Origin of the sequence: Bacillus pumilus (assembly GCF_038738535.1) — a bacterium.
Lineage (GTDB): Bacteria > Bacillota > Bacilli > Bacillales > Bacillaceae > Bacillus.
Genome location: NZ_CP046128.1, coordinates 459,037 through 516,707 on the forward strand (window position 1 = coordinate 459,037; position 57,671 = coordinate 516,707).

58 protein-coding genes and 2 riboswitches (2 of these 60 only partly in view) are annotated in these 57,671 nt (G+C 42.1%); of the genes, 49 read left to right on the plus strand and 9 right to left on the minus strand.

Annotated elements, in window-relative coordinates:
• From GKC25_RS02200 to GKC25_RS02260, 13 genes are all read left to right on the plus strand, one after another.
• Positions 1-505 carry the 3' end of a tartrate dehydrogenase gene (locus tag GKC25_RS02200; RefSeq protein WP_034664012.1) on the plus strand. The gene continues 551 nt to the left of window position 1, outside the view, so the window shows 505 of its 1,056 coding nt (coding positions 552-1,056); its start codon lies off the left edge, out of view; it ends in the stop codon at positions 503-505.
• A gap of 72 nt (positions 506-577) precedes the next feature.
• Positions 578-2,764 (plus strand): DNA topoisomerase III, encoded by a 2,187-nt coding sequence (locus GKC25_RS02205; protein ID WP_034664011.1) that lies wholly within the window; start codon positions 578-580, stop codon positions 2,762-2,764.
• A 197-nt stretch (positions 2,765-2,961) separates the two neighbouring features.
• Positions 2,962-4,044 (plus strand): glycosyl hydrolase family 8, encoded by a 1,083-nt coding sequence (locus GKC25_RS02210; RefSeq protein ID WP_034664009.1) that lies wholly within the window; start codon positions 2,962-2,964, stop codon positions 4,042-4,044.
• Entirely contained in the window at positions 4,025-4,876 is an 852-nt protein-coding gene (locus GKC25_RS02215) for a GGDEF domain-containing protein (protein ID WP_034664007.1), read from the plus strand. The genes GKC25_RS02210 and GKC25_RS02215 overlap by 20 nt, the downstream gene beginning before the upstream one ends.
• Entirely contained in the window at positions 4,866-6,581 is a 1,716-nt protein-coding gene (locus GKC25_RS02220) for a DUF2334 domain-containing protein (RefSeq protein WP_034664005.1), read from the plus strand. Before GKC25_RS02215 ends, GKC25_RS02220 begins: the two co-directional genes overlap by 11 nt.
• A gap of 37 nt (positions 6,582-6,618) precedes the next feature.
• Positions 6,619-7,842 carry a glycosyltransferase family 2 protein gene (locus GKC25_RS02225; protein ID WP_425389370.1) on the plus strand — a complete coding sequence of 408 codons (1,224 nt, stop codon included), beginning with the start codon at positions 6,619-6,621 and terminating at the stop codon, positions 7,840-7,842.
• A gap of 4 nt (positions 7,843-7,846) precedes the next feature.
• Complete coding sequence (locus GKC25_RS02230; RefSeq protein WP_034664000.1) at positions 7,847-9,934, plus strand: cellulose biosynthesis cyclic di-GMP-binding regulatory protein BcsB; 2,088 nt, start codon at positions 7,847-7,849, stop codon at positions 9,932-9,934.
• Between the two features lie 69 nt (positions 9,935-10,003).
• A riboswitch (cyclic di-AMP (ydaO/yuaA leader) is annotated at positions 10,004-10,148 on the plus strand.
• 112 nt (positions 10,149-10,260) lie between these two features.
• Complete coding sequence (locus GKC25_RS02235; RefSeq protein ID WP_034663998.1) at positions 10,261-12,087, plus strand: APC family permease; 1,827 nt, start codon at positions 10,261-10,263, stop codon at positions 12,085-12,087.
• A 70-nt stretch (positions 12,088-12,157) separates the two neighbouring features.
• Positions 12,158-13,879, plus strand: a complete 1,722-nt coding sequence (locus tag GKC25_RS02240) for a pyruvate oxidase (protein WP_034663997.1) — start codon at positions 12,158-12,160, stop codon at positions 13,877-13,879.
• 195 nt (positions 13,880-14,074) lie between these two features.
• Positions 14,075-15,670 (plus strand): ribonuclease YeeF family protein, encoded by a 1,596-nt coding sequence (locus tag GKC25_RS02245; RefSeq protein WP_080869572.1) that lies wholly within the window; start codon positions 14,075-14,077, stop codon positions 15,668-15,670.
• Between the two features lie 14 nt (positions 15,671-15,684).
• Entirely contained in the window at positions 15,685-16,194 is a 510-nt protein-coding gene (locus GKC25_RS02250) for a hypothetical protein (protein WP_095286240.1), read from the plus strand.
• Between the two features lie 221 nt (positions 16,195-16,415).
• Entirely contained in the window at positions 16,416-16,862 is a 447-nt protein-coding gene (locus GKC25_RS02255; RefSeq protein ID WP_034663991.1) for a toxin-antitoxin system YwqK family antitoxin, read from the plus strand.
• Between the two features lie 91 nt (positions 16,863-16,953).
• A complete protein-coding gene (locus tag GKC25_RS02260) occupies positions 16,954-17,178 on the plus strand; it encodes a hypothetical protein (RefSeq protein ID WP_342689896.1) in 225 nt (74 codons plus the stop codon).
• A gap of 40 nt (positions 17,179-17,218) precedes the next feature.
• On the opposite strand, the gene GKC25_RS02265 is transcribed toward GKC25_RS02260, so the two are convergent.
• The 4 genes from GKC25_RS02265 to GKC25_RS02280 form a co-directional block, all read right to left on the minus strand.
• A complete protein-coding gene (locus tag GKC25_RS02265; protein ID WP_034663988.1) occupies positions 17,219-17,482 on the minus strand; it encodes a hypothetical protein in 264 nt (87 codons plus the stop codon).
• Positions 17,483-17,580: 98 nt separating this feature from the next.
• On the minus strand, positions 17,581-18,150 hold the full coding sequence (locus GKC25_RS02270) for a GNAT family N-acetyltransferase (RefSeq protein WP_095286238.1): 570 nt from the start codon (positions 18,148-18,150) through the stop codon (positions 17,581-17,583).
• A 70-nt stretch (positions 18,151-18,220) separates the two neighbouring features.
• Positions 18,221-19,498, minus strand: a complete 1,278-nt coding sequence (locus GKC25_RS02275; RefSeq protein ID WP_034663985.1) for an Nramp family divalent metal transporter — start codon at positions 19,496-19,498, stop codon at positions 18,221-18,223.
• Positions 19,499-19,721: 223 nt separating this feature from the next.
• Positions 19,722-19,982, minus strand: a complete 261-nt coding sequence (locus GKC25_RS02280; RefSeq protein ID WP_034663984.1) for a GlsB/YeaQ/YmgE family stress response membrane protein — start codon at positions 19,980-19,982, stop codon at positions 19,722-19,724.
• 157 nt (positions 19,983-20,139) lie between these two features.
• On the opposite strand from GKC25_RS02280, the gene GKC25_RS02285 reads away from it, so the two are divergent.
• Entirely contained in the window at positions 20,140-20,970 is an 831-nt protein-coding gene (locus tag GKC25_RS02285) for an EcsC family protein (RefSeq protein WP_095286236.1), read from the plus strand.
• Positions 20,971-20,995: 25 nt separating this feature from the next.
• Here the strand turns inward: GKC25_RS02285 and GKC25_RS02290 are convergent, their stop codons facing one another.
• Positions 20,996-22,093, minus strand: coding sequence for a DctP family TRAP transporter solute-binding subunit (locus GKC25_RS02290; protein ID WP_034663982.1), 1,098 nt, complete (start codon positions 22,091-22,093; stop codon positions 20,996-20,998).
• 67 nt (positions 22,094-22,160) lie between these two features.
• On the opposite strand from GKC25_RS02290, the gene GKC25_RS02295 reads away from it, so the two are divergent.
• From GKC25_RS02295 to GKC25_RS02330, 8 genes are all read left to right on the plus strand, one after another.
• Positions 22,161-23,780: an ATP-binding protein gene (locus GKC25_RS02295; RefSeq protein ID WP_034664453.1), complete on the plus strand. Its 1,620-nt coding sequence runs from the start codon at positions 22,161-22,163 to the stop codon at positions 23,778-23,780.
• The gene (locus GKC25_RS02300; RefSeq protein WP_095286232.1) at positions 23,777-24,460 is read left to right on the plus strand and encodes a response regulator; all 684 of its coding nucleotides are present in this window, start codon (positions 23,777-23,779) and stop codon (positions 24,458-24,460) included. Before GKC25_RS02295 ends, GKC25_RS02300 begins: the two co-directional genes overlap by 4 nt.
• A gap of 124 nt (positions 24,461-24,584) precedes the next feature.
• Entirely contained in the window at positions 24,585-25,853 is a 1,269-nt protein-coding gene (gene dctP, locus GKC25_RS02305) for a C4-dicarboxylate transporter DctP (RefSeq protein ID WP_034666695.1), read from the plus strand.
• 211 nt (positions 25,854-26,064) lie between these two features.
• Positions 26,065-27,087, plus strand: a complete 1,023-nt coding sequence (locus tag GKC25_RS02310) for an AI-2E family transporter (protein ID WP_034663979.1) — start codon at positions 26,065-26,067, stop codon at positions 27,085-27,087.
• Positions 27,088-27,151: 64 nt separating this feature from the next.
• Positions 27,152-27,285: riboswitch (cyclic di-AMP (ydaO/yuaA leader) on the plus strand.
• Positions 27,286-27,363: 78 nt separating this feature from the next.
• Complete coding sequence (locus tag GKC25_RS02315) at positions 27,364-28,605, plus strand: dicarboxylate/amino acid:cation symporter (RefSeq protein WP_095286244.1); 1,242 nt, start codon at positions 27,364-27,366, stop codon at positions 28,603-28,605.
• 126 nt (positions 28,606-28,731) lie between these two features.
• A complete protein-coding gene (locus GKC25_RS02320; RefSeq protein ID WP_095286230.1) occupies positions 28,732-29,658 on the plus strand; it encodes an ABC transporter ATP-binding protein in 927 nt (308 codons plus the stop codon).
• On the plus strand, positions 29,636-30,403 hold the full coding sequence (locus GKC25_RS02325; RefSeq protein WP_034663976.1) for an ABC transporter permease: 768 nt from the start codon (positions 29,636-29,638) through the stop codon (positions 30,401-30,403). Before GKC25_RS02320 ends, GKC25_RS02325 begins: the two co-directional genes overlap by 23 nt.
• 117 nt (positions 30,404-30,520) lie before the next feature.
• Entirely contained in the window at positions 30,521-30,856 is a 336-nt protein-coding gene (locus GKC25_RS02330) for a hypothetical protein (RefSeq protein WP_034663975.1), read from the plus strand.
• 103 nt (positions 30,857-30,959) lie between these two features.
• Here the strand turns inward: GKC25_RS02330 and fbpB are convergent, their stop codons facing one another.
• Positions 30,960-31,109, minus strand: coding sequence for a Fur-regulated basic protein FbpB (gene fbpB, locus GKC25_RS02335; RefSeq protein ID WP_003214266.1), 150 nt, complete (start codon positions 31,107-31,109; stop codon positions 30,960-30,962).
• Positions 31,110-31,459: 350 nt separating this feature from the next.
• A complete protein-coding gene (locus GKC25_RS02340; protein ID WP_034663973.1) occupies positions 31,460-31,780 on the minus strand; it encodes a thioredoxin family protein in 321 nt (106 codons plus the stop codon).
• Positions 31,781-31,964: 184 nt separating this feature from the next.
• Here GKC25_RS02340 and GKC25_RS02345 point away from each other — a divergent pair, with 184 nt between their 5' ends.
• The 7 genes from GKC25_RS02345 (at position 31,965) to GKC25_RS02375 (ending at position 39,415) form a co-directional block, all read left to right on the plus strand.
• Positions 31,965-33,047, plus strand: a complete 1,083-nt coding sequence (locus tag GKC25_RS02345) for a D-alanine--D-alanine ligase (RefSeq protein WP_034663971.1) — start codon at positions 31,965-31,967, stop codon at positions 33,045-33,047.
• Positions 33,048-33,128: 81 nt separating this feature from the next.
• Entirely contained in the window at positions 33,129-34,493 is a 1,365-nt protein-coding gene (locus GKC25_RS02350) for a UDP-N-acetylmuramoyl-tripeptide--D-alanyl-D-alanine ligase (protein ID WP_187704344.1), read from the plus strand.
• A 26-nt stretch (positions 34,494-34,519) separates the two neighbouring features.
• Positions 34,520-35,212, plus strand: a complete 693-nt coding sequence (locus GKC25_RS02355) for an alpha/beta hydrolase (RefSeq protein WP_034663968.1) — start codon at positions 34,520-34,522, stop codon at positions 35,210-35,212.
• Between the two features lie 127 nt (positions 35,213-35,339).
• On the plus strand, positions 35,340-35,678 hold the full coding sequence (locus GKC25_RS02360; protein ID WP_034663966.1) for a glutamate synthase: 339 nt from the start codon (positions 35,340-35,342) through the stop codon (positions 35,676-35,678).
• Between the two features lie 165 nt (positions 35,679-35,843).
• Positions 35,844-37,334 carry a degradosome RNA helicase CshA gene (gene cshA, locus GKC25_RS02365; protein WP_034663965.1) on the plus strand — a complete coding sequence of 497 codons (1,491 nt, stop codon included), beginning with the start codon at positions 35,844-35,846 and terminating at the stop codon, positions 37,332-37,334.
• A gap of 112 nt (positions 37,335-37,446) precedes the next feature.
• Positions 37,447-37,926 carry a PH domain-containing protein gene (locus tag GKC25_RS02370; RefSeq protein WP_034663964.1) on the plus strand — a complete coding sequence of 160 codons (480 nt, stop codon included), beginning with the start codon at positions 37,447-37,449 and terminating at the stop codon, positions 37,924-37,926.
• Positions 37,916-39,415, plus strand: coding sequence for a PH domain-containing protein (locus GKC25_RS02375; protein WP_034663962.1), 1,500 nt, complete (start codon positions 37,916-37,918; stop codon positions 39,413-39,415). The genes GKC25_RS02370 and GKC25_RS02375 overlap by 11 nt, the downstream gene beginning before the upstream one ends.
• A 56-nt stretch (positions 39,416-39,471) precedes the next feature.
• Here the strand turns inward: GKC25_RS02375 and GKC25_RS02380 are convergent, their stop codons facing one another.
• Positions 39,472-40,077 carry a rhomboid family intramembrane serine protease gene (locus GKC25_RS02380; protein WP_034663961.1) on the minus strand — a complete coding sequence of 202 codons (606 nt, stop codon included), beginning with the start codon at positions 40,075-40,077 and terminating at the stop codon, positions 39,472-39,474.
• Between the two features lie 94 nt (positions 40,078-40,171).
• Between GKC25_RS02380 and acpS the strand changes: the two genes are divergently transcribed.
• From acpS to GKC25_RS02450, 14 genes are all read left to right on the plus strand, one after another.
• Complete coding sequence (gene acpS, locus GKC25_RS02385) at positions 40,172-40,537, plus strand: holo-ACP synthase (RefSeq protein WP_342689897.1); 366 nt, start codon at positions 40,172-40,174, stop codon at positions 40,535-40,537.
• A 160-nt stretch (positions 40,538-40,697) separates the two neighbouring features.
• Positions 40,698-41,714 (plus strand): LolA family protein, encoded by a 1,017-nt coding sequence (locus tag GKC25_RS02390; RefSeq protein WP_095286222.1) that lies wholly within the window; start codon positions 40,698-40,700, stop codon positions 41,712-41,714.
• Positions 41,715-41,850: 136 nt separating this feature from the next.
• The gene (alr, locus tag GKC25_RS02395; RefSeq protein ID WP_342689898.1) at positions 41,851-43,032 is read left to right on the plus strand and encodes an alanine racemase; all 1,182 of its coding nucleotides are present in this window, start codon (positions 41,851-41,853) and stop codon (positions 43,030-43,032) included.
• A gap of 293 nt (positions 43,033-43,325) precedes the next feature.
• The gene (locus GKC25_RS02400; RefSeq protein WP_012008995.1) at positions 43,326-43,607 is read left to right on the plus strand and encodes a hypothetical protein; all 282 of its coding nucleotides are present in this window, start codon (positions 43,326-43,328) and stop codon (positions 43,605-43,607) included.
• A 4-nt stretch (positions 43,608-43,611) separates the two neighbouring features.
• Complete coding sequence (gene ndoA, locus GKC25_RS02405; RefSeq protein WP_003214169.1) at positions 43,612-43,962, plus strand: type II toxin-antitoxin system endoribonuclease NdoA; 351 nt, start codon at positions 43,612-43,614, stop codon at positions 43,960-43,962.
• A gap of 117 nt (positions 43,963-44,079) precedes the next feature.
• The gene (locus GKC25_RS02410; RefSeq protein WP_045210228.1) at positions 44,080-44,955 is read left to right on the plus strand and encodes an RsbT co-antagonist protein RsbRA; all 876 of its coding nucleotides are present in this window, start codon (positions 44,080-44,082) and stop codon (positions 44,953-44,955) included.
• Positions 44,915-45,283, plus strand: coding sequence for an RsbT antagonist protein RsbS (gene rsbS / locus GKC25_RS02415; protein WP_003214235.1), 369 nt, complete (start codon positions 44,915-44,917; stop codon positions 45,281-45,283). Before GKC25_RS02410 ends, rsbS begins: the two co-directional genes overlap by 41 nt.
• 2 nt (positions 45,284-45,285) lie before the next feature.
• Positions 45,286-45,687, plus strand: coding sequence for an anti-sigma regulatory factor (locus GKC25_RS02420; RefSeq protein ID WP_034663954.1), 402 nt, complete (start codon positions 45,286-45,288; stop codon positions 45,685-45,687).
• Positions 45,688-45,697: 10 nt separating this feature from the next.
• On the plus strand, positions 45,698-46,705 hold the full coding sequence (locus tag GKC25_RS02425; protein ID WP_095286219.1) for a PP2C family protein-serine/threonine phosphatase: 1,008 nt from the start codon (positions 45,698-45,700) through the stop codon (positions 46,703-46,705).
• Between the two features lie 59 nt (positions 46,706-46,764).
• Positions 46,765-47,094, plus strand: a complete 330-nt coding sequence (locus tag GKC25_RS02430; protein ID WP_034663950.1) for an anti-sigma factor antagonist — start codon at positions 46,765-46,767, stop codon at positions 47,092-47,094.
• The gene (gene rsbW, locus GKC25_RS02435; RefSeq protein WP_034663948.1) at positions 47,091-47,579 is read left to right on the plus strand and encodes an anti-sigma B factor RsbW; all 489 of its coding nucleotides are present in this window, start codon (positions 47,091-47,093) and stop codon (positions 47,577-47,579) included. The genes GKC25_RS02430 and rsbW overlap by 4 nt, the downstream gene beginning before the upstream one ends.
• Positions 47,545-48,333, plus strand: a complete 789-nt coding sequence (sigB, locus tag GKC25_RS02440; protein WP_034663946.1) for an RNA polymerase sigma factor SigB — start codon at positions 47,545-47,547, stop codon at positions 48,331-48,333. The genes rsbW and sigB overlap by 35 nt, the downstream gene beginning before the upstream one ends.
• Entirely contained in the window at positions 48,333-48,932 is a 600-nt protein-coding gene (locus GKC25_RS02445) for a PP2C family serine/threonine-protein phosphatase (protein ID WP_034663944.1), read from the plus strand. Before sigB ends, GKC25_RS02445 begins: the two co-directional genes overlap by 1 nt.
• Before the next feature lie 76 nt (positions 48,933-49,008).
• Complete coding sequence (locus tag GKC25_RS02450) at positions 49,009-51,168, plus strand: Tex family protein (protein ID WP_095286214.1); 2,160 nt, start codon at positions 49,009-49,011, stop codon at positions 51,166-51,168.
• Positions 51,169-51,187: 19 nt separating this feature from the next.
• Here GKC25_RS02450 and cmpA read toward each other — a convergent pair whose 3' ends face one another.
• Entirely contained in the window at positions 51,188-51,322 is a 135-nt protein-coding gene (gene cmpA / locus GKC25_RS02455; RefSeq protein ID WP_095286213.1) for a cortex morphogenetic protein CmpA, read from the minus strand.
• 99 nt (positions 51,323-51,421) lie between these two features.
• On the opposite strand from cmpA, the gene GKC25_RS02460 reads away from it, so the two are divergent.
• From GKC25_RS02460 to GKC25_RS02485, 6 genes are all read left to right on the plus strand, one after another.
• A complete protein-coding gene (locus GKC25_RS02460) occupies positions 51,422-51,895 on the plus strand; it encodes a SprT family protein (RefSeq protein ID WP_034663941.1) in 474 nt (157 codons plus the stop codon).
• 227 nt (positions 51,896-52,122) lie between these two features.
• Complete coding sequence (locus tag GKC25_RS02465; RefSeq protein ID WP_034663939.1) at positions 52,123-53,100, plus strand: thiamine pyrophosphate-dependent dehydrogenase E1 component subunit alpha; 978 nt, start codon at positions 52,123-52,125, stop codon at positions 53,098-53,100.
• Between the two features lie 20 nt (positions 53,101-53,120).
• Positions 53,121-54,158, plus strand: a complete 1,038-nt coding sequence (locus tag GKC25_RS02470; protein ID WP_187704347.1) for an alpha-ketoacid dehydrogenase subunit beta — start codon at positions 53,121-53,123, stop codon at positions 54,156-54,158.
• A gap of 17 nt (positions 54,159-54,175) precedes the next feature.
• Positions 54,176-55,306: a dihydrolipoamide acetyltransferase family protein gene (locus tag GKC25_RS02475; protein WP_342689899.1), complete on the plus strand. Its 1,131-nt coding sequence runs from the start codon at positions 54,176-54,178 to the stop codon at positions 55,304-55,306.
• An 18-nt stretch (positions 55,307-55,324) separates the two neighbouring features.
• A complete protein-coding gene (gene lpdA, locus GKC25_RS02480) occupies positions 55,325-56,704 on the plus strand; it encodes a dihydrolipoyl dehydrogenase (RefSeq protein ID WP_187704349.1) in 1,380 nt (459 codons plus the stop codon).
• A gap of 108 nt (positions 56,705-56,812) precedes the next feature.
• Positions 56,813-57,671: the 5' end (the start) of a sigma-54-dependent Fis family transcriptional regulator gene (locus tag GKC25_RS02485; RefSeq protein ID WP_187704350.1), read on the plus strand. The gene runs 989 nt beyond the window's last position; only the first 859 of its 1,848 coding nucleotides appear in the window; its start codon is at positions 56,813-56,815; its stop codon lies beyond the right edge, outside the window.

Below are 57,671 nucleotides of genomic sequence, written 5' to 3' on the forward strand. Positions count from 1 at the left end.
AACAAAATCAAATGGCATCGTTCATACCATGCCTTTTTGGGATGAAGTGTTTCAAGACGTAGCAAAGGATTATCCAGAGGTGGCAGCAGACTCTCAGCACATTGATGCGCTCTCAGCCTTTTTTGTAACAAGACCAGAAAAATTCGATGTGATTGTGGCCAGTAATTTGTTTGGTGATATTTTGACAGATCTTGGGGCAGCCATTATGGGAAGTATTGGCGTAGCGCCTGCCGCCAACATCAATGTAAATGGCGAGTACCCATCCATGTTTGAGCCTGTACACGGATCAGCCCCAGACATTGCAGGAAAAGGAATCGCCAACCCAATCGGTCAAATTTGGACTGCTAAGCTGATGCTTGATCATTTCGGAGAAGAAGAGCTGGGTACGCACCTTCTCAGCACCATCGAATCAGTCACAGCAGACGGCTTTTTAACAGCGGACATCGGCGGATCCTATCAAACACAAGAAGTCACAAACGAAATCATCAAACGATTGAAGAAATAATCCGTCATTAGAACCGCATCTCCACGTCTGCTATAATAAAAGGATGGATAGAAGAAAGAGATGTGAAATCTAGTGTCAAAAACAGTTGTATTAGCAGAGAAACCTTCAGTAGGACGTGACCTTGCGCGTGTGCTGAAGTGTCATAAAAAAGGAAATGGTTTTTTAGAAGGAGATCAATACATTGTGACATGGGCGCTTGGCCATTTGGTCACACTGGCTGATCCAGATGGCTACGGAAAAGAATTTCAATCCTGGCGTTTAGAGGATTTACCAATCATTCCAGAGCCGCTTAAGCTTGTGGTGATGAAAAAGACAGGAAAACAATTCCAAGCAGTGAAAGCGCAGCTTGCGAGAAAAGATGTCAAAGACATTGTCATTGCAACAGATGCTGGACGTGAAGGGGAGCTTGTCGCAAGATGGATTCTTGAAAAAGCACATGTGAAAAAGCCCTTGAAACGACTATGGATCTCATCTGTCACGGACAAAGCCATTCAAGAAGGCTTCAAACGATTAAAAGACGGCAGAGAATACGATAACCTGTATCGCTCAGCAGTTGCACGTGCAGAAGCAGACTGGATTGTCGGCATCAACGCAACAAGAGCGCTGACAACCAAGTTCAATGCACAGCTTTCCTGCGGACGGGTGCAAACACCAACGATTGCCATGATCGCCAAACGAGAAGAAGACATTCAGCAATTTCAGCCGAAGCCGTTCTATGGATTGACTGCACAAGTAGATGGACTGACTTTGACCTGGCAGGATGCTAAAACAAAGCAAAACCGTACCTTCCAAGAGAATGTGATCAAAGAGCGCGTGGCAGCATGCGAAGGAAAACCAGCAGTGGTTGATGCGTTGAAAAAAACAGCGAAAAAAGCTTTTGCGCCGGGCCTGTACGATCTGACTGAATTGCAGCGTGATGCGCATAAACGCTATGGCTTCTCAGCAAAAGAAACATTATCTACACTTCAGCGATTGTATGAGCAGCATAAGCTCGTGACATATCCACGTACAGATTCAAGGTTTATTTCAGCGGATATCGTTCCCACATTAAAAGACCGATTAAAAGGAATGAACGTCAGACCATACGCGCAGCATGTGAACCGGATTTTACAATCAGGTGTAAAAGCGCACAAAGGCTTCGTCAATGATGCAAAAGTGTCAGATCACCATGCGATCATTCCAACCGAGGAAGAGCTGTATCCAGGTGCATTAAGTGATAAAGAGCGTAAATTATATGACCTTATTGCCAAACGATTCCTTGCGGTACTCATGAATCCTTTTGAGTACGAAGAAACAACGGTTATCGCCAAAATAGGCAGTGAAACGTTCACAGCAAAAGGGAAAATCGTGCAATCAGCTGGCTGGAAAGCCGTGTACGATGATTCCTATGAAGAAGAGGAATCAGCCGAGGTGGATCAACATTTGCCGCTGCTTTCAGAAGGACAGTCACTAGACGTACGACAGCTGAAAGAAACAAGAGGAGAAACGAAACCTCCTGCACGTTTTAATGAAGCGACCCTATTATCTGCCATGGAAAACCCAGCGGCATTTATGCAGAAAGAGGAAAAAGACTTAGTGAAAACCCTTGGTGAAACAGGTGGTCTAGGGACAGTAGCAACAAGAGCAGATATTATTGAAAAGCTGTTCAATAGCTTCCTAATCGAGAAAAAGGGCAAAGACATCTTCATCACATCGAAAGGAAAGCAGCTGCTCTCTTTAGTGCCTGAAGACTTAAAGTCTCCTGCGTTAACAGCGGAATGGGAACAAAAGCTTTCTAAAATCGCAAAAGGGCAATTGAAAGCTTCTCAATTCATGAGTGAAATGAAATTATATGCGAAACAAGCCGTATCTGAAATCAAACAGACGAACCAGACCTTTAAGCATGACAATGTCACTGGCACCCATTGCCCAGACTGCGGAAAACTGATGCTGAAAGTGAATGGAAAACATGGAACGATGCTTGTTTGCCAGGACCGGGAATGCGGCCATCGTAAAAATGTGGCGAAGAAAACAAACGCACGCTGCCCGAACTGTCATAAAAAGCTCGAGCTGCGCGGAGAAGGCGATGGCAAAATCTTTGCTTGTGTGTGCGGCCATAGAGAAAAACTGTCTGTCTTCGAAAAACGCAAATCTCAATCCAATCAAAAGAAAGCCAGTAAGCACGATGTGTCTAAATATTTGAAGAAACAAAAGAAAGTGGAAGAACCAATTAATAATGCACTAGCTGAACAATTAAAGAAACTAAAATTAGATCAATAGTTGTGTAAAAACCCGTGCGGAAACGCATGGGTTTTTCAGTGTTCTCAAGCATATCGACATATTGTTTTTCTGAAAATGGGAATAAATATGCGAAAAGACTCGTAATTTGGTATAAAATATTTATTTAAATTTAAACAAAAACGCTCTATAATAAATCGTTAGATGCTTAGAGAACGGGGAGTTGAAAGGGGACACGAATGCATACACGCATATATCGTACAGCAATTGTTTTACTCATTGTCATTCTACTAGGCGGATGTACCTGGAAGCAGCAGAAAGAATCAGCTGATCCAGTATCGCCACAGCCTGTATTGCCTGGAGAATATTTTATCACTCACCACTTAATGACAGATCAAGGCTTGATTCGTACCTCTTTTGCAGAGCAGCACATCTACTTATCTGAATCACTCGGACTTTGGATGGATTATCTTGTTCGAAAAAAAGATCAAAATTTATTTGACCAACAGTTGGGTGTTCTACAAGATCAATTTTTACTAGACCATCATCTTCTCAGCTGGCAAATTGAATCTGAGCAAAAAAGTAAGGCCAATGCTTTAGTTGATGATTTACGTGTAGTGGCGGCACTTCAAAAGGCAAATCGTTTGTGGAAGAAGTCAGCGTATCAAACGACAGCAAAAGAAATCGCTCAAGCGTTAAAAGAAAAAAACATGTTCAAAGGCATATTGTCCGATTATTATGATGCATCAACAAATCGAACTTCACACACAATCACACTCTCTTATATAGACCCAAAAGCAATCAAAGAATTGGAATCCCTCAAAATATTCACGAAACAAATGACCAGTAACCAATTAGCCATTCTAAAACAAGCACCGAGAAAAAAAGGATTCTTTCCTAAATCCTATGACATAAAGAAAAAAACCTATTCGTTTGATCGAGAAATCAATATGATCGATCAACTCTATACGGCTCTACATGCCCATCATGCAAAGGTTAATACGTCTGCGATCATGAAATGGCTTAAAACGACTTTTAAACAAGAAGGAAAACTGTACGGGAGATATAAGCTGAGCACATTGCAGCCATCTGTGACGTATGAATCGCCTTCGGTATATGCACTTGTCCTATTGTATGCCCTTAAACAAAACGAGCTTGAATTTGCAAAGGCTGTTTATCACCGCATGAAAGAATTACAAACCCAAGATCCTCTCAAGCCTTATTACGGAGGATATATGAACGAAAAAGACACACACTCATTTGATAACTTATTGCCTCTGATTGCAGAAAGGGAGCTTCTAAATGAATCGGTTGTTCAGTAACACGTATCGCTTGTACTATTCTCTGCTCCTCACGTTTGCAGGCCTTATTTTGTTTATGGGCTATCTCAACGTACAAGATGCGGAGAGCTTTATGATCATCGCACTGACATTTGTCGTGTTAGGCTGCGGTATTTTATTTGGTATCCTACCAGCATTAATTTTCACCTTGCTTATTTTGTTCTTTATAGGAAGCGCCATGTTCTTTACAGAGTTTGGTCATGAAAATCCCCTTTTTTCAAATCAAACATTGCAAGATGTAGTGATTTGGGGCGTAGCACTTCTTTTTTTTGCTATTTCAGCGGGAAGCTTGCATGAACGGATCAAGATGCTGCGTCACACCATTGAACAACAAAAGCAGGCCATCAAACAATTTGTGGCGATTGATTCGACAACAGGATTTGACAATGCTGAGCGGATGAAGCTCGAATTGTCCGAGGAAATGAAACGGGCAGAACGGTACAAACAGCCATTTGTCTTTATTCTTCTTCATATGAATTACGCAGCGGAATTCAAATCGTTATATGGAGAAAAAGAAATGCAGCACCTATTTCAGCAATTAAGTCTCAAGATCCGCGAAAGCGTAAGAGAAACCGATAAGAAATTTCGATTATCCGAAGATCGAATGGGCTTGCTGCTAACTCACACACCAGAAGAAAACGTGTCAGTTGTCCTTGATAAGCTAAAGAATAAACTGCAACCGCATGTCCTGTTAAACGGTCGTGAAGTGACCTTGACATTTCTTGTCTGTCATTTAACAAGCAGCTCGGATTATCGAACGCCAGAGCAATTTTTAGAAGAACTAGAAAAAGAGATGATGATGAATGAACTTTAATTCTTTGATGAAATGTTGTTTGATGATCGCGCTTTTTTCGATTCTTTCGTTTAAACACATGGCTTCAGCCGATGCTCTTGTCACGCAGCCAAATACCCTGATCGTTTATTCCACACAATCGGATGAAGTGACTCCAGCCGTTCATATGCTGGATCTACTCGCCGGTCATTTTTCTAAACAGACGACGATTGTATCCGATGAACATTTGGCTGAAAAGAGGATCAATGAATTTCAGCAAGTCATTTATCTCGGTGAAATAAAGAGAACCTTGCCAAAACAAACCATTCGTGCGATGAACGAATCACAGCAGGTCATCGCCATTGGATACAATGCGGAACAGCTTCGCCCATTCTCCAAGCTTACTTTTCACAAACAAGATCATACCAGTCAAATGAAACATACACATGATCAGACATACCGTCAGCTAGAGAGAAGTATCAGTGCGTTAACGGTTCGAGGGGCAGCCCTGCATAGTGAACTTTTATTGAAGAATCATCAAGCTGATCTGCCATTTGTGATTCAAACAAAAGAAGGTGCGGCATATATCGGAATCTTAGATGTCGTGCAGCACAACAAAATTCTTGCAGAAGTGCTAGAAAAATACATGCCTTCTTCTGTGCAAATGACGACAAAATACTTAATGCTCGGGAACATCAGTCCAGCAAGTGACGAGAAGAAGCTGCTTGAACTTGGACAATACGTATCCGCACGGCATATTCCTTTTCAGATCGCAGTGACTCCTGTTTGGATGGATCGAGAAACAGGTGATGAAGTCACACTGAGTGACCGCCCGAAGCTCGTGAATGTGTTAAAACAATTGCAAGGCAATGGAGCGAGTATCATTCTTCATGGCTTTAGCCGTACGTATCGAACGGAGGAATCTGGTCAGAGCTTTGAGTTCTGGGATGCAAAGTATGATCAGTCCATCACGTCAAATGATCCCAAAAAAACTGAGAAGAAACGGAGTAAAAGTCAGTTCCCAAATGAAAAAGACTTTAATGCTTATACCAGATCGAATCAGCAGCAAGAAACCGCCTATACAGAAGAAAAACTGACAAAGGGCATCGAGCTTCTTGCCCAGCAAGGTCTATATCCTCTTGCGTTCGAGGTGCCGCATGATGCCATATCTCAACAAGGTTATGAAGTGATTTCAAGGCATGTGTCAAGTCTATTTGGACAGGTGCAGCTGTCAGACCGCACTTGGAAAACAGTCGGTGCACCGCCGCTGGTGACGTCTCCTGCCATGTTACATGGAATGACCCTATATCCTCAGCGACCAGTAGAGACAGCGTCTGACCAAGAAGATTCAAATGTTTTAACTGAACAGACGATTCAATCCATGCAGCATCTTCAATCAGCCGCAATCGGACTGTCCTATGATGTAGAATCAGGAATAGCCGGATTACAGGAGCTGATAACACAGATGGAGGCAATCCCTTCTAGTGAATGGCTGGATTTAAAGAAAACAAAACAGACGGTCCAAACTGCACATGTAAAAATCCAAACATCAGGGAATGGACATATTCAAGTAGAGCAATCCGACATAGCCGAAACAAAAACAGTCAAACGAAGCGGCATAGAAAATATGCTGCGAATTCTTACAGTCGTGGTGATGCTATTTATTGCGGCATTTGCTTTATACACATTGTATTTAAGACTGACAATGAAAAAACGAATTTTTAAGGAGAGAAAATTAGGTGGCTGATGTCTTATTTTATCTTTCATTACTACTGATTTGGACTATGCTCCTATACCACATGTTTCTCATGCAGGGCGGCTTTCAGCATTACCTCACCTATGAAAAAGTGCTGCCTAAATGGACAAAACAAAGGAAAGAGCTGCCAACCGTCAGTATCCTGATTCCTGCTCATAATGAAGAAATTGTCATTCGGCAGACGTTAAAAGCGATGGTCCAGCTATCTTATCCTAAACACCTCCTTGAAATCATTGTGATTAATGACAATTCCTCTGATCGCACAGGAGATATTGTGCAATCATTCAGTGAGCAATATGATCATGTCCATATGATTGAAACGAAGCCGCCATTTGCAGGGAAGGGAAAATCTACTGCACTGAATGAAGGATTGAAGGCTTCGACAGGAGAAGTGATTTGCGTATACGATGCAGATAACATGCCGGAACAAAAGGCTGTCTATCATTTGGTTCTTGGGTTATTGAATGATCCAAAAGCAGGCGCCGTTGTCGGGAAATTCAGAGTGATCAATGCAGCCCAAAATTTGCTGACCAAATTTATTAATATTGAGACCATCTGCTTCCAATGGATGGCGCAGGGCGGGAGATGGAAGTGGTTTGGGATTGCGACAATACCAGGCACCAACTTCGCCATCCGCCGGCACATTTTAGAAGAACTCGGCGGCTGGGATGTCCAAGCTTTGGCCGAGGACACCGAATTAACGATCCGTGTGTATAACCTTGGGTATGTGATTCGATTTTTCCCAGCTGCGATCACATGGGAACAAGAGCCTGAGACATGGAAGGTCTGGTGGCGGCAAAGAACGCGCTGGGCTAGAGGTAATCAATATGTTGTACTCAAATTTTTAAGACAGTTTATGAAGCTGAAACGAAAACGAATGATTTTCGATTTGTTTTATTTCTTCTTTACGTATTTCTTATTTTTCTTCGGTGTTCTGCTCTCAAATGGCATCTTTATTGTGAACCTATTTGTTGACCTTCACTTATCTGTAGGGACTGTCGCACTGATCCTGTGGGGATTAGCCTTCTTCCTCTTTCTAACAGAAGTGATGATTACATTAAGTATTGAGAAAACAGAGCTCACCAAACAAAACATTCTCATTGTGGTCCTCATGTACTTCACCTATTCTCAAGTATGGATTGCGCTTGTCGTGTACTCCTTATGTGTAGAGGTGAAGAGCCGATTATTGAAACAAGAAGTGAAATGGTACAAAACGGAGCGTTACGATCAACAACAAAAGAAAAGCGGGTGACAAATTGAAATCGGTCAAATGGATGATTTTTATATTAGCGCTATCCCTTGCTATTCAGCCTTTTTTCATGGCAAGTCAAGCAATGGCGCAATCCAATCGAGTACAAGTGAAAGACGATTGGGTTCGCTCATCAAAAGGAAGTCAAACAGAAACGCAGCATCTATCAGAAGATGTGGTGACTTTGTATGGACAAGAAGACCGCACTGAATTTTCCTATCAAATGGAGAAAGAAAAAGTAGAGTCTAGCACTCTTACATTAAATATAGAGGCTTCACCATTACTCATTTCGCCATCGTCTTTCACAGTGATGATCGATGGAGAGATTGAAAAGACAATCCCTGTATCAGGGAAAAACCAAAAAAAATCGATTCAAATCAAATTGAACAAAGCGCAATTGAAAAAAGGATCTCATCAAATTCAGCTCGCATTTTATGGTGTGTTAAAAGAAGGTGTGTGTATCAACCAAGAGACACCTGCCAATTGGCTGAAAGTATATCCTGAAAGTGAGCTGGCGTTCAAAGGAGCTCAAACGAAAGACGTGACGTTAGACAGCTTCCCTTCACCTTTTATTCCATCAGGTGAGCAGAAAGAACAAACAGATATTGTGATTCCAAATACACCGGAAGCGGCTGAATTAGAAGCGGCTATGAAAATCTATCGTACGTTGAAAAACAAAGACCGTCTAGCAGACCTCAAACTCGTTCAAGAAAAGGACCTCAAGCAAATTGCGCATCCAACCATTGCTGTGGGAGCAAAAGGAAGCTGGAAAGGACGAATGAAATCAATCGAGCAAGCGGCTGGAATTAAAACAGAAAGCAATCAACTTACGTTAGCGGTGAGAACCCTGACAGCAAAGAAAAAAGAACAGCCCATTTTATTTGTCTCTGCTAAGCAGCCAAAGACAATTGCTGAAAAAATCAGTGTCCTGACTCAACCTGAACTGACGGGTCAGCTCACTGGTACCGACCTGCTGCTGCAAAAGGTGACAGCTAATGCTTCTAAGCCATCGCATCATATTCGTTTAATAGATTTTGGCGGAGATGATGTCACAGTTGGAACCAAAAAGACGGCATCTGATCACTACTATTATCCGAAAGCATTAATCGCTCAACAAAAATCAGGTGCAAAACTAAATCTATCATTTAAAAAATCGGATCCAGCGAACAAAGCGGAACGTCTAACAGTGATGATCAATAACGAACCGTACGACATACCGTTAACAAAACTATTAAACAAAGATGAGAATGGATTCTATCATGTGTCCATTCCAGTAGACTCGCAAGTGCTTCAAAAGAACGAGTATGTTGACTTGCAATTTGTCACAACGGGTTTTAAAAGCATGGAATCGTGCAGACATACGGATGAAGAAGGCTGGATTTACATTGACAAGAACAGCTCTCTTCAAATACCAGAAGGAACAAATAGTGATACACCGGATTTAGCCGCATGGCCGCTTCCTTACACTTCAAAAACACAGCAAGGAAACACATTGATCATCATGCCAGATCAAATCAAGCAAGCAACGATCAATCAAATGGCGATGCTGACAGAATCATTTAGTCAGCCGGAAGCTGCTCAATATCATTTGATCAAAGCATCGAATGTGACAAATGAACAATTGAAAAAGAACTCTCTCATTTTCATCGGGGGCATCCAGACATTCTCTCTTTTAAAAGAAAAAGCAGACGATCTCATCGTTCCAGCGAAAAAGGGTCAATATGATGTATCCTCATTTGGCATGATCAACGAAACCACAGCTCGTATTGTATGGACGCAGCCATCTGTATGGAATAAAGAACAAACAATGACCGTTTTTGCAGGAATGACGGCAGCTGACGCTGATGTTTCAAATGATATGATACGTTTCCTTCAAACAAATACGGAGACCGCAACAGTTGCAATAGAAAGCAAAAACAAAGAGATGTTCTCTAATCATCAAACAGTCACCAGCACAACAAATGATCTGAAAAAAGGTGAAAAGCAAGGCGATGGTGAGTCTTGGATTTACTTTGCGTGTATCGCTGTACTGATCATTTTTGTGGTGATGATGATTGTTTATTTCGTACGAAAAAATCGCAAAAAAACTGAGTGATAAACGGTCAAAAGACCTTGAAAAAATCTCTTTACTTTGGTGTCAAACGGGAGTATGATCTCTTTTATAAAAGACCAATCGCTGAATCATTTCGATGAGCGGGGGAACCAATTGTGGTGGAAAGCACCACGTGGGGTGAATCCTTTTTAGGTAGGGCAAAGTCTCATGCGCCCGAATCCGTCAGCTAACCTCGTAAGCGTTAAAGAGAGCAAAGACCAACCTGTGATCTAAACAATAGGCACAGGGGCATTCTATTGCCTCTGTGTCTTTTTGGCGATCCATCTTTTGTAATTTAAATCGTTTGACACTAAAGGAGCGGGCATCACATGTACAGTTTGATGAAGCGTATTTTAATTGGTAAACCATTAAAATCACAGGCAGCAGGAGAACAAAAACTATCAAAAATCAAAGCGTTGGCATTATTGTCATCAGACGCATTGTCATCAGTTGCATACGGTACAGAACAAATTTTAATTGTTCTTTCCGTGGTTAGTGCAGCAGCATTTTGGTACTCACTCCCGATTGCAGGTTGCGTATTAATTCTTTTAATGGCGTTAATTCTATCTTACCGCCAGATCATTTATGCTTATCCAGAAGGCGGAGGGGCATATGTTGTCTCTAGCAGAAACCTAGGTGAAAAACCAGGATTGATCGCTGGTGGGTCATTGCTTGTAGACTATATTTTGACTGTAGCAGTGAGCATATCAGCGGGTACTGATGCCATCACATCGGCTTTTCCAGCACTATATCCATATCATGTTTTGATCTCAATTGTATTGGTCATCGTGATTATGGTGCTCAACCTTCGTGGATTGACAGAATCGGCATCTATCCTGGCTTATCCTGTATACTTGTTTGTATTTTCACTCCTTATCTTAATTGGAGTAGGTGGCTTCAAATTATTAACAGGAGGCGTACCGCCAGCACCTGAGCATGCAGCGGTAGGCACACACGTACAAGGCATTACATTATTTCTGTTATTAAAAGCTTTTTCATCTGGCTGTTCTGCTCTGACTGGAGTAGAAGCCATTTCAAATACCATTCCATCCTTTAAAAAACCAGCTGCTCAAAATGCAGCAAGAACATTATTGATGATGGGTGGATTACTAGCCGTTTTATTTGTGGGGGTCACATTGCTTGCATTTGGTTTTGGCATCTCACCAAAGCCAGAAGAAACGGTTGTATCACAAATTGCATCAGACACTTTTGGACGTACGTTTTTCTATTACGTGATTCAGGCTGTCACAGCGCTAATCTTAATATTAGCGGCAAATACCGGCTTTTCAGCCTTTCCTTTATTGGCTGTCAATTTAGCAAAGGATAAATATATGCCGCGTATGTTTACTGTAAGAGGAGACCGGCTTGGTTACTCCAATGGCATTATCTTTTTAGGCGTAGCCTCTATGCTGCTCATTTGGTTGTTTGATGGGAAAACAGAACACCTCATCCCGCTATATGCTGTCGGTGTGTTCATTCCATTTACCCTGTCGCAGACCGGCATGTGTGTGAAGTGGATTCGAGAAAAACCGCAGGGCTGGAAAACGAAAATGCCAATCAATATAGTCGGAGCACTGATTTCTTTTACAGTTTTCATGATACTCATTTTGACCAAGTTCCATCTCGTATGGCCAGTATTTGTTTTCATGCCTATTGTTCTATTTATCTTTCATTCCATTAAAAAGCATTACCTGTCTGTTGGAGAACAACTGCGTTTATTGAATGAAACAGAGCCTGTTGAGATTAAAGGGAATGTGGTCATCGTACCGATAGCAGGTGTAACACGTGTCGTCGAACAATCTGTCCAATATGCAAGGTCTTTGTCAGATCAAGTCATAGCGGTTCATGTATCCTTTGATAAAGAAAAGGATAAGAAAATTGAAGAGGATTGGGAAAAACTAAACAGCGGTGTACGGCTTGTGATGCTGCATTCTTCCTATCGAAGCCTCATTCACCCGCTTGATAAATTTCTTGAAACCATTGAGGCAAAAGCAAATGCGCATCAATATAAAGTGATGGTGCTCGTGCCTCAATTTATCCCGAAAAAAAGATGGCACACCATTTTGCATAATCAATCTGCCTTTTTATTAAGATTCCGCCTTTTATGGAAGCGTGATATTGTGGTGGCGACCCTCCCATATCATTTTAAAAAGTAGCAAAAGCAAGTTGAAACGTTTGATTAAAAGGATGCGGTGGTATGGAGTAAGAAAAAAGGAGTTTTCTCACATGCCGCAAAGAACCGCAGGAAAAGAAGTAACAGCGCTACTGGAAGAGTGGGGCGTGAAACATATTTATGGAATGCCCGGCGACAGCATAAACGAATTGATTGAAGAACTTAGGCATGAATCAAGCCAAATACAATTTATACAAACGAGACATGAAGAAGTGGCAGCACTTTCAGCGGCGGCTGATGCCAAACTAACAGGTAAACTCGGTGTCTGCTTATCAATCGCTGGACCGGGTGCTGTCCACTTATTAAATGGACTATATGATGCAAAAGCAGATGGTGCACCAGTTTTAGCAATTGCAGGACAGGTTGCTTCGGCCGAAGTAGGAAGAGACGCATTCCAAGAAATCAAATTAGAGCGGATGTTTGATGATGTCGCTGTCTTTAATCAGCAGGTACAGACGGCAGAAGCGCTGCCTGACTTATTGAATCAAGCCATCAAAGCAGCTTATACCCATAAAGGTGTGGCAGTTCTCACCGTATCGGATGACTTATTTTCTCAAAAAATTAAGCGTAAACCCATTTATACATCTCCTCTTTATGTTGAGGGAGAAGTACGGCCAAAGAAAGATCAACTGCTAAAGGCAGCTCAGCTGATTAACAATGCGAAGAAGCCAGTCATCTTAGCAGGTAAAGGATTAAGAAATGCAAAAGAAGAGCTTCTTTCATTTGCAGAAAAGGCAGCTGCTCCTATCGTCATCACACTCCCTGCAAAAGGGGTTGTGCCAGACAGGCATCCATACTTTTTAGGTAACCTAGGTCAAATTGGAACGAAGCCGGCATATGAAGCGATGGAAGAATGTGATCTCTTAATTATGCTTGGAACCTCCTTTCCATATAGAGACTACTTACCAGAGGACACGCCAGCCATTCAACTGGATATTAAACCAGATCAAATCGGTAAAAGATATCCAGTAGATGTGGGAATCGTGAGCGACAGCAAGAGTGGTTTGCATGAACTGACTTCCTACATTGAATATAAAGAGCAGCGTGGTTTTCTTGAAGCTTGTACAGAGCATATGATGAAGTGGCGAGAAGAAATGGATAAGGAAAAATCCGTTGCTACTTCACCGATTAAACCACAGCAAGTCATTGCTAGATTAGAAGAAGCAGTCGAAGACGACGCTATTCTTTCAGTTGATGTTGGTAATGTGACGGTCTGGATGGCACGTCATTTCGAAATGAAACAGCAGGATTTCATTATCTCCAGCTGGCTTGCCACAATGGGCTGTGGTTTACCTGGTGCGATTTCGGCTAAGTTAAATGAACCGAACCGACAAGCCATTGCTGTCTGTGGTGATGGAGGCTTCACAATGGTCATGCAAGACTTTGTGACAGCTGTAAAATATAAGCTCCCGATCGTTGTCGTGATCTTAAACAACAACAATTTAGGAATGATTGAATATGAGCAACAGGTAAAAGGAAACATGAATTATGGTATAGAGCTGGAGGATATTGATTTTGCTAAGTTTGCAGAAGCATGTGGCGGCAAAGGAATCTCTGTGTCATCACATGAAGAATTAGCGCCAGCCTTTGATACAGCCCTTCAATCTGATAAACCAGTCATTATTGATGTCACTGTCGCCAATGAACCCCCGTTACCTGGAAAAATCACGTACACCCAAGCAGCAGGCTTCAGTAAATATTTATTGAAAAAATTCTTTGAAAAAGGTGAGCTGGATATCCCTCCACTCAAGAAAAGCCTCAAACGCTTTTTCTAAACACAAGGTAGTCGGTCTTCTGAAAAGAAGGCTGACTTTTTTTTGTGATGATTAGGGAAATCATTTCAATTGTCACTTGCCTTCATCTCTATTAAAATATTTGGAAATTAATTTTGTAACTTAAAGCCTATTTTTCCAATTCGATGAGAAAGGTAAAATAGACTTTATGATCAATAATGGAGGGAGTGACTTCTTCTGGGCAAGATACTTGATGCAAAAGCACTAACAAGTGCCACGGACACAAGGGCAAAACACTACCAGGAACTCCGCGAACAAATGGTAGATTTAAAAAAGACACTTCAAGGCATGGCAAACCTCGGTGATGATTTCACTGGAAAAGGCGCCGACAACATTAAAAGCTTTTATAAAGAGCTGGCTGGAAATGTAGACATGTTTATCAGCTTCATTGATAAGCAAAAGGCCTTTCATGAAGGTGTTTCTGGGACACTCGATGATACAAACTTTGGCGGCGATACCTTCGTAGAAGAACACTTTTTAGACAACGCAGTACATATGGGCATCAAAAATGCCAAAAGCATTGTAAAGGATCAAAAAAAGGCACTCAAAACGATTTTTCAAGACATCGACGACCTCATTTCTCTAGAGGTATTTGACAGCAAAACCTTTGATGAAAAAATTGCAAATGCAGAAGATGAACGAAAAAAGACAGTAAAAGACCTAAGAGAGCTTGATCAAAATTTAAAAGATGAATATGCTTTGTCAGAAACGGAGCAGCAAGCTACAATGGCATTGTACGCGGAAATGATGAATGCCACAAATGACGGAAAAGCGATTTCGCCTATGAATTTTGACAAGAAAGCGTATCAAAATAGCGAAATCTACAAGGCAAAAAGCGATATTGAGAAGCAAACTGCTGAATATCTCAAAATTAAAAAAGAACAAGAAGAAGCTAGAGAAATCGCAAAGGAACAAGAAGCACTCGCCAACCGCCCTTGGTATGAAAAAGCACTTGATTATGGTGGAAATATCGTGAATGAACTGACTGGTGTAAACGATGCAAAACGCGCCGCAACGGGCGTTGACCCGGTCACAGGCGAAGAACTTACCGCAGGACAGCGCGTCGCCGCAGGCGGCATGGCAGCAGCAGGTTATATCCCAATCGTCGGTTGGGCAGGCCGCATTTTCAAAGGCGGGAAAGCCGTTTATAAAACAACTCAAGCCACCTCGGCCGCAGTCAGAGCAGTCGATATTTACAAGACATCGCAAAAGTCTTTTGACGCCCTAAAAACATCCCAAAAAGGCTTATATGGCCTCACCGCCACCAACGGCTTCAGCGAAGCGATTACGGGGCGAGATATGTTTGGAAATAAGGTCTCGAAAGAACAGCAGGAAGCGAGCATGAACGCAGCGCTTGGAATGCTTTTGCCGTTTGGGGCGAAAGGGTTTCATGGGAAGATGGGGGTTAAAAGTACTGCTAAAAATGTAGATAATGGTACAGTGTGGAGGAATATAAAAGTTACTCAACCACTTTATGAAGGTACAAAAATCCCAAAATCTTTTGAATTAGCAACAGCAGATGGAAAGTTCTGGGTGCATCCAAATGGAACAAAACATATGGTTGAGTATATAACAAGAGATGCTACTACACATGGTATGCCGATAAATAGTCAAACTTTATTGTCGAGTTTCCAAAGCTCTGTTAACAATGCTGCTAAGCAAGGAATTAAATATGAAGAAATTATGAAGGTAGGTAATTGGGAATTAATATTTAGTAAACCCCGGGGAGACGGATTACTACCAGTAATAAAGCATGCTGTGTATATGCCTTAAAAGGAGAAATGATGATGTTAAAAGTAATAGATTATAAAGACAGCCAACCTATAAACATTGAATATGATCTTTATACACCGATTAATATAGAATTTGGTAGTTGGAATATATCAAAAGAGCCAACGATATATTGGAGAACTGGAGATTTAAAGAAATCTTTAATTGAAATAGGTTTAGGGAAATATACAGGTAATATTCGTTCAATTACACTAACGTTAAGTGAAAATGTACACAAAATGGAAAGTTTGAAATTAGATATGGGAGATATAAATATGGTTAAAGGTGTACCGAGTTTTCAGATAGAAGAATCTAATGATAATACCTATATAGACGAAAAAGGTAAATTAGACGTATATATAGGGAAGGATAGGGTATTAATTTCATTCTCAGAAAATGATGCAGTGTCTATTTTACAAAATGATACAGTAGGATTTGTTTTGGATAAAGAAGAAGTAGTTTGTGGTATTATCATAAGTGGTATGTTAGAACATGAAAAGAAAACATTAGAAGATGCATTGAATTAAAGTATTATGAAATACAAAAACCTTGATGGCTAAATGTCTTTAAAGGTTTTTTGTGTTGATCGAAGTTTAGAAAATTATTTGATAGTGATGAATATGGTGAAAGAATTTTTAATTATCAAGAAAGTGCTAGAAGCCACCTCATGATCAAGTGAAAACGGATTATATAATTATTTATAGCTGTTTTTTGTTTTGTCCAAACTTAGAAACTGAAAGGGTTTTTAATATTGAATGATATATTGACAAAGAAGTTAGTTATAGAAAGTGGTATTGAGTTTGAAAAGTCTCTAGAGTATGGGGGACCCTACGAACTAGCGATTGTAGAATATACTCAAGGAGGGAAAGAAAAACTATTTACTGGACTAGCCTATGATATGTACGAAAACGGACATATTGAAAGTTATTTCTATGTAGAGAAAGGTATTAAACAGGGGAAGTATGTGGAGTTTTACTCAAATGGCAGTGTGAAAAAAATAGGGTATATGAGGAAGAACGCTACAGAGGGATATCAAGTTGAGTTTTTTGAGAATGGAAATAAAAAGTATGAATGTGAATGTATTGCTGGCCGAGAGATGACTTACATAAAATATGATAAAGAGGGTAATGTGAAAGAGCATAAGGCAGAACCTAGTGAATCAGATTTAATATATGCTGAAAAATTCAATGATTGATCAATGGTCACATGAATTATCAGTTAAAAAAGCTTAAAATGAGAAGAAATCAAGTAGAAATCATTACAAATTGAAAAGGAGAATAAAAACCATGCTATGGATCCTCACACAAAACCAACAAACTCTGATTCATGTCCAAGAAGTCTCAGTAAGCGGCAAAAAAATTGAAGGGATGATCTTGGGAAGTACTTCTTGGGCAAAGATGCTCGGCAAGTATGACTCAAATGATCGCGCAGCCGAGATTCTTCAAGACATGATGAAGACGATTGAAAAACATCCAAATGCCACGATTACATACCGAATGCCACTTCAATAAAAAAGAAACCACCTTTTCATCGCGAAAAGGTGGTTTTTGTTTAGGATGGTGTTTTTCCAAAGGCTAAGAATAAAGGGATGCCTGTGCCGACAAGGGTTGTGGCAAATAGGAACATACCGCAAATAAATAGAAAATGGCTGGCTGAAAAGACGAGTGCCAGAATGAGAAAAACGATGCTGAGTCCTACCATGCTATAGGATGGGACAAAGCGGCGTTTGTAGGTGGCTTTTTTTGTTAGGAATGAGAAGAAAATACCAAATACCAAAGGGACAATCCATAAGTAAAATAAAATAATAAGAGACATACATCATACCTCGATTTTTCCTTCTATTTTATCAGATGCCGATCACAACGGATACTACAAAGCTTCACTTTATAAAATAATTCATGCAATCGACACAATTAAGTGGGCTGATTCATCGAATACGTTTTTTGTTTCATATATTCAGGCTGTAAAAGGGCGTACACACAATGATCGGTAAAGCGATTGCCCAGCCATTCACATTGCCTTAATATTCCCTCAAGCGAAAAGGATAATCTCTCTGCAATGCGTCTGCTTTTCTGATTGTCGACAGCAGCCCTAATCTCAATACGGTGCAGTCCGCACTCTTCAAATAAATAGCGAATGACCGCTTTGCAGGCTTTTGTCATGGTGCCTTTTCCTTGATAGCCTTCTCCGAGCCAATAGCCGATTGAAACGGTCCTATTGATCCAATGAATTTGATGGGTGCCAATGATGCCGACGAGTTCTCCATGTGACCAGATGCCCGCTTGAAAACCGTTGTTCTGCATCGCTTGCTGCATGGCGCTTTGGATAAACGCCATACTGTCTTCCTCTGTCTGCGTTGAATCCACCCAAAGCATCCATTCACGTAAATACTCTCTCGACCGCTGAATGAGCAAATACAGACTTCTTGCGTCTCTTGGCTCAAGCAGCCGCATGGATATCTCTTGATCCTGATAAACAAACATGAACCCACATCCTCTCAGGGGAATTCTACCATAACCAAATGGAAAGAAAAAGACAGCTCAACACTGTCTTTTACATAAACGTATCTACAATTAAGAAAAGATTAAGTGCTACAACAAGAGCTGCTATCACCCAAGATATTCCTGTCACCCAGCGGGCATTCGTTAATTCGCCCATAATTCGCTTTTTACTTGTAAATAAAATGAGCGGAATTAAAGCAAAGGCAATACCAAAGGATAAGACGACCTGACTCATCACAAGCGCGGAGGTCGGGTTCACCCCAGATGCAATGATCGCAATAGGGGGAATGATGGTAATCAGCCGGCGGACATATAGCGGGATTCGGTATTGAATAAAGCCCTGCATAATGATATCGCCTGACAGTGTACCAACAGAAGAGCTGGATAGTCCGGCTACAAGCAGACCTACACCAAATAAGATGGCTGATACAGGCCCTGCGAGTGTACCAAAATGCTGAAACGCAACATCCAGATCTTCAACAAAGAGACCATTTTTATAAAATAAAGCGGCTGCCACAATCAACATGCTGGCATTGATGGCCCCGGCGACTATCATGGCAATGAGGATATCTAAAAACTCAAAGCGGAAAATCTGCTTTTTCTCCTTTTCCGTTCTGCCGACGACTCTTCTTTGGGTTAAAGCTGAATGTAAGTAGATTGCGTGAGGCATCACAGTAGCACCTAAAATTCCAGCTGCAAGCAGCACGCTGTCTGCGCCATCAAATTTTGGAATGAAAAGTCCGCCAGCGACACTTGCGATATCTGGTTTGGCGACAAAGGTTTGCACAGCGAAAGCGATCACGACAACGAACAGCATGCCTGTAATACCTGCTTCTAATGCTCGATAGCCTCGTCTTTGCAGCTCTAATATCGCAAATGAACCGATAGCGGCGATAATAGATGCTTCAAGCAGAGGGATTCGAAAAAGCAAGTATAAACCAAGTGCCGCCCCGATAAACTCAGCTAAATCCGTGGCAATAATGACGAGCTCTCCCTGAATCCATAAACCGATTGAAACGGGTTTTGGAAACTCTTCACGTGCGATTTCAGGTAAGTTTTTACCTGTCGCGATTCCAAGCTTTGCGGATAAGGACTGGATGAGCAAAGCCATGAGATTTGATATGAGAATGACCCATAAAAGGAGATATCCGTATTTGGAGCCAGCCGCAATGTTGGTGGCGAAATTTCCTGGATCAATATATGCAATGGCTGCGATAAAAGCAGGGCCGAGAAAAGGAAGGAGCCTTCTAAATCCTTTGACCTTTCCTTCAAGTGCACGTTCAGCTGCCGCTGACATGTGTGCCTGTGCCTCAATGTATTTGTTTGTCATATGTCATCACCTAGATTCTACAAAGTTTTGCTTTGGCACAAAAAGTTTCCTTGATGCAATTTTTAATCATCATATGCCCATCTTCATGAAAAGTCAACTATCTGAACTAATAGGTTTGTTTATCATATGTAAGTGAAAAAAATAGATACCTTGTCAATCCATCACATAAAAAACACCGCCTCTTAGACGGTGTCCCTACTGCTTCCTCTGTTATTCGTTTTCTTTAAGATACCCTTGATCCCACACTGCGGAAGATCAGGCTTAAGATAATGACAAAGATCGCTGCTCCTAAGATTGCTGGAAAGATCGCAAAGCCTGCCAGACTAGGACCCCACGTTCCAAGTAATCCATGACCAATCCAAGCACCTGCAAGCCCGGCAATCATTGAACCGATCCATCCTCCTGGTACACTGCCTCCAGCGAGTGCACTGCCAATAAGGCCGATGACAATCGCCACAACTAATGAAATCAGAAATCCTAACATGTTGATCACTCCTCTTTTTGTTTGTGTATTAAGCAATAACCGTTTTGAAAAAGTTTCAAACCTTTCGAAACCGCTTCAATGTTCTATACGTATGATGGACAAGGATTGTGTATAATAACAAACAAATACTTGAGCGGCATCTAAGGAGGCAAATGGCATGGAGGAAAAAGAGTGGCTAAAAGCACAATTAAAGGAGATTGAACAGTGGGAGAAAGACCAGCAAAAGGTATGGTTTTGGGAGAAACTCAGCCGCCTTCCATTTCAAATGCTGGACAAGCTGACGCCTGCCTTTATTCAGAAAAAAATCGGTGTGCTGCTTGATGAAATGGGGCATTACATTCAATCAGGCGGTGCCTATTTGACATCAGAAAAAGGCATCATCCATCAATTTCAAAAGAAATGTGCTGATGATTCCATTCAGCGCATAGAAGATATTGAAAAAGCTCCTATTGAAATCATGGATGCCATTAGTGAACATATGGGGAAAAACAGGACGAACCTCGCCACGGTACAAGGTGCGACAACTGGTGTCGGCGGTATGTTTACGCTGGCAGCAGATATTCCTGCGGTACTGGGTCTCTCCCTTAAAACATTACAGGATATTGCCGTCACCTATGGCTATGATCCTAAAAACAAGAAAGAGCGGGTCTTCATCATTAAATGCTTACAGCTGAACTCTGCTGATGTGGTTGGGAAGAAATCTATATTAAAAGAGCTGAGGAGCTATCAAGCTTCAGAAGGAAAGCACGAAAACATGATTTCCCAAATCCAAGGGTGGCGTGAAGTGGTGTATAATTACCGGGATTCGTTTGGCTGGAAGAAGCTGTTTCAGCTTGTTCCCATAGCAGGCATTTTGTTTGGCGCAGTTTCCAACCGCTCACAACTAAAAGGTATTGCCGAAACAGGCATGATGCAATACCGAAAGCGAAGAATTGTCACAAGATTAGAAGAGCTCACGCAGCAAGAACAGAGTGAATCTGGTGCATAAAAAATCCCTTTCTCAAAGGGATTTTTTATTTGGTCTCATCCTCATCTTGAAAAGCATGGATAGGAGAATGTTCATAACGCGCACGCAGCTCGCGAATCTGTTTGATTAGGGTGGAACCAATGGTTTTTTCGGCTTCCTCATACAAAGGATCGAGGGCTTTCACCCATTTTTGTCTTTCTGCTGGCGTCAATTCATGAATGGCAATCGGCGATTCCCGTTTAATGTCCTCCAGCTGATCTTTGTTCATCTGTTCTGCATGTTTTTCATTCCAAGCTGTTGTTTCTTCCATGGCTTCAAGTAAAATTCGTTTCGTTTCAGGTGTCTGGCGTTCAAAGAAGGATTGATCTGTTAAGACCACATAGCCCAAATACCCGTGATTACTGATCGTCATATAGTCTTGTATATGATAGAATTTTTTTGAATAAATATTTGAAATGGTATTTTCTTCACCGTCTACTTTTTTTGTCTCTAATAGCTGGAACGTTGAATTAAACGATTCCTGATAGGGCTTTGCGCCAAGAAGTTTGAATTGTTTTTCAATCATATCGCTTTGCATAATGCGGAGAGATTGGTTTTTTAAATCACCAGGCTGTTTGATTGGACCTTTATTAGAGGTGATTTGCTTAAAGCCATTTGTCCAATAGGCCATTCCCTTTAGCCCGTCTTTTTGCAGGGTGCCAAACAATCTTTGTCCAATTGCACCGTGTAGGCCTTCTTGAACCGCATCATAATTAGAAAAAGCAAAGGGAAGGTCAAGAGCCAGCCACTCAGGGGACAGCATGCCGAGCTTCGAGGTAGACGGGGCAATAAATTGAACTTGATTCTCTTTGAGTGCATTAATTTCTTCTATATCAGAATAAAGACTCCCGTTGGAGAAAATTTGAATGCTGATCTTCCCATCAGATTTTTCGTGCACAAGCTCAGCAAATTTCTTTGCGGCAAGTCCTTTTGGTGTATTATCTGCCACGACATGGCTAAATTTGAACACAAGCTGATCCTTCAGCCCTGTCTGTTCATCATCAAAGGTCGTCGCTGATTTTGGCATCATATGATAAAAACCAAAGTATAAAGCGGTTACAAAACCGATTATGAGCAATAGTGTATAGGCGAGTAAATTCTTCATGCGTCCGATCCCCCTTATGTCAAGCATACTTGACCGAGGAAGAATTCGTAAAGATACAGGTGAAAAAATGATGAGAAATCGATTGAAATTACAACAATTATCTATTAGATGGAAGCTCACCATCCTCACATATTTCGTTGTCATTTTCGCCCTTTTAATCGGAGGAATTGTCCTTGTTGGGGGAATCCAGCAAACAGAGGAACGAGAGCTTCGAAAAAGGCTCATGAACACGGCGAGAACAGTGGCTGAGATGAATGAGGTGAAGCAGGCGTTAGCTGATCAAACAAAGGAACGTAACCGATTACAGCATGCCATCGAAGAGATTCGGATTATTCAAGACGCTGACTACATTGTCGTCATGGATATGGATCATGTGAGATTAACGCATCCGGTAAAAACAAGGATTGGTCAGCGCTCGGAGGGGACAGATGAAGAGCCTGCTTTTGCAGAGCATATTTATTTCTCAGAAGCAGAGGGAGAGCTTGGGACAGCCATCAGAGCCTTTTATCCAGTGAAGGATGATCAATTTAATCAAACAGGGGTTGTCCTTGTAGGGAGAACGCTGCCAAGTATGATCGATATATTAGGAGAAATGAAGCGGGATATCCTCATGATCCTTCTGCTGACGCTCAGCTTTGGGCTTGTAGGCTCATTTTTGCTCGCCCGTCATATTAAACAGCAAATGTTTAAGCTGGAGCCGCATGAGATTGTCAGAATGCTAGAGGAGCGCACCGCAACCTTTCACTCTATTAATGAAGGGGTCATCGCCATTGACAATCAGCACATGATCACCATTTTTAATGAAAAGGCGAAGCAAATTTTTGGTGTGACAGGGGATGTCGTAGGCCGGAATATTTGGGATGTGCTGTCTGACACAAGACTCCCTGAGATCATTGATCGCGCTGAACCCGTTTACAATGAAGAAATTCATATGAGCGGAAAGCGGATTATGAGCAGCCGGATTCCGATTGTCATGAAAAAGAAAATTATCGGAGCGGTCGCCATTTTTCAGGACCGGACAGAAGCGGCAAAATTGGCAGAGGAGTTAACCGGAGTCAAGAACTTTGTTGACGGTCTGCGGGTGCAAAACCATGAGCATATGAACAAGCTTCATACGATTGCCGGGCTGATTCAGCTTGGTAAACCCGATCAGGCGCTCGATCTAGCCTTTCAAACGACGGAAGAACAGGAACATGTGATGGACTTTCTTCACCGCGTCATTCAGCATGATGCCGTTGCGGGATTATTGATGAGCAAAATCAGAAGGGGCAAGGAGCTAGGCATAAAGGTCGAAGTAGACGAACATAGCTGTCTGCGTGATTTCCCTGAGCGTTTAGATCAGCATGATATGACGAAGCTGCTTGGCAATCTGATCGAGAACGCCTTTGCCTCGTATGATACTGTAGAAAGAAACACAAAACGCATTTCTATTAGTATTGATCAAACCGAGGATGTCCTCGCGATGTTAATTGAAGACAATGGCTCCGGGATTGAAGAGGAAATGATTCCTTATATTTTCGATAAAGGTTTCACATATGGCAAAGAAGGCGGAACAGGCTATGGTCTGTATATTGTAAAAACGATTATCGATAAAGGAATGGGAAATGTAGAAGTCACATCAAGCATCGGCATTGGTACCACCTTCTCAATCGAATTCCCAATGACAATAGAGGAGAGAGACAGATGACTCAGATTAAGGTGATATTAATTGAAGATGACCCGATGGTGCAAGAAGTGAATAAAGAGTTCATTAAGAGTGTTCCTGGCTTTCAAGTTGCGGCAGTCGCAGGTAATGGGGAGCAGGGCATCCAGCTGATCAAAGAAATTCGTCCAGACCTTGTTGTCCTCGATGTATATATGCCAAAAAAAGATGGCGTGAAGACGCTTCAAGACATTAGAAAGCAAAAGATACAGGTGGATGTGATCGTTATTTCTGCGGCAAAGGACAAAGAGACCATTGGCATCATGCTTCAAAATGGTGCACGAGATTATATCATCAAGCCGTTTAAGTTCGAACGTATGAAAGAATCACTTGAAAACTATAAAGCGTTTAAATCTAAAATTCGCACAGCAGCAGAATTTTCTCAGGAGATGCTGGATGATATCATACGAAAGCCTGCTGTTAAGCAGGAGGATACTTGGCTCCCTAAGGGGCTGAATGTGCATACGATGAATGAAATTAAAGCCTATATGGGCTTGCAGGAAGGCCCGCAGTCTGCAGAGGAAGTTGCCAATGCACTCGGCATTGCCCGTGTCACGGCACGCCGGTATTTAGACTTCTTAGTGAAAGAAGGCGAGCTGAAATTAGATATGCAATATGGCGGGGTTGGCCGGCCTGTCAATAAATATATCGTACATTCTGACTAAGAGACCAAAAAGACCAAAATGTACGATATGTTCATAAGCTTCACAGCCTTTGATGAAATCGCTATCATTTATCTACAGATAATAGTTAAGCGTTTACATCAAAGGGTGAGGGAGTTGATTTTTTATGAAGAGGCTTTTGAAGAACCTGACATTTCAGGTGATTGCAGCTGTCATTATCGGAATCATTGTCGGGATGGTTTGGCCAAACGTCGGAAAAGAAATGAAGCCGCTTGGTGACACCTTTATCAATGCCGTTAAAATGGTCATCGCGCCAATCATTTTCTTAACCATTGTTCTTGGTATTGCCAAGATGGGGGATATGAAAAAGGTTGGAAAAGTTGGGGGAAAAGCATTTATTTATTTTGAAGTCGTCACGACGCTTGCTTTGGTCATCGGTCTTTTTGTGGTAAATATCATGAAGCCAGGTGCAGGTCTGGACTATAGCAAGCTTGAAAAAGGGGACGTTTCACAGTATACCCAAAATGGGGGACAGGGTATCGACTGGATGGAATTTGTCACACACATCGTGCCTTCTAACATGGTAGACGCCTTTGCGAAGGGTGATATTTTACAGGTCTTATTCTTCTCTATTTTATTCGGTGTTGCGCTTGCTGCACTTGGCGAGAAGGGGAAAGGAATCATTGAGTGGCTTGATAAGCTGTCACTTGTTTTCTTTAAAATCATTGGATATATCATGCGTGCTGCGCCGCTCGGTGCATTTGGGGCAATGGCTTATACGATCGGACACTTTGGTTTGGCATCGATTAAACCGCTCGCAAGTCTGATGCTCTCCGTTTATATGACCATGTTCCTGTTCATCTTCGTTGTGCTGAACATCATTTGTAAAATGTATGGCTTCAGCCTGTTCGGTTACCTGCGATTTATCAAGGATGAAATTTTAATTGTTCTTGGCACAAGCTCATCAGAATCCGTGCTGCCAAGAATGATGGATAAAATGGAACGCTACGGGTGCTCTAAGTCTGTGGTTGGTCTTGTCATCCCAACAGGGTATTCCTTTAACTTAGATGGAACCTCGATCTACTTATCGATGGCTGTGGTCTTCTTGGCACAAGTGTTTGGTGTAGACTTGTCCATCGGTCAGCAGATCACCATCATCCTTGTCCTAATGCTCACATCAAAGGGAGCGGCTGGGGTGACAGGAAGCGGATTTATCGTGCTGGCTTCTACACTCGCTGCACTACAGGTCATTCCGCTGGAGGGGCTTGCACTGCTGCTTGGGGTAGATCGATTCATGAGCGAAGGAAGGGCCATTACAAATCTTATTGGAAATGGAATTGCAACAATCGTTGTTGCGAAAAGTGAAGGTGAATTTGACGAAGCGAAGAGCAAAACAGCACTTCAAGAAATGCGCAATATGAAGCAGGCTGTATAGTATAAAAACAACCTAAAAACCGAAACCTTATGTTCTACATGGGGTTCGGTTTTTTCTTGTGCTGAAAAGAAAAAACATTAAAGCTTGATAAAATTAAAACGAATCGTAAGACCTTATTGACCTTTTATTATATAATTTACAGAAAGATCCGATATAATGTATATCAGATCCGATGAAAAATAGACTTTAGTCCTGGCAGGTGTGTAACGTAATGGCGGCATTTTTTAAATTGTTCGAAAAACCCGGTGTTAAGCGGTTTTCTGTATTTGTAGTATTAGCCACAGCCTTATATCTATTAAGAGGAATGATGAATTTAATTCTCTTGACCTTCATATTCACCTTTTTGATGAATCGGTTAGAAGAGGTCATTAGAGGTTTTTTAAGTCACTTCCTGAAAATAGGACAGAAATCGGTTATCACCATTTTGTATATTCTTTTGGCTGGTGGATTGACGTTTGGCGGATTCGTGTTTGTGCCAATTATCGCCAAACAGGTGGAGCAGCTATTTCATTTAGGAAAGAAAATTGCAGATCATCCACAAGATTTACCCTTCTTTGATGTCATCACCAACGTATTCGGAGATTTTAAAATATCAGCTTACTTTGAGAAAGGGTTTAATTTCCTCTATACATACTTAACAGATTTCAGCACGTTCAGTATCCAGGTCATTATGTCCTTAATATTAAGCATGTTCTTCCTGTTCGAAAAGGAACGCCTCATTCAATTCATGAACAAGTTCAAAACGAGTAAAATCTCTGTGTTCTATCATGAAATAGCCTTCTTTGGACGTAAATTTTCCAGAACGTTTGGAAAGGTACTCGAAGCACAGTTTATTATTGCAACCGTTAACTGTGTCTTAACAACCATTGCGCTAGGCATTATGGGATTCCCGCAATTATTTGGATTAGCGGTCATGGTCTTTTTGCTAGGCTTAATCCCAGTAGCGGGTGTGGTCATCTCACTTATTCCACTCAGCATCATTGCGTATACCCTTGGAGGCGGCATGTATGTCCTTTATATTGTGCTGGTGATCGTCATCATCCATGCCATTGAAGCCTACTTCTTAAACCCGAAACTCATGTCAGCAAAAACAGAACTCCCTATTTTCTTCACATTTATTGTGCTGATCTTCTCTGAACACTACATCGGGATTTGGGGACTCATTATTGGTATACCAATCTTTGTGTTTATCCTAGATATTTTGGAGGTCACCAACAAGGAGGAAAGTAGTTAAAAAGTTCATTTGAACCTGTTTACAATTTTCTAAAAATAAGGTATAAATAGTATGAAAATATCATAATAACCACACGCTTAATCCTTCTAAAGGAATGGGGGACCCACTATTTTGGGGTGAATTTTTCTCTGTTGAGAAAAAAGGACATCTCTTCGTCCTAACCCGTCAGCTAACCTCATCGGCGTGAAGAGAGTAAACAGTGGTACGTGTATGGAAACAAAGACCCACGAGAAAACTCTCTTGTGGGTCTTTTTTGATGAGGAAGGGGAGATTTTATTGAAGCTAGCGACGAAAATTATTATTGCCTTGTTTGTAGGTGCAATCACAGGACTACTGCTCAACATTTTTGCTCCGAATGTATTCAAAGTGTTAGACCCTTATCTATTTACGCCTCTAGGTCAAATCTTCTTAAACTTGATTAAAATGTTAGTAGTGCCGATCGTATTCTTTTCCATCACACTAGGTGTAGCAGGTCTAGGTGATCCGAAAAAGCTTGGCAGAATCGGCGCAAAAACCATTACTTATTTTCTACTTACTACTACTTTTGCCATCATCATTGGCATTTCATTGGCCTTATTGATCAAGCCGGGAGCATTCGGTAATTTTGATACGAAAGCGGCTGATTATTCCGCAGAGGAAGCCCCATCAATGGCAGAAACACTACTCAACATCATTCCAACCAATCCAGTCCAATCTTTAGTTGAAGGGAACATGCTTCAAATCATCGTCTTTTGTGTGTTTTTAGGCCTTGGCATTGCCATGCTTGGGAAGAAGACGGAAGGTTTGCTAAAGCTGTTTGAACAAGGAAATGAATTAATGATGTTTCTTGTCGGCATAGTGATGAAGTTCGCACCGTACGGAACATTCGGTTTGATCGCAACCGCAATTGGCAGCCAGGGATTTGATGCGATGAAAGCGATGGGCCTCTATTTCTCGGTCGTATTAGTTGCGCTCGTGCTGCATTTCTTCCTGACTTATGGGTCAACTGTCGCCATTTTAGCGAAGCGAAATCCGATGGCGTTTTTCAAAGGATTTTCTCCAGCAATGGTTGTCGCATTTAGTACATCAAGCAGTAACGCAGTCCTGCCAGTCTCAATGGAAACAGCCCAGAAACGTTTGAAGGTGCCAGAGCCGATTTCAAGCTTTGTACAGCCGCTTGGTGCAACCATTAATATGGACGGCACAGCGATTATGCAAGGGGTCGCGACCATTTTTATCGCACAAGTATATGGAGTTGAACTGACGCTTGTCCAAATGCTGACGGTTGTCTTAACGGCTGTCTTAGCAAGTATCGGCACAGCGGGTGTGCCAGGAGTTGGGCTCATCATGCTCGCTATGGTACTGAACTCTGTGAATCTGCCTGTTGAAGGCATTGCGCTCATCCTTGGCATAGACCGCTTATTAGATATGGCAAGAACCGTTGTCAATATTACAGGTGACGCCGCATGTGCGGTGATTGTGACAGAAACGGAGAAAAAACACGAGAAAGACGCAGCATCACCGAACCTATCCATGTAATGTAAAAGAAGGGCTGACTCGATCAGCCCTTTTTTTCATGGGCCTCTTGTCATGCGTGATATACTTTTAACAGAATGAGCGGTCTTATTTGCCGCCATAGGCATTACATCAGAAGGAGGAACCACGTTGCAGTCTGCTGTTCTAAAAGTAGAGAAAGTCGATAAACGAATTGGCCGGAAAATGATCTTACAAGATATATCTATAGAAATAGGGAGAGGAGAAATCGTCGGCTTACTAGGACCAAATGGGTCTGGAAAAACAACCTTGATTCGCTTGATCGTTGGTTTGATGAAAAAAAACAATGGCCGAATCATGATCAATGGATATTCACAGGATGAGGATTTTCTACACGCAATGTCATCTGTTGGTGCGATCATAGAAAATCCCGAATTTTATTCTTATTTAACAGGTTTTGAAAACCTTGAACTATATGCGGCGATGCACGATGGAGTGACGGAAGAACGCATGCAGGAAGTGGTGAAAAGAGTTCGTCTGGAGCACGCCATTCATCAGAAGGTGAAGACGTATTCACTGGGGATGAAACAAAGGCTTGGGATTGCACAAGCCATATTACATCAGCCGAACCTGCTGATTTTAGACGAACCGACAAATGGACTTGATCCTGCAGGTATGAAGGAATTCAGGGAGCACTTGCAAATGCTCGTACGAGAAGAAGGAACGTCCGTGTTATTTGCCACACATTTATTGCATGAGGTAGAAGAGCTATGTGACCGCATGATCATCATTCAAAAAGGACAGATCAAAGCCAGTGCGAAGCTCCGGGACATGGAGGGGAAAGAACAGATACTCATGAATATTCAGCCAGTGGAAAAGGCGGTTTCGTGGCTCGACACGCAGGCCTATACATATGAACGAAATGGAGCGCGTGTATTACTTCAATTGAACAAAGAACAAGTGCCTGAGCTGAACAAACAGCTTGTTCTGGCTGGGTTTGATGTACTTGAAATGACGCCTCAAAAGCCATCAATTGAAGAGGCATTTATGAAATGGACGGAAGGCGGGACGGCAGATGCTTCAACTCATCAAGAATGAGCATAAGAAAATTATGAGGAAAAAGATCACATTCATTGCACTTGGATTGATCGTTGTTTTTCAATTGGCGATGGCTCTAGCGTTGAAACGAGTCATTTCCAGCTTTGGTGGACAAGACACTGTCGCCAATTATTTTGCTTATTCCACGAACGTCGTGTTTATTTTACAGGTGCTCGCTGTTGTCATTGGCGCAACCTTGATCTCAACAGAGTTTCAAAAAAGGACGATCAAGTTTTTATTGATCCGGCCCAAAACAAGGCTGCAAATTTTTCTGTCAAAATACATCACACTTGTGCTGACAGTCATATATTTGTTTGTTTTTTATTATGTATTAGCTTTCTTATTTGGCCTTATTTTCTTTGGTACTGAATTTGATGAAAGTACGGGACGATTATTTCAGCATACGTTTGCTGTTATCGGATCTCAGTGGGTGGAAGTGATGATGATGGCAAGCTTCGCTTTTATGTGTTCCAGCTTGTTTAGGAACAGCCTCGTTGCGCTTGTGACCTCGTTTTTTGTTTTATATGCGGCGAAATCACTTGTGCCTATTATGTCTCTTTTAGAAAATCAGTGGGGGAAAATCCTGCTTTTTGCTAATACGGACTTTACTCAGTACAGCTTTCAAGGACCGCCGCCCTTCCATGGCATGAGCCCTTTGTTTTCTCTATTTATGGTGGGGGCGCATTTTGTTTTCTTTGTTGGTACGGCTTGGATTCTTTTTTGGAAACGTGATGTAAATGTGTAAAAATTGTGTCAAATAACAAGAAAAATTCGTGACATCTTTGTGAAAACGAGTCTGTATTTCACGATAACCGGCTGATTTTGTCTTATAATAAGGTGGAATCTTGGAGGTGGCACTATCGTGAAAAATTTCATTACGGCTTTACCAATTTTGTTGCTGCTGTCGTTTTCGTTTGTGTCTTTTGCCATCCAGTTTGATCATCTTGTTTATTTCAGACTAGCGCTGGGAATCTTTTCGTTAGCGGGTCTTTTCTTTCTGTATACACTTAAAAGAAACATGAAATGGTTCATGGTTTATTTATATGCGAGCTGGATCATTCTTGCTGCTGTCACAACATTTGAGGAGCCTGTCTTTTCTCAGTTCTTCTTCGGTGGTTTAACAATGACAATGGGTTATCTCACATATATGCTCATTTATTTAGGAATGAAGCAGGACCGTGTAGCGAAATCACATTAAAACAAAAGTCGATAAAATCACATCATAGATTTTATCGGCTTTTTTCTTTCTGTTGAAAAAGACAAAAGAGACGAGCAGCCAGCTGTGACTGCTCGTCTTATGTTTATGATTCACGTCCAGCAGCTGCAAGCTGCTTCTGATGCTTTTTGTCGATTGTTTCGTATATACTTTCCATCATTTTAGGGTCGCGCATGATGGCCTTCTTGTTCTCTTCAATCAATTGCTGATATGTTTTGATTTTCTTCTTAGACATGTGACTCATCGCTCCTTTATAAGTATAGACGTCTATAGGATTTCACATAGATGAAATTGATAATCATTATCAATTAGCAACTCTATTATACAAAGCGAAATGTCAGAAGTAAAGAATCTATTCAGAAAATTCACGTAACCGACAAATTCGAAGCCTAGTCGACGCTCATTCTTTCCCAGGAAATAATTCCTGTCATTTCTTGTCGTAAGTGAAACATCTATATAAAACATTCTTTCGCTCATTGAAACGTTTTGGATGTGCAACTCGTCTTATGGAGAGATTTGATGTAAGAGATGTGAGAAGAAAAAAAGACACCAGCAAGCGTTTGCTGATGTCCTTCGTTTAACCAATTAAGAAACGTGCCCTTGAAGAAACTCTGTCACTTCTTCAGGTGATTTTGCGTTTGCGCTGTGTAAATGACCTGTTTTTTCGCCATTTTTGAAAATTAACAGGCTTGGAATACCCATGACCTGATACGTTTCTGCTAATTCAGGGAAATCATCTTTGTTTATTTCAAACCATTCATGGTGAGCATAAGCCTCTAAGATGTCTGGAATGAACATGTCCATTCTTGTACAGTCAGGACACCATGTTGCAAAGAATTTAACGATGACTTCTTTGTCAGATTGAATGATTTCATTGAATTGTTCAGTACTTGTGATTTTTTTCAATTTGTCACAACTCCTTTTCAATGTCATTTTAATATAAAATAATGGCGAATGACATACAAATGCTCGGGAGGCGCTTACAACCTTTACAAATCATTTCAATTCCGTAACAACAAAAATTAATTAGAGCATTTTTGCTTGAAAGTGATAAGATAGTAAAGATGAATTTTAGTGGGGGGAGTATCCATTGAAAATAAGTTTAGGATTGATTTACGGCGGAAAGTCAGCCGAACATAATGTATCACTGCAAACAGCCCTTGCAGTTACAAAAGCACTTAACACTGAGAAGTTCGATATACATCCAATTTATATTACAGAAGAGGGCGAATGGCTAAGAGGAGAAAAACTCACTGAACCAGTTTCAAACGTCAAAATGCTTCAATTTGAACAGAACGCAAAGACGTTTTTACCAACTTCTTTAAATGAAAGCATGTTCCCGCAGCCTGCATCTGCTGATGAGAAGATTGATGTTGTCTTCCCATTGCTGCACGGGCCAAATGGTGAAGATGGAACGATGCAAGGATTACTTGAACTGCTAAATATCCCGTATGTCGGCAACGGTGTTCTTGCTTCTGCAGCGGGTATGGATAAAGTCATGATGAAAGATGTTTTTGCTCAAGCAGGACTTGCACAAGCAAAGCACCTTTCCTTCAATAAAAAAGACTATGAAAAGGCCACACCAGACAGCTTAGAACAGGTGGAACAAATACTTGGCTATCCATGCTTTGTGAAACCTGCCAACATGGGGTCAAGTGTTGGAATTAGCAAATGCCGCAGCAAAGAAGAGCTGCAAACCGCATTCGGCTTGGCTTTCCAATATGATCGTCGTGTGGTCGTCGAAGAAGGCGTCGTTGGAAGAGAAATCGAAATTGGTGTATTAGGAAATGACGAGCCGAAATGCTCTGTCGTTGGTGAAATTGCACCTAAAACAGATTTTTATGACTACAAAGCAAAATATGAAGATGGCGATACAGATTTGATCATTCCTGCAAGTGTGTCAGAGGATGAATACAAGACGATTCATGATATGGCGATTAAGGCATTTAAAGCCCTCGATGGATCTGGTCTTGTACGTGCAGACTTCTTCCTCACAGAAGAAGGTGAAGTGCTGATCAATGAAGTGAATACAATGCCTGGATTCACACCATTTAGTATGTTCCCGCTGCTTTGGAAACACACTGGTGTAGAGTATCCAGAGCTGATTGAAAAGCTAGTGTCACTTGCAATTGAACGCCATCAAGAAAAACAAACCATTAAAACGACTTTTTAATGTGAGCAACAAGCAGACACTATCCTTAGGTAGTGTCTCTTTTCCTTCAAACGTGAAATGAGAAAGAGAGGCGAAAAAATCATGATCAAACGTACAGTGAAACAAATCGCCCAAATGGCTGGTGGGACACTATCTAATCAAGCTTTTGGCGAAGAGCAAATTCACGGAGTGACAACAGATACACGAAAAGTATCAAAAGGTGCATTGTTTATCCCCCTAATTGGAGAACATTTTAACGGTCACACATTTGCTTCTAAAGCAGTGGAGCTTGGAGCCGCAGCTGTTCTTTGGAATCAAAAAGAAGCCAATCCACCGTTCGGTGTACCTGTCATTCTTGTAGAGGATACACTGGCAGCACTTCAACGGCTGGCAAAATCATACTTGAAAGAAGAAAAACCTCGTGTTGTCGGTATTACAGGAAGTAATGGGAAAACCACAACGAAAGACATGATTCATTCCGTCTTACAAACGGCTTATCAAGTTCATAAAACAGATGGTAACTTTAATAATCATATCGGTCTACCTCTCACCATTCTTGCAATGCCGGAAGGAACAGATATTGCTGTGTTGGAGATGGGGATGAGTGCAAAAGGTGAGATCGAGTTTTTGTCAAAACTCGCTGAGCCTGATGCAGCAGTCATCACCAATATTGGAGAATCTCATATGCAAGATTTGGGATCAAGAGAAGCCATTGCTGATGCAAAATGTGAAATCACAAAAGGATTAAAAGAGGATGGCATCTTTTATTACTTAGGAGATGAACCCTTGCTGCGCGAGAGAGCGACTGCACTTTCGCAGCGTGTGAAAACCTTTGGGGAAGCAGAGGACTGTGATATCAAGGTAACGCATATCAACCAGCTTGCAGAAGGAACAGAATTTAAAGTCGAAGGGTATGCTCAGGGGTTTCTCATTCCTGTATTAGGGAAACATAATGTGAAGAATGCCCTTGCTGCAATTGCCATAGGCCAGCACTTTGGACTGAATGAAAGACAAATCGCCCAAGGACTCATGCAAACAAAGTTGACAGGGATGCGTCTTGAGCTGTTTAAAACAGAGAAAGGAATCACTGTTATCAATGATGCGTATAATGCAAGTCCTACTTCCATGAAAGCTGCAATTGATCTTGTAGGAGATATGGACGGCTTCGCTAATCGCATTCTTGTCCTTGGAGACATGCTCGAGATGGGCAGCGAAGAAGAAACGTATCATTATGAACTAGGCCGCTACATCAAGCCTGAATTTATTGATCATGTGATGACGTATGGCCGCCTAGGTGCATTCATCGCTGAAGGAGCAAAGAAATCATTCGGTGACGCGCGCGTGTTCTCATTTATGGACAAAGAGGAACTGAAGAAAAAACTTGCTGACGTAGCAGGTCCTGACGATGTTGTTCTAGTCAAAGCCTCACGCGGCATGAGATTAGAAGAAGTCATTACTGCACTATAAAGAGTGAGCGCAAAGAAGGTGACAGAATGATTGGCTGTCTATGTATACATGGATTCACTGGCGCCCCCTATGAAGTGGAACCGCTGGCGCAATATTTAAAGCAGAAGACAGATTGGAACGTTCAGTCAGTCACGCTTCCGGGGCATGGGGATGAGCTTCAGCTCAAAGGCATTTTCTATCAAGAATGGATTGCAACAGCTGAATTAGAACTGCTATCTCTTTACCGAACATGCGACACCATTTTTTTGATCGGCTTTTCCATGGGAGGAATGATCGCTTCTTATCTTGCAGCGAAGTATCCGGTTGCTCGTCTCGTTCTTTTAAGTGCTGCGGCTAAATATGTGAATCCAAAACAAATGATTCAAGACACAAGGCAGATGCTGAAGGAATCATTGTCTGGGCTGATTGATACGAATCCTTTGTATGATAGATACCGCCATAAGCTAACGAGCACACCGCTGTCAGCCGCTGTAGAATTTATGAAGCTGGTGAAGCAAACGAAGAGCTCCCTTGAGAAGCTTCACCTCCCTGTGTTAATTGTTCAAGGTGAAAGTGATGGGATTGTGCCCGCTTCAAGTGCAGAATTTATTGATCATAAAATCCCGTCTCGTCAGAAAGAAATGTTTTATTTACCTGATTGTAAACACCATGTTTGTCACGAGCCATGTGCACAGCAATTGTTTGAAAAAGTAGAGCAATTTCTAAAAAAAACAATTTAATCTATAGAAAAGCGAAAATGTGGCTAAACTAATATAAATTGAATCCCACTTGTTAAAAATTGCATCATTTTTGTCGAATGAGTGACAAGCCTATGGTACAATAGGAAAGAAAAGGTGGTTGATTCGGTTGTTTCATTATGACGGAAAAACCTTTGTCCCGCAGTCTAATTCGAGTAACGGAGAAGTATCGGCAGGAACCATATTTCAATATCGTCAGGACGGGAATATATTAACGGGCACATATCAAGGCGGCAGTATTGTATCTGGTGTACTTGTAGGAACTGTGAATGAGGATGGAACACTTCATTTTAGGTACCACCATGTCAGCAAAGACGGCAGCATGAGAAGCGGGTCTTGCAATTCTACACCTAAGCAGTTGGATAACGGAAAAATTCAACTGTTCGAAAAGTGGAAATGGATGGATGGAGATCAAAGTGATGGTGAATCTGTCATTGTGGAACAGTAGATATATCCATTTCTGTCTTGTTGAAAAACAAATAGTGTAATGGTAAGATATAAGGTAGGGTAATTCGGGCTTTGTATATAATGGACCTGTCCTTTCGGAAAAGGGCAGTTTTTAATGATCATTCACGAGATTACTGAAACAGCAATTAGAAGGAGTTTGAATAATTTGACTATAACGTTTCAAGATTTTCAATTAAGCGAAAGTCTCATGAAAGCTATTAACCGCATGGGATTTGAAGAAGCAACACCGATTCAAGCGGAAACAATTCCTCTCGGTCTTCAGAATAAAGATGTCATTGGACAAGCACAAACAGGAACAGGAAAAACTGCAGCATTTGGTATTCCTCTTGTAGAAAAAATCGACCCAGCGTCTCCAAATATCCAAGCGATTATCATTGCGCCAACAAGAGAACTAGCGATTCAAGTATCTGAAGAGCTATACAAAATTGGCCAAGACAAGCGTGCGCGCGTACTTCCGATTTACGGTGGACAAGATATCGGCCGCCAAATCCGTTCGCTCAAGAAAAATCCTCATATCATCGTAGGGACTCCAGGACGTTTACTCGATCACATTAACCGTCGTACAATGCGTCTTCAAAATGTTGAAACTGTTGTGCTAGATGAAGCAGACGAAATGCTAAACATGGGTTTCATCGAAGACATTGAAGCGATCCTTTCAAATGTACCAAGTGAACACCAAACACTTTTATTCTCTGCGACAATGCCTGCACCAATTAAGCGCATTGCAGAACGTTTCATGACAAACCCAGAACATGTAAAAGTAAAAGCGAAAGAAATGACAGTCTCTAACATCCAACAGTTCTACTTGGATATCCACGAGCGTAAGAAGTTTGATACATTGACTCGTCTTCTTGACATTCAATCACCTGAGCTTTCAATTGTCTTCGGCCGTACGAAGCGCCGTGTTGACGAATTGACAGAAGCACTTAACCTTAGAGGTTATACAGCTGAAGGAATTCATGGTGACCTGACACAAGCGAAACGTATGGTTGCGCTTCGTAAATTCAAAGAAGGTTCAATCGATGTGCTTGTAGCAACAGACGTTGCAGCACGTGGACTTGATATCTCAGGCGTAACACACGTGTATAACTTTGACGTGCCACAAGATCCAGAGAGCTACGTACACCGTATTGGACGTACAGGACGTGCTGGACGTACAGGTATGGCGGTGACATTTATCACACCGCGTGAAAAAGATATGCTTCGTGCGATTGAGCAAACGACTAAACGTAAAATGGAACGTATGAAAGAACCAACTCTAGATGAAGCAATTGAAGGTCAACAGCAAGTAACCATTGATCGTCTGCGCACAATCATCAGTGAAAACAACTTAAACTTCTACATGACAGCTGCTGCTGAATTGCTAGAAGATAATGATTCTGTCACAGTGGTTGCGGCTGCCATCAAAATGATGACAAAAGAGCCAGATGCAACGCCTGTTCGTTTGACAGATGAAGCACCAATGATTTCAAAACGCAATCGCAACAACCGCAGCTCTTCTAAACGTAGAGACGGCGGCGGAGGAGGCGGCTATCGCGGGAAAAGCCGTTCATCGTACGGTGATAAAAAGCGTTCATCAAATGACCGCAATCGTTCTTCTAACGATCGTCGTCAAAAGAAATCTTATAACAACTAACATACAAGAGCGAATCCTTTGCAGGGTTCGCTTTTTTTAACAGGCTTATTGAAACTTTTTAGGCTCTGTTTCGTAATATATTGATAGAAAAGTAAGAGAATGGGGGAAGAATGTGAGAAAACAGCCGCAACGTCAAATTAGCTTAAATGGATTAAAGGTATGGCGTCTTCAAAATGGAATTATCTCATTGATTTTCTTACTCATCATCATTGGGGTATTTATTGCTAGTTATTATTTTCAATGGCCATATTGGATTGGGGCCATCCTCGTCGGTTTATGGGTCTTACAGGTCATTTTTGGTATTTGGCTTATACCGAAAATCCGTCATCGCATCTGGCGCTACGAAGTATTCGAAAATGAAATTGAAATTCAGCATGGACTCATTCGCGTCACACGTGTGATTGTACCGATGGTGCGAGTCCAGCATGTCGATACATCGCAAGGGCCGCTTTTAAGGCGCTACCGTTTGGCATCTGTTCAAATATCGACTGCTGCTACAGTTCATGATATACCGGCGCTAGAATTAGAAGAAGCAGATGAGCTTCGTGATTACATATCTCGTTTAGCAAGGGTGACGGAAGATGATGTCTGAACCAAAACGTGTACATCCAATCTCGATGTTCATTGATTTTATATCAGATGCCGTATCCATGATCAAAAATTTCATTATCCCTTTTTTCGTGCTTATTTTTGTGAACTCGAATTCGAGCATTCGTTTTTATGCATTTATCATTCTCGGTGTGCTTCTTTTATGGAAAGCTGTTTCAACCGTTTTAGCATGGAGGCGATTCACCTACCGGATGGAAGATGATGAATTTCGCGTGGAATCGGGCGTCATCACAAAAAAGAAAAAATATATTTCGTTAGAACGAATTCAAACCGTGAATACAAGTGAAGGTATCTTCCAGCGGATTTTCGGCTTGGTGCGGGTCCAAATCGAAACAGCAGGCGGAACGGACGGTCCGGAAGTGAGCCTGACGGCGATTACAAAAGCAGAAGCGGAACAATTAAAGCAATCGATTTTCAACCGGAAGAAAAGCTTGCAGCAAGAAGAGATGTTGGATGAAAATGGGGATGTTCCGCATGATCCTCTGACAGCGCAACAACCTGTAGAAGAAGAAATGAATGTTTCCTATCGGATGGGTGTACCAGAGCTGCTTTTGGCTGCGACCACTTCAAGCGGAATCGGAGTCATTATTTCCGGGTGTCTCGCCATTTACACACAAATAGATGAAATTCTTCCTTTGGACGGATTCTTCAAACGCTTCTCTTTTTTAAGTCATGCAAGTATTGAGATTTATGCGATTCTCATATTTATTGCCGTATTGATTGCGTGGATTCTTAGTGTGGGGGTTACAGCCCTTCAATATGCGAATTTTACCGCAAAACGAAAAGGGAAAGACATCATCATCACAAGAGGACTCATCGAGAGGCATCAAATGACCATTCCACTTGCGAGAATTCAAGCAGTGAAAATCAAAGAAAATATTCTCCGTGAGCCCTTTGGCTTTGCGACGGTGATGCTTGTGAGCGCAGGAGGTTCTATTACAGAAAAAGAAACCTCTTCCGTCTTATTTCCGCTGATTCGAAAGAAAAAAATCAGCGAACTGCTGTCTCAATTCACAGATCATTATCACTTGGCGCCAGAAGCTGAACTGAAAAAGGTGCCAAAGCGTTCACTCAAACGCTACCTGATCTCTTACGGCTTTGTGCCATTACTTGTCGGCGTGATCCTATCTGTACGTTTTCCACCATGGGGGTATTTGGCACTCATTCCGCTTCCTATTGCTTTGGTTTTTGGCTATTTAGCTTATAAACAATCAGGCTATACGATCAAAGATTCATTGATTCAACTGACATCAAGAGGCATTGGCAAAACCACTGGCATTGTCTTGAGAAAACGAATGCAAAACTATACGATGACGCAATCTTTCTTCCAAAAGAAAGGCCGATTGGCGAGTATTCACACTTTTGTGAAATCCTCTGCACTGCTTGATTCCTTTGGTGTGCATCACCTTGAGGAAGAAGATGCTGCACGTGTAATGGATTGGTATTCGTATGAAAAAAATAAATCTTCTTAAACAAAAAATGTCGATCAGCTTCCCGTTCATAGGAGTGATCGACATTTTTTATGAGGTTAGTAGCGTCTTTTTTTTGAATGGAAAAATAGCGTAAGAGGTGCTAGGAGCATGCCGCCGATCAATCCAAATAAGTGAGCCATAATATTGATGTTTGAGTTAACGAAAGTCATGATGACAGAGACTGCAAGAATCGTTATGATCACCTGAGAATTGCCGCGGTCCATCATGTGCGGTTTAAATAGAACAAGGTATAAATAAACGCCAAACAAACCGAAGATGGCACCAGAAGCGCCGACATGTACATACTCTAAAGGCTCTACCCAATAGGTTCCGAGATTGCCAACGAACCCTGCACCAAGATAGATGATCAGAAATCGAACCTTCCCAAGCAAATACTCAAGCGCTGGAGCGAATAAGAACAAGGACATAGAATTGAACAAAATATGGGTCAGACTTCCGTGAAGGAAAATAGGTGTGACGAGCCGCCACCATTCTCCGGCAGCTACCCCATAATTGAAACCGACGAGATGGTCGTGACCAAGCTGTATAAGAGGGATAGGAATCGCAAATATAAGCCACAGACCAATTTGCAAAGCAAGAATCGTTGTTACGATTGGATACGATCTAATAAATTGTTGAAAGCTCTCCGTTCGAATAAACATAACAAACCCCTTTTGACTAGATAATGGTAAGTTTATAGTAACACGTTTATGAAGAGAACATCCAAATTAGTACGAGTATCATAGGAGGTACCTCATGATCAAAGGAATAGGCATTGATATTGTAGAAATCAACCGGCTCGCGCGAGTGCTTAACAGACAGCCTCGTTTACCAGAACGAATTTTAACGTTAAGTGAACAAGACATCTTTAACGAACTCAGTGAAAAGAGGCAGCTGGAATTTTTGGCGGGACGGTTTGTAGCAAAGGAAGCTTTCGTTAAAGCTTACGGAACGGGAATCGGCCGGCATTTAAGCTTTCATGACTTGGAAATTCAGAAAGACGAACATGGAAAACCTTTCATCAAAAGCAAGAAAACGATGGGCGACCAGGTTCATGTGTCCATCACTCACACGAAAGAATATGCTGCTGCACAAGTTTTAATTGAAAGGTTGTCAAGCTAGTCTGCATATTGTTTGTCCCCCCTTCATATATTGGGTAGTGCGATAAGGAAGGGCGAGTTGCTAACAGGCTTTGATGGTTCGCGGTACGCAGTTAACTCTTGAGGCGTACTGTTAAAGTCAAACAAGCGGTTTCTTCCTTTTAACACAATTAACGAAGGGGTTGAAAAGGGTGAGAAAAAGCTTTGTTTTGCTTGTAACGGGAATCCTTTTTGTACTGATTCTCTCCGCATGCGGTCAAAAATCTCAGCAGGATATCGTTGGAGATTTAAACAAAAAGGCAGAGGAAATGACATCATACAAAGCCAAAGCAAAAATGACCATTGAGACAGGAAATGACCCGCAGGAGTATCGAGTAGAAATTTGGTACAAGAAGCCGGAACTTTACCGTGTCTATTTAGAAAATCCGAAAAAGGATCAGAGTCAAGTCATTTTAAGAAATGGCAATGGTGTGTTTGTGCTGACACCTTCATTGAACAAGAGCTTCCGTTTCCACAGTGATTGGCCAAATAATAGCAGTCAGGTCTACTTATTTGAGTCACTCGTGAAGGACATTAAAAATGACAGTGCAGCTCAGTTCAAAGCGAAAGAATCAAAGTATGTGTTCGAAACCAAAACCAATTATCAGCACAACCAAATGCTGCCTACCCAAGAGATTACCTTTCATAAAAAAACAATGGCGCCTGCCAGTGTGAAAGTACTGGATAGCGACAAAAAGCCAATGGTGAAAGTGGAATTCTCTCACTTTGAATTCAATAAATCCTTTGACAAAGATGCATTTGATGAGAAGAAAAACATGACACTCTCTCAAATGGATGTAGCCACAAGTGCAGACTCATCTGACAGCTTTGCGGTGAAAACGCCAGTTGATATGCCAGAGGGCGTGAAGAAGATGGAAGAGAAAGAAATGATGACAGATGCTGGGAAACGTTATGTGATGACGTATGGCGGTAAGAAATCCTTCACACTCATTCAGGAAAAAGCGAGAGTAGCTGAAGCATCTACGCCTGTGACGATGAACGGCGAGCCAGTCGACCTTGGCATGACAGTTGGGGTTCTCACAGACCAATCCCTTTCATGGACATCTGACGGAGTGGACTACTTGATTTCTTCAAGTGATCTATCGAAGGAAGAGCTCTTGATGGTTGCAAAGAGTGTAGAAGGCCAGTCAGCTAAATAAATATCTCAGGCGAGAGCCTTGGAAATGAAACATCAGCCCTATGCAAGGGCTGATTTTCTTTGATTTGTTTCACATTATTCTTGATTTTTAGTATCATAATAAAGGTATTGAATCATTCAATAGGGAAGTGTGACGGATGGACACAAATGCCTTTTATAGAGACACATGGGCAGAAATTAATTTAACAGCAATTAAGCATAATGTTTCACATATGAAAGATCATATTGGTCAAAGTGTTCAACTGATGGCTGTGGTGAAAGCCAATGCATATGGACATGGAGATATAGAAGTGGCAAGAGCTGCCCTCAAAGCAGGAGCAGACTTATTAGCCGTAGCCTTTTTAGATGAGGCCGTCTCTTTAAGAAATAAAGGCATCAAAGCACCGATTCTTGTACTCGGCGCCGTACCGCCGGAATATGTCAAAGCCGCCGTTCGATACAATGTCATCATGACCGCTTACTCCATCGATTGGCTGAGAGAAGTCACCACAATGGTGAAAGGACAGATGGGACAACCTATACGTTTTCATTTGAAAATAGACAGCGGAATGAACCGATTAGGTGTGAAAACGATAGAGCAAGTGAACGAAGTGAAAAAGCTTGTCAGTGAACACTCTTATTTACAGCTGGAAGGCGTATTTACTCACTTTGCGACAGCTGATGAAAAGGATGAGACCTACTTTGATCGGCAGGTCGATACCTTTCAAACACTGCTCGAGCCGCTTCATACGGACAAGCTGCTCGTTCATTGCGCCAACAGTGCAGCAGGTCAAAGGTTTAAAGACGTTTTGTTTAATATGGTTCGCTTCGGCATCAGTATGTACGGGCTGTCACCGTCAGAAGAAATCAAGGATGAATTACCTTTCAAGCTGGAAGAAGCCATGTCTCTTTATACAAAGCTTGCCCATGTGAAGCGCATTCAAAAGGGTGAGAGTGTCAGCTACGGGGCGACGTATACAGCCAATCAAGATACGTGGATCGGTACGGTTCCAGTCGGCTATGCAGATGGGTGGATCAGGAAGCTGGCAGGAACGGAAGTGCTCGTTGGCGGAAAGCGCCGGAAGATCGCAGGAAGGGTTTGCATGGATCAATTCATGATTGAACTGAAAGACAATCTTCCAGTAGGGGAGCCGGTCGTTTTAATTGGTAAGCAAGGGGAAGACATGGTATCAGTCGATGAAATCGCAAAAAGGCTTGAAACCATTAACTATGAAGTCACTTGCTCGATTGGCCACCGCATCCCAAGAGTATATATGGAGGACGGCAAAAGAGTGCATGTACGGAATCCGCTGCTTCAAAGCGGGCCAAGCTTTTTATAAACAGTGTTCAAAAGAACGATGGTCAAACTGACTTCGTTCTTTTTTATTCGACAAAAGTAGGGTAAACATTCTCCCTTTTTTAGAGATTTTGGAAATACCGTATGATTTTCGGAAAAAAGCGTATAATGGGAAAGAGGAACTCCATTATCATCTTGATTTACGGGTGGCGAGCCGCTTCATGTTCTAAAAAGAAATCATGAAAAAACAGCTTTGCTTGTGCATTGAATAATGGTATGATTAGTCTTGGAATGGATCGATACGGTATCCGTAAGTTTTGTGGAGGTGTATGTTTTTTGTCTGAATCCAGCGCAACAAACGAAATGAAGATTCGACTGCCGGAGACTTTAATGTCTGAGATCGAACGAGTAGCAGAGCAGGATAAGGTAACAAGAAATGAATTGATCTACCGAGCGACAAAAACGTATATTCGTGAACGTAATATTCGACAAAATCGTGAATCGATGAGACGCGGCTACATGGAGATGGCGAAAATTAATCTGAATATCTCTTCAGAGGCACAATACGCAGAGTTTGAGGCTGAGAATACAGTTGAGCGATTAGTCAGCGGGGGTTAAACATTTGATTGTTAAACGCGGTGATGTTTACTTTGCTGATTTATCTCCTGTTGTTGGCTCCGAGCAGGGCGGGGTTCGCCCGGTATTGGTGATTCAAAATGACATTGGAAATCGCTTCAGCCCGACTGCTATCGTTGCAGCCATAACAGCCCAAATACAAAAAGCGAAATTACCGACTCACGTCGAAATCAATGCAAAGCGCTACGGCTTTGAACGAGATTCTGTCATTCTTTTGGAACAGATTCGTACAATCGATAAACAAAGATTGACAGATAAAATCACACATCTTGATGATGAGATGATGGAGAAGGTTGATGAAGCCTTACAAGTTAGTTTGGCTCTTATTGATTTTTAATATGGTGATATTTGGTTGCTCTCCTGTGAGCAACTTTTTTTTGTGTTCATTTTTTATTAAGGCTATAATGGAGAGAGAATGAAAGTTATTGTTTTTTATGTATGTAGGGGGTAAATTATGTCGAATCATATCGTGTTAGCTTTTGCGAGAGCGCACCAAAAGGAATTAGAAAAAGAATGGACTGACATCTTCAAACGACTCGGAGAAGAAGAAACGGACATGATGCTAAACGATAAAATGTATGAAACGATTTGTTCCGAATATGTCCAGCTTATTCTGGCATCCCTTTCAGAGGCGAATGCTGAGGATTTTGAAGAAAAAGTGCAATCTTTTGCTTTAAAAATTGTACAAATGGGTATATCACTTAAGTTACTGGCAAAAGGGCTAACGGAAATCCGTTCACACTTATATCACAAAATGAACAGTGACAAAAATACTGAACAAGGAAGTAATGAGCTCATATGGGAAATTGATCGGTTCATCTCACCAGTTCATAACGAAATATTGAATCACTACTCCATCTCATGGGAGAAAACCGTCAACCTTCAAAAAATTGCGTTACAGGAACTTTCTGCTCCGCTGATTCCGGTGTTTGAGCACATCACTGTCATGCCTCTTGTCGGAACAATTGATACAGACCGTGCGAAGAAGATCATGGAGAATCTGTTAAATGGCGTTGTGAAGCATCGGTCACAGGTGGTCTTAATCGACATCACCGGTGTACCTGTCGTCGATACAATGGTGGCACACCATATCATTCAAGCGTCAGAGGCTGTGAGATTAGTAGGTGCAAAATGCTTATTGGTCGGTATTCGCCCAGAAATCGCCCAAACCATCGTCACCCTTGGAATTGATTTATCTCAAGTTACAACAAAGAATACCCTTCAAAAAGGAATTCAAACTGCTTTAGAAATGACAAATCGAAAAATTGTTTCATTGGAGGGGAAACCCAGTGAGAAATCACCCGAAGATTCCAATCTTAAAATTATATAATTGTCTTCTAATTTCGATACAGTGGGAGCTTGATGACCAAACAGCCCTTCACTTTCAAGAAGACTTGCTGAATAAAATTCATGAAACAGGAGCGAACGGCGTTGTCATTGACCTAACATCTGTTGATATGATCGATTCATTTATCGCAAAAGTATTAGGCGATGTCATCACGATGTCAAAGCTCATGGGGGCAAAAGTTGTATTAACAGGAATACAGCCGGCAGTCGCTGTAACACTGATTGAACTTGGTATATCACTGGAAGAAATTCAGACAGCATTAGATCTTGAACAAGGGCTTGAGACATTGAAGCGGGAATTGGGGGAATAGATATGAAAGACCAATCCTGTGTGAAAATTTTGACGGAATGGGACATAGTTGCGGCAAGACAACTGGGGCGAAATGTTGCTAAAGAATTAGGATTTGGAACAGTTGACCAAGCAAGAATTACGACGGCCATTTCTGAACTAGCTCGAAACATCTATTTATACGCTGGTAAAGGTCAGATTTGTATAGAAGAAGTGATGGAGCGCGGAAAGCGTGGACTCAAAATCATTGCAGCCGATGAAGGGCCTGGCATCATGGATATACGTAAAGTGATGGAAGACGGTTTTTCTACATCAGGCGGACTCGGAGCAGGTCTTCCGGGAGTCAGAAGACTGATGGATGATTTTGAATTAGATTCTACACAAGAACAAGGAACGGAGATAAAAGCTGTTAAGTGGCTTCGCTAGGAGGGAAACCATGGATTTTAAGGAGGTAATGGAGCAGCGGTATCATCAGCTGCTCAGTCGTTATATCAGTGATTTAACTGAAACATCGCTTTATCAAGCTCAAAAATTTAGCCGAAAAACCATTGAGCATCAAATACCTCCTGAAGAAATAGTGAGTGTTCACCGAAAAGTGATTCAGGAGCTATACCCTGATTTGCCGGAAGATGTCTTTCATTCACTAGACTTCTTAATTGAAGTCATGATTGGGTACGGACTAGCTTACCAGGAACATTTAACACTTAGAGGCATCCAGCAAGAAATTAAATCAGAAATCGAAATTGCTGCTAATGTTCAGCAAACCCTTCTGGAAACGAAAATTCCAGAAGGAGACACATTTGATATCGGGGCTATTAGTGTGCCGGCAAAACAGATGAGTGGAGATTATTACCATTTTGTCACCGATCACGATACGATTAATATCGCGATCGCAGATGTGATTGGGAAAGGCATCCCGGCTGCGCTCTGTATGTCGATGATTAAGTATGCGATGGATTCCTTGCCGGAGTCAGGAAGCGGTCCCACAAAGGTGTTAAAAACCCTTAATCGTGTTGTCGAGCAAAACGTAGACCCGAGCATGTTTATTACCATGTTCTATGGCAGCTATAATAAAGCAACGCATGAATTTAAATATGCATCGGCTGGTCATGAGCCGGGCTTTTTCTATTGCAAAAAAGAGAATCAATTTTACGATTTAGACGCTAAGGGACTTGTCCTTGGGATCGCACCAGACTTTGACTATCGGCAGTATGAGAAGTATTTGGACGTCGGGGATATGGTCATCTTATTCTCAGATGGCGTGACAGAATCCAAGGCAGAGGACGGTTTTTTAGAGCGGGAGGATATCAAAACGCTTATAGCAGAGCACCTATCTTATTCCGCTCAGGAAATGGTCGATGCTATCTATGCCAGCTTACTGAAGCTGCAAGATTTTCAGCTTCATGATGACTTTACATTACTTGTTCTGAAAAGAAAGGTTTAGAAAGTAAATATGCGGGTATATAAAATTCTAGGAAACAAGAATTTCGAGGTGAATGCATAATGAATATGTCTATGAAAGAGCATCAAATAGATAATAAGACGAAAATTAGCGTCAGCGGAGAAATCGATGTATACTCCGCTCCTGAGCTAAGAGAAAAGCTTATGCCTAAAGCGGAGCAAGGGGATCATCTTGAAATCTGCTTGAAGGATGTTTCTTATATGGATAGTACGGGTTTAGGTGTATTTGTTGGGCTGTTTAAAGCGGCTCAAAAAGCAGGCGGAACATTAAAGCTTGAGAACTTGTCAGATCGGCTTGTAAGGTTGTTTGAAATTACTGGACTAAAGGACATCATTGACATTTCTGCAAAGACAGAGGGTGGGGTACAATGAACGAATCAGTAGATCTAATCGAAATGAAAATCCCAGCGAAACCAGAATACGTAGGCATCATTCGCCTGACTCTTTCAGGCGTAGCAAGCCGTATGGGCTATGTTTACGAAGAGATTGAAGACTTAAAAATTGCCGTCAGTGAGGCTTGTACAAATGCAGTTCAGCATGCCTACAAAGGTGAACATGGCGAAGATGGAGAGGTAGCTGTTCGCTTTCTTGTCTATGAGGATCGTCTAGAAATCATTGTCTCTGACAAAGGCGGTAGCTTTGACTTTAAGCAAAAGCAGGAAGGACTAGGGCCTTACACATCTGCTCATACGGTGGATCAATTGGCAGAAGGAGGTCTTGGTTTATATTTGATGCAAACATTGATGGATGAAGTCGAGGTGCAAGCAAACTCCGGAGTTACCGTTGCGATGACAAAGTTTTTAAACAGGGAGCGAGTTGACCATGACACAACCATCCAAAACTATGAAACTAACTAAAGATGAAGTAGATCGCCTCATCCAAAGCTATCAAACCAATCAAGACGAGCAGGCGCAGCTCACGCTTGTCGAATGTTATACAAATCTGGTCGATATGCTGGCGAAAAAATATTCCAAAGGGAAAAGTTTTCATGAGGATCTCAGACAAGTTGGAATGATTGGTTTACTCGGCGCTATTAAGCGATATGACCCGCTCGTCGGTAAATCATTTGAAGCCTTTGCCATTCCAACCATCATCGGGGAAATCAAACGCTTTTTACGTGATAAGACATGGAGTGTCCATGTACCAAGGCGGATCAAAGAGCTTGGACCAAGAATCAAGATGGCAGTTGATCATCTGACAACGGAGACGCAAAAGTCACCTAAAGTTCAAGAAATTGCAGAATACCTAGATGTGACAGAAGAAGAAGTACTTGAAACAATGGAGATGGGCAAAAGCTATCAAGCGCTGTCTGTTGACCAAGGCGTAGAGGCTGATTCTGAAGGAAGTACAGTCACCATTTTAGACGTTGTCGGCTCACAAGAAGAGGGCTACGAACGTGTAAACCAAAAAATGATGCTTGAGAGTGTGCTTCATGTTCTGACAGATCGAGAAAAAGAGATTATCGATCTGACTTATTTACAAAATAAGAGTCAGAAAGAAACAGGCGATTTACTCGGGATATCCCAAATGCATGTATCGAGACTGCAACGGAAGGCAGTTAAAAAGCTACGAGATGCATTATCAGAAGATGCGTCTATGGAGCTAGGGTAATGAAGCAGATTGAACAGCATGAGCATGTGAATGCCATTATCTATCAATCGAATAAAGAAGGGAAATCTTGCTGCGGGGACAGTTTTTTTATTAAAGCAGATGATGAAGAACTAATTTGTGCTGTGGCAGACGGATTAGGCAGCGGTCAGTTCGCCAATGAATCATCTTCTTTAGTCAGCGAAATTGTCGAAGAATATGGACATGAGGATATGACGACCCTCATCGACAGATGCAATCAGGCTATGAAAAATAAACGCGGGGCCACAGTTGCGATCTTAAAGGTGAATTTTTCCCAGCAGCAATTTACCTATTGTTCGGTTGGTAATATTCGGTTTATCTTGAATGCCCCTTCTGGCGACTATATTTATCCACTTCCGACATCAGGATACTTATCAGGGAAACCTAGAAAATATAAAACTTACACCTATTCCTACGAAAAAGGATCGACATTCATTATGTATTCAGACGGACTGAATGTGCCAAACATGAGAATGTGTTTAAAGCATAGTCATTCAGTTGCAGACATTGCCAAACAGCTTGAAACATACACACAAGACAAGAAAGACGATCTCACCTATGTACTTGGTCAGCTCATGTAAAATAGCTGACCTTTTTTCTGTTTTGCCGGTTTTTTTGATACACTAAAAGAGAAGACACAGTGAGAGGATGCAAAGTATGAAGACATCTGACTTTTTATTGAAACAAATTGCAACAGAATTAAAGCTTTCAACAAAACAAATTGAAAGTGTCATCAAGCTCTTAGAGGATGGCAACACCGTCCCGTTTATTGCCCGTTACCGGAAAGAGCAGACAGGCTCACTGGATGAGGTGCAAATTCAAACCATTTCAGAGCGCTATACATATATCCAAAATGTCATGAACCGAAAAGAAGAAGTCATTCGCTTAATCGCTGAACAAGACAAACTGACGGATGAATTAAAACAAAAAATTGAACAAGCTCATAAACTGCAAGAGGTCGAAGATTTATACCGGCCATTCAAACAAAAACGTAAAACAAAGGCGAATGTAGCCAAAGCAAAAGGGCTCGAGCCGCTGGCGGAATATGTACTCGCGCTGCCAAGCGATGAGATCGAGAAGAAGGCTGCTTCTTTTATCAACGAAGAAAAGGAAGTAAGAAGTGTAGACGAGGCACTTGAAGGCGCGCAGCACATCATTGCTGAACAGCTGGCTGATGATCCTGATATGCGGAAATGGATTCGCAGTGAAACGTACCAAAAGGGCAGTCTGGTCACATCAGGAAAAGACATCGAGAGCGATGAGAAAAACGTCTATGAAATGTATTACGATTATCAAGAGCCCATCAAAAAGATAGTGCCCCACCGTGTACTAGCGGTCAATCGTGGAGAGAAAGAAGGCATCTTAAAGGCAGCCATCGAACCACCTGCTGAAAATATTCGTTTCTATCTCGACAAGCAAGTCATAAAAGGCAAGCAGACGACGGCGAGACCGTTTATTGAAGCGGCAATTGATGATGCCTATAAGCGCCTCATTCAGCCTTCAATCGAACGAGAAATACGCAAAGAGCTGACAGAAAAGGCAGAAGAGCAAGCGATTCATATTTTTGCTGAAAACTTAAGAAAACTGCTTCTTCAGCCCCCGATGAAAGGGAAGCGTGTACTAGGAGTCGACCCTGCATTTCGTACAGGCTGTAAGTTAGCCGTCGTGGATGATACGGGCAAAGTCCATCATATTGGCGTCATTTACCCGCACCCGCCTGTGCAGAAAAAAGCGGAAGCCAAACAAAAAGTGAAAGAGATCATTCAATCATCAAATATTGAAGTCATTGCGATTGGAAATGGAACAGCCTCAAGAGAGACCGAACAATTCATCGCAGACCTGATTCAAGAGCTGGATCAGCCGGTGTCCTATTTAATCGTGAATGAAGCAGGGGCAAGTGTATACTCTGCGTCTGCACTGGCGCGAGAAGAGTTTCCAGACCTGCAAGTCGAAGAACGAAGTGCCATATCAATTGCTAGAAGATTACAAGATCCTTTAGCAGAGCTTGTGAAAATTGATCCGAAGTCTGTCGGGGTGGGCCAATACCAGCATGACGTGAGCCAAAAGCAATTAAACAGCTCGTTAACCTTCGTGGTGGAGACTGTCGTCAACCAAGTCGGTGTGAACGTCAATACGGCCTCACAGGCGCTGCTGCAATATGTGTCAGGCCTTTCAAAAGCCGTCGCAGGAAATATCATCAAGCGCCGCGAAGAGATTGGGAGATTCACAAGCAGAAAAGAGCTCAAGGATATTCCAAGACTTGGTGCTAAGACTTATGAGCAGTGTATCGGCTTCCTGCGCATCGCAGACGGACAAGATCCACTTGATCGTACAGGCATTCACCCAGAGAGCTATAAAGAAACAAAACAATTCTTACGCATGATCAAGATGACGCCAGATGATCTTGGCACAGAGCTGTTAAAGGAGAAAATTGCAGAGGTCAAACTGGACGAAGCAGCAGAGCAGCTTGATATTGGTATCATTACACTTCAGGATATCATCGATCAGCTGACAAGACCTGAGCGTGATCCGCGCGATGAAGTCCCAAAACCTCTTTTGAAAACAGATGTGTTGAAATTGGAGGACTTGAAGCAAGGAATGGAGCTGCAAGGAACGGTGCGAAACGTCGTAGACTTCGGCGCATTCGTTGATATTGGTGTAAAGCAGGACGGGCTTGTACATATTTCAAAGCTAAGCAACCGTTTTGTGAAGCATCCGCTTGACGTTGTATCAGTTGGTGACATTGTAACTGTATGGGTGGACTCCGTTGACCAGGCAAAAGGCCGCGTTGCCCTCTCCATGCTGAAACCAGAGTAAACAAAAAACGAGGCGCACCTTAGGATGGGGTGTGCCTTGATGTGACTGAATGTTTTTTTCTGTAGAAGTACCAGCATTGATTCAGCAATTTGATTTGGTAATGATTTTTTTCAAAAAATGCCTTCTGCATCTGATTTTTCAGCCAGTTGGGCATCGCCCATTCCTCCTTTGATCGAAACAGTGGGTGTACCTTCAATGTATGCAAAGGGGAAATTGTCCCGTTCGAGGTTTTTATAGAAAGGAACGATCTTGATTGAAGGAGAGAGAGTTACAGCAGTTAACAGAGCATATTTCTGAGCAGTTCTTTGGTAAGGCATTCCGCCATCAAGCTGTTTTTAATGACCGTCTCAAAACGACAGGCGGAAGATATTTGCTTGGTACACACAATATTGAGTTAAATCGCCGATATTTAGAGGAGCATGGAAGAGCTGAATTGATTGGGATCATCAAGCATGAACTGTGTCATTATCATCTGCACCTTGAGGGGAAGGGCTATCAGCATCGTGATCGGGATTTTAAAGAGTTATTAAAACAAGTAGGAGCCCCGCGTTTTTGTACACCGCTAAAGACCGTACAAAATAAACGGCGTGTACAGAAACGGCATGAATATGTCTGCACAGGATGCGGTCAGTATTTTATCAGGAAAAGACGATTTGATACCTCTCGTTATGTGTGCGGCGTCTGCAAAGGAAAATTAAAATGGCGGCGTACAATCGATTCAGAGTGAAAAGCATTCCTTTATGGGATGCTTTTTTTTGTGGCCAATGAAACTGATCATCGTGATATGTAGGAGATGAAGTAGACATATTGAGACAAATAGAGACGCAAATCTCATTTTGTCTCTTTTTTGATCGGTGTGAATCGTTCAAAACCTAAGTTTTCAAGTGCCATGATGTTGGCACGTTTTTTGCTTGTATATAAGTGCAAGCAAAAAAAGATAGGAGGTTTTACCATATGGAAATGGCACTCACAAAAGAAAAAGCCGTTTGGATGTATCAAAAAATGCAGGAAATCCGCCAATTTGAAGATCAAGTACACACGCTTTTTACAAAAGGGATCTTGCCGGGCTTTGTCCATCTTTATGCTGGCGAAGAAGCTGTTGCTGTAGGAGTCTGTGCTCACCTGAATGAACAAGACAGTATTACAAGTACACACCGCGGCCACGGCCATTGTATCGCTAAGGGCTGTGATCTAAAAGGAATGATGGCAGAAATCTATGGAAAAGCCACAGGTCTTTGTAAAGGAAAAGGTGGATCCATGCACATTGCAGATTTTGATAAAGGAATGCTCGGTGCTAACGGAATTGTTGGAGGCGGCTTTCCACTTGCGTGCGGGGCAGCCCTCACGGCTAAATATAAAAAGACAAATAATGTAAGCGTTTGCTTTTTTGGGGATGGTGCAAACAATCAAGGGACTTTTCACGAAGGAATCAATCTCGCCGCCATCTGGAAACTGCCTGTCATTTTCATCGCAGAAAACAATGGTTACGGGGAAGCGACGCCATTTTCCTATGCTTCAAGCTGCAAATCGATCGTGGATCGAGCCGCCAGTTATGGCATTCCGGGTATTCAAGTAGATGGAAAAGATGTGACAGCCGTTTATCAAGCAGCAGAACAAGCGATAGAACGAGCAAAAAATGGTGAAGGTCCGACATTGATTGAATGCATGACATATCGGAATTATGGTCATTTTGAAGGAGACGCTCAGCGCTACAAAACAAATCAAGAAAAAACAGAACACCAAGAAGAGAAAGATGCCATCGCTCTTTTTAAAAATGAATTATTAAAGAAGCAGCTGCTGACGAATCAAGAGATATCAAGTATTGAAGCGGCTGTAGCAGAAGCGATAGATGAAGCCGTTAGATTCAGTGAAGAAAGTGAATATCCAGATCATACCGAATTACTGACCGATGTGTATGTTTCGTATCAATAAATCAGAAAGGGGAGAGGAAAATGACAAGAGAAATCAGCATGTCTAGTGCTTTGAATGAAGCGATTAAACTGGCAATGAGAAGAGACGAAGATGTCATTTTAATGGGGGAAGATGTTGCGGGAGGCGCTCATGTAGATCACTTACAGGATGATGAAGCATGGGGCGGAGTTCTTGGAGTAACAAAAGGAATCGTACAGGAGTTTGGACGTGAGCGTGTCCTAGACACACCGATTAGTGAAGCTGGCTATGTAGGCGCGGCTATGGCAGCTGCTTCAACAGGGCTAAGACCAATTGCGGAACTTATGTTTAATGATTTTATCGGTACTTGTCTGGACCAAGTGCTGAATCAAGGCGCAAAATTTCGATACATGTTTGGCGGAAAAGCAGAGGTGCCGATCACGATTAGAACGACACATGGGGCGGGTTTTAGAGCAGCAGCCCAGCATTCGCAAAGTTTGTATGCGTTATTTACAAGCATTCCTGGATTGAAAGTAGTTGTGCCTTCTTCACCTTATGATGCCAAAGGGCTGCTGCTGGCAGCAATCGAGGATCAGGACCCTGTCATCTTTTTTGAAGACAAGACGCTTTACAATATCACAGGAGATGTGCCGGAGAGGTATTACACACTGCCGCTTGGTAAAGCAGATGTGAAGAGAGAGGGTTCTGATGTAACCATCTTTGCAGTAGGCAAACAAGTGCATACAGCACTCGAAGCGGCAGAAGAGTTAGCTGCTCAAGGTATTGAAGCGGAAGTGATTGACCCAAGAAGCTTGTCGCCGCTCGATGATGAGGCCATTCTGACTTCGGTAGAAAAAACAAATCGGCTTGTCATTGTGGATGAAGCAAATCCAAGGTGCGGAATTGCCGCAGATATCTCTTCTTTGATTGCAGATAAAGGATTCGATTTACTTGACGCTCCAATCAAAAAAGTGACGGCTCCTCATACACCAGTACCATTTTCACCACCTCTTGAAGATATATATCTGCCGACACCTGATAAGGTTGTGAACACCGTATTAGAGATGATTGGCAAGAGTCATGACAAGATCTTGAACTAAAGAAAGGAGAGAGGGAGATGGCTGTCGAAGTTGTGATGCCTAAATTGGGTATGTCGATGAAAGAAGGAACGGTATCTGTCTGGAATAAGGAGGTCGGTGAGACCGTAAATAAAGGGGAAAGCATTGCAAGCATCAACTCTGAAAAAATTGAAATGGAGATCGAATCACCTGCTGAAGGAACCATATTGGATATAAAAGTGTCTGAGGGAGAAGGTGTACCGCCTGGCACGGTCATTTGCTATATCGGTGAAGGAAATGAACAGGTGGAGGAAAAGAAAGAAAGAGACGTCCAGTCAAAACCAAAAAAAGAGAGAAAGAAAATCTCCCCTGTTGCTCGTAAAATTGCGAATAGCGCAAACCTAGACATTGATACGCTGGTGGGGACAGGACCGGGGGGAAGAATTACGAAAGCGGATGTGCTTCATGCGCTTCCTGAACGGGCAGAGAAAAAACAAAATGAGACAGAGCATCAACCTGTTAACACGATGCGGAAAACAATTGCCTCAAGAATGATGGAAAGCCTGCAAACAAGTGCACAATTAACCATTACGATGAAAGCGGACGTGACAAAACTTACAAACTTACAACAACAGCTGAATGAAACAGCCATAGCCCGTCACGATACAAAATTGACCATGACCGATTTTGTAGCCAAAGCAACGATCCTTTCATTACTCGAACACCCTGCGATGAACAGTCAATATCAAAATGAAAGAGTGGAAACTTTTGAGTATGTTCATCTTGGGATAGCTGCTGCTTTAGAAAACGGCTTAGCTGTGCCAGTTATTCGACATGCGGAGAGACTAGAGCTCATTGAGCTAGCGAAGACCATCAAATTGTATGGCAAAAAAGCACGTGAAGGCAAACTTCTTCACGATGAAATCGAAGGCTCTACCTTTACGATCACCAACCTAGGTGCATATGGTGTAGAGCATTTCACTCCGATTTTGAATCCGCCGGAAGCCGGTATCCTTGGCGTTGGAACAATGTATGAAACCCCTGTTTATCGAGAGGATGAATTGTGCAAAGGGACCATCCTGCCACTCAGTCTTACGTTTGATCACCGCGTGCTGGACGGAGCGCCGGCATCCGCATTTTTATCAACGGTCAAAGCATATTTAGAAGAACCAATATCCATTCTTTTATAGGAAGAAGGTGAACGTATCATGACACTGGTCATTATAGGAGGCGGACCAGCAGGTTATGTGGCGGCCATAACAGCTGCCCGTTTTGGCAGGAAGGTTGTGTTAATTGATCAAGGTCAGCTGGGGGGTACCTGCCTCAATGAAGGCTGTATTCCGACGAAAGCACTTTTGCAAAGCGCCGATATGTATGAGCATGTGAAATCGGCTGTACATTTTGGAATTGAGCTTCCAGGACATGATCCTATCATCCAATGGGATGCCGTCCAAAAACGGAAACAGTCTGTCGTCAAACAGCTGACTGATGGTGTTCGCTACTTGATGAATAAAAACAAAGTCAGCGTGGTGAATGGGAAGGCATCATTTCTATCGGCACATGAGCTATTGATAGAAAGTGAAGGGAAGTCTGAAATCATTCAAGCAAAACAAATCATTATTGCATCAGGGGCAGCGCCTGCTGCTTTACCTTTTGCACCTTTTGATGGGGAATGGATCATTCACAGCAAGGATGCCATGTCACTTTCTTCGATACCAGATTCGCTTTGTATTATTGGGGGAGGGGTGATCGGCTGTGAGTTTGCAAGCATATTTAGCAGAATGGGGACAAAAGTTGTCATGGTTGAGCGGGCAGTGCACATTTTACCTGAAGAAGATTGTGATATAGCACAATGTCTTCACGAGCAACTCGAAGAAACGGGTGTAGACATTTTGACGTCCGCCGCAGTCAAACAGTTTGATTCTTCTTCAAGAAAAGTAGTGGTAGAGAAAAATCAAGGAGAGCAGTGTGAAATCCAGTCTGATCGTTGCTTAGTGGCAATTGGCAGAACTCCGCAGCTTGGAGAGTTGAATCTTGATCAGGTCGGCATTGAATTTGACAGAAACGGAATCTACGTCAATGAACATATGCAAACCAATCTCCCGCATATCTATGCGTGCGGTGATGTGACAGGTGGGGTCCAGCTTGCTCATACTGCTTTTCATGAAGGAACGGTTGCGGCATCCCATGCATCAGGTGAACATGTAAAAGTCAATGAACAAGTGATTCCAAGATGCATCTACACCTCTCCAGAAATCGCCAGTGTTGGTTTAAATGAAGAGAGTGCTAGAAAACAATATGAGGAGATTCGGATAGGGACATGTGCATTTTCTGCAAATGGAAAAGCATTAATCTTAAATCAACCAGCCGGTCAAGTAAAGGTCATTGTAGAACCGCAATATCAAGAAATTTTAGGTGTATCAATCATTGGACCGAATGCAACAGAACTGATTGGACAAGCGGCGGTGATGATGCATACAGAGCTGACCGCTGATACATTAGAGCAGTTTATTGCGGCACATCCGACACTTTCAGAGGCGATACACGAAGCCTTGCTGCAAACCATTGGACGAGCGGTGCACTGCTGAAAAAGGCTTCTATTCTATCCGATTGACTTCTTGGGTTAGCTAATGATAATTGAAAGCGCTTTTATAATTATCTATAATGAATAAAAAGCCCCTAGAGGAGAGGATGGAATGAATCCGACGCCTTGTTATTTAAATACGTGGAAACGTTTTGTTCGTGAAGGTTTGCTTGATCAGTCTCGTCTGAATAAGAGAGTGGTGGAATCATGGCACAGGTGTAAACAGGCAAATGTGAATCCGTATTTAGATAAAGGACAGTCGTTGTTAGAAAAGGAAAGATTCAGTGCCCAAAAAAAGAAATATTCATTATTCCTAAATGCGGCTCTCCCTTACTTAAATAAAATTAGTCAGCAATTAAAAGAATCTGACATGCTGGCCTTACTCATCGATGCAGACGGTTATGTGCTAAGTCTGACAGGAAGCGAAAGAACGATGGTGGAAGCAAGAAGAATTAATTTTATGGAGGGTTCGCGCTGGACCGAAACTGATGTAGGGACAAATGCGATCGGAACGGCACTCGTCATCGGAGAAGCGGTGACGATCAATGGAACTGAGCATTTTTCTATCGCCTCTCACCATTGGAGTTGTTCAGCCGCTCCTATTCGCGATGCAGACGGTACAATCATAGGGGTGATTGACATCTCCTGTATGACGGATAACAAGCACCCTTTTATGCTTGGAATGGCTTCAACGGTTGCTTATGCCATCGAGAGAGAAATTCAAGTCCAGCAAAAAAGGAGGGAGATGGAGCTAATCACTCACTGTCTCCAGCAGGTGGAAGCAGACGAACCGTATGTGGTCTGTAATGAAAAAAAGCAAATTGTTTCTGCCAGCAGGTCGATTAGAGAACGATTTTCAGACTGGTATGGAATGGATGTCGAGCGGCTTAAGGATCATCCATTTGTTATCAGAGGAAAGCAGATCATTCAATCAGAGCAAGATGGAAAGATGCTAGGTATATCCCTTTCCC

Coding starts and splice junctions, on each gene's coding strand:
- GKC25_RS02275 (WP_034663985.1), bottom strand. CDS start 19,498: ATGACAAACAAATACATTGAGGCACAGGCACACATGTCAGCGGCAGCT.
- GKC25_RS02265 (WP_034663988.1), bottom strand. CDS start 17,482: ATGTCTCTTATTATTTTATTTTACTTATGGATTGTCCCTTTGGTATTT.
- GKC25_RS02420 (WP_034663954.1), top strand. CDS start 45,286: ATGAAAGACCAATCCTGTGTGAAAATTTTGACGGAATGGGACATAGTT.
- GKC25_RS02210 (WP_034664009.1), top strand. CDS start 2,962: ATGCATACACGCATATATCGTACAGCAATTGTTTTACTCATTGTCATT.
- GKC25_RS02225 (WP_425389370.1), top strand. CDS start 6,619: ATGCTCCTATACCACATGTTTCTCATGCAGGGCGGCTTTCAGCATTAC.
- alr (WP_342689898.1), top strand. CDS start 41,851: ATGGACACAAATGCCTTTTATAGAGACACATGGGCAGAAATTAATTTA.
- GKC25_RS02430 (WP_034663950.1), top strand. CDS start 46,765: ATGAATATGTCTATGAAAGAGCATCAAATAGATAATAAGACGAAAATT.
- GKC25_RS02250 (WP_095286240.1), top strand. CDS start 15,685: ATGTTAAAAGTAATAGATTATAAAGACAGCCAACCTATAAACATTGAA.
- GKC25_RS02450 (WP_095286214.1), top strand. CDS start 49,009: ATGAAGACATCTGACTTTTTATTGAAACAAATTGCAACAGAATTAAAG.
- GKC25_RS02220 (WP_034664005.1), top strand. CDS start 4,866: ATGAACTTTAATTCTTTGATGAAATGTTGTTTGATGATCGCGCTTTTT.
- acpS (WP_342689897.1), top strand. CDS start 40,172: ATGATCAAAGGAATAGGCATTGATATTGTAGAAATCAACCGGCTCGCG.
- lpdA (WP_187704349.1), top strand. CDS start 55,325: ATGACACTGGTCATTATAGGAGGCGGACCAGCAGGTTATGTGGCGGCC.
- GKC25_RS02240 (WP_034663997.1), top strand. CDS start 12,158: ATGCCGCAAAGAACCGCAGGAAAAGAAGTAACAGCGCTACTGGAAGAG.
- GKC25_RS02355 (WP_034663968.1), top strand. CDS start 34,520: ATGATTGGCTGTCTATGTATACATGGATTCACTGGCGCCCCCTATGAA.
- GKC25_RS02235 (WP_034663998.1), top strand. CDS start 10,261: ATGTACAGTTTGATGAAGCGTATTTTAATTGGTAAACCATTAAAATCA.
- GKC25_RS02410 (WP_045210228.1), top strand. CDS start 44,080: ATGTCGAATCATATCGTGTTAGCTTTTGCGAGAGCGCACCAAAAGGAA.
- GKC25_RS02295 (WP_034664453.1), top strand. CDS start 22,161: ATGATGAGAAATCGATTGAAATTACAACAATTATCTATTAGATGGAAG.
- GKC25_RS02350 (WP_187704344.1), top strand. CDS start 33,129: ATGATCAAACGTACAGTGAAACAAATCGCCCAAATGGCTGGTGGGACA.
- GKC25_RS02375 (WP_034663962.1), top strand. CDS start 37,916: ATGATGTCTGAACCAAAACGTGTACATCCAATCTCGATGTTCATTGAT.
- GKC25_RS02270 (WP_095286238.1), bottom strand. CDS start 18,150: ATGTTTGTTTATCAGGATCAAGAGATATCCATGCGGCTGCTTGAGCCA.
- cmpA (WP_095286213.1), bottom strand. CDS start 51,322: ATGCCCAACTGGCTGAAAAATCAGATGCAGAAGGCATTTTTTGAAAAA.
- sigB (WP_034663946.1), top strand. CDS start 47,545: ATGACACAACCATCCAAAACTATGAAACTAACTAAAGATGAAGTAGAT.
- GKC25_RS02470 (WP_187704347.1), top strand. CDS start 53,121: ATGACAAGAGAAATCAGCATGTCTAGTGCTTTGAATGAAGCGATTAAA.
- GKC25_RS02310 (WP_034663979.1), top strand. CDS start 26,065: ATGGCGGCATTTTTTAAATTGTTCGAAAAACCCGGTGTTAAGCGGTTT.
- GKC25_RS02260 (WP_342689896.1), top strand. CDS start 16,954: ATGCTATGGATCCTCACACAAAACCAACAAACTCTGATTCATGTCCAA.
- GKC25_RS02215 (WP_034664007.1), top strand. CDS start 4,025: ATGAATCGGTTGTTCAGTAACACGTATCGCTTGTACTATTCTCTGCTC.
- GKC25_RS02465 (WP_034663939.1), top strand. CDS start 52,123: ATGGAAATGGCACTCACAAAAGAAAAAGCCGTTTGGATGTATCAAAAA.
- rsbW (WP_034663948.1), top strand. CDS start 47,091: ATGAACGAATCAGTAGATCTAATCGAAATGAAAATCCCAGCGAAACCA.
- GKC25_RS02290 (WP_034663982.1), bottom strand. CDS start 22,093: ATGAAGAATTTACTCGCCTATACACTATTGCTCATAATCGGTTTTGTA.
- GKC25_RS02300 (WP_095286232.1), top strand. CDS start 23,777: ATGACTCAGATTAAGGTGATATTAATTGAAGATGACCCGATGGTGCAA.
- dctP (WP_034666695.1), top strand. CDS start 24,585: ATGAAGAGGCTTTTGAAGAACCTGACATTTCAGGTGATTGCAGCTGTC.
- GKC25_RS02445 (WP_034663944.1), top strand. CDS start 48,333: ATGAAGCAGATTGAACAGCATGAGCATGTGAATGCCATTATCTATCAA.
- GKC25_RS02325 (WP_034663976.1), top strand. CDS start 29,636: ATGCTTCAACTCATCAAGAATGAGCATAAGAAAATTATGAGGAAAAAG.
- GKC25_RS02425 (WP_095286219.1), top strand. CDS start 45,698: ATGGATTTTAAGGAGGTAATGGAGCAGCGGTATCATCAGCTGCTCAGT.
- GKC25_RS02285 (WP_095286236.1), top strand. CDS start 20,140: ATGGAGGAAAAAGAGTGGCTAAAAGCACAATTAAAGGAGATTGAACAG.
- GKC25_RS02280 (WP_034663984.1), bottom strand. CDS start 19,982: ATGTTAGGATTTCTGATTTCATTAGTTGTGGCGATTGTCATCGGCCTT.
- GKC25_RS02475 (WP_342689899.1), top strand. CDS start 54,176: ATGGCTGTCGAAGTTGTGATGCCTAAATTGGGTATGTCGATGAAAGAA.
- fbpB (WP_003214266.1), bottom strand. CDS start 31,109: ATGTCTAAGAAGAAAATCAAAACATATCAGCAATTGATTGAAGAGAAC.
- GKC25_RS02380 (WP_034663961.1), bottom strand. CDS start 40,077: ATGTTTATTCGAACGGAGAGCTTTCAACAATTTATTAGATCGTATCCA.